The organism is Stutzerimonas stutzeri, assembly GCF_051028275.1.
GTDB classification, from domain to species: domain Bacteria; phylum Pseudomonadota; class Gammaproteobacteria; order Pseudomonadales; family Pseudomonadaceae; genus Stutzerimonas; species Stutzerimonas stutzeri_AS.
Genome location: NZ_CP069269.1, coordinates 3,185,111 through 3,240,624, shown reverse-complemented (window position 1 = coordinate 3,240,624; position 55,514 = coordinate 3,185,111). Strand labels below are relative to the sequence as shown.

Here is a 55,514-nt window from a genome sequence, read left to right as displayed (position 1 = left end):
CCAGGCGCTCGATATCATCTTCGCCCAGATAGCTGCCCGACTGGACCTCGATTATTTCCAGTGGAATCTTGCCAGGGTTCGCCAGGCGGTGGATGGAAGTCACTGGGATGTAAGTGGACTGATTTTCGGTGAGCAGGAACGTCTTGTCATTGCAGGTGACCTGGGCGGTACCGGACACAACGATCCAGTGCTCGGCGCGATGATGGTGCATTTGCAACGACAGCTGCGCGCCTGGATTTACGCAGATCCGCTTGACCTGGAAGCGACCGCCCATGTCGACCGAGTCGTACCAGCCCCAAGGGCGATAGACAGCACAGTGGTTTTGCGTTTCGGAGCGCTTCATGGCGTCGAGCTTGTTCACAAGCTTCTTGACGTCCTGCACCTTGTCCTTGTGGGCGATCATGGTCGCGTCTTTGGTCTCGACGACCACGATATTATCCAAGCCGACCACGGTTACCAGTTTGCCGTTACCGTGAACAAGACAGTTGCGGCTGTCTTCAACGATCACGTCACCTCTGGTCACGTTGCCGTCTTCATCCTTTTCCAGCACGTCCCAAAGCGAGGACCAGGAGCCAACGTCGCTCCACCCTGCGGACATCGGAACGACGCACGCCAGCTCGGTTTTTTCCATTACCGCATAGTCGATCGAGTTATCCGGGCAGCATGCAAAAGTGGCTGGGTCGATCAGAAGCTCTTCGCCGTTCTTGATACTGCGCTCCAGCGCCACCCAGCAGGTGTCGTAGATGTCCGGGTCGTGCTTCTTCAACTCGTCGAGGAACACGCTGGCACGGAACAGGAACATGCCGCTGTTCCAGTAATAGTCGCCGGAGTTGACGTACTCCTGGGCGCGTACCTCGTCGGGCTTTTCAACGAACTGAGTAACGCGGTTGACCCCTTCAGGCAGGCCGTTATGCCCCTCGTGATCACATTTGATGTAGCCGTAGCCGGTTTCCGGGCTCGTGGCTGGGATGCCGAACAAGACCATTCCGCCGTTTTCGGCTGCATTGGTTGCCAGGGCGAGGGAGCGCTGGAACGCCTTATGGTCTTCGATAACGTGGTCGGCAGGCAGAACCAGTAGCAACTCGTCACGGTCCTCGGCAAGCAGTTTCATCGCTGCAATGGCGATTGCAGGAGCAGTGTTGCGACCAAACGGCTCTAGCAGGATGCCCTGCGTCCCGAGCTTGCGCGCGGCCAGCTGCTCCTTGACGATGAACCGGTGCTCCTTGTTGCAGACCAGCAGGGGCGCTTGCATGCCCTCGAAGGCCAGGCGCTCGATGGTTTGCTGGAATAGCGTTTGGTCAGCGGTGAGGGCCAGGAACTGCTTGGGAAATGCCTTGCGCGAAAGAGGCCAGAGTCGGGAACCGCTGCCGCCTGAAAGGATGACCGGAATCATGTTGTTTCTCCTGAATCATTGAGAAGGGGGAAGTTCTTCTTGTCCATGTGGCGGTCAGAGGTCTGCGCTCGCCGTATGCTTCTTGGTCGGGCCTTCAGGTGCCTCGCGCCGTTAAGTTCGGTTTCTCTTTGAGAAAACCGCATTCGGGGCGAACAGCGTGCTCCGAGCCTGAATCTTGGGGTGTTGCTAGATAATTGATTGAAACCGCGCTGGATGCTGCGCAGCCGATAGCTGAGGTGCGGTGAATGTATTTAGGCCGCTCATCAGACGTGAGCCAGTTCGATCGACTGCCATTAAAGGGGCTTCTGTCCGTCTTCGGCTGATGCGTCTGGCTGCGTGTCGACGCTGCAGGCGCCTGGCCCGGCTGTATTAGATTCAATACGCCTGGCGATCTCGGGAGGCTGCCGTGGCTAACGCGTTGCCCAAACTGTTCTGAATTCCATAGCACGTTCATGTGCGACGTCCCTTTCCGTCTGGAAATGCCGGTACGCGCTTATGATTGCGGGGGCCTTCGGATAGTTCCCTGACCGCATGCCGCTGATCGGGTAGTTTTCGACGGTAGCGGAGGGGGCGTCGGTCTGCTGGCATTGCAGACCTTGGCCGGCACGACGGCCTGAAGTGAGGTACAGGTGGTGGCGGGAACCGTCCTCGCTCCAAGCCGGGCCAGGGGAAACAGCAGGGACAAGATGGAACTAGTCTTGGGTATCCCGCAAAAACACCAGATGGTCAGTCGATGAACTGTCCGGGCTGTAGCGATAGCCGTCGTAGTTGAACTGTTTCAGTTGTTCGGGTTTCTTGATACGTTCCTTGATTACGTAGCGGCTCATCAGCCCCCGGGCTTTCTTGGCATAGAAGCTGATGATTTTGTACTGACCATTCTTTTGATCCTTGAAATCGACATCAATGACCCGCGCGTTGAGCGCATGGCGCTTCACCGCACCGAAATACTCGTTCGAGGCCAGGTTCAGCAGTACATCATCGCCTTGTGCGGCAAGGGCCTGGTTAAGCCACTCGCTTATCCGGTCGCCCCAGAAGGCGTAGAGATCCTTGCCGCGTGGGTTGGCTAATTTCGTGCCCATCTCCAAACGATACGGCTGCATCAGATCCAGCGGGCGAAGCACGCCGTATAGCCCGGACAGCATGCGCAAGTGCTGTTGAGCGAAATCGAGGTCCGCTTCGGTAAAGTCGTTGGCATTCAGGCCGGTGTAAACGTCACCTTTGAAAGCAAGCAGTGCCTGCTTGGCATTGCTCGGCGTGAATGCCGCGTTCCAGCTGCCGTAGCGGGCTACATTGAGCGCCGCAAGCTTGTCTGACAAATGCATCAGATCACTGATCTGTTGAGGCGACATGTCGCGCAATTGACTGATCAACGCCTGGGCGTGATCCAGGTGTTCAGGTTGAGTGAAGCGTCTGGTCGTAGGCGGGGTGTCGTAGTCCAGCGTCTTGGCTGGCGAAATCACCATCAGCATGCAGCGGTCTCCTATGATGTGAGCCGATTTTAGGCCGTATGGCGAAGTCTCTCCAGCTATGAGTCCGATTAGTGTCTTAAGAGATGTGATGCGAGTTGCGCGCTTGGCCGCTGGCGTAGGCAATGCCGAGCAGAGCCCTGGATGTCATGGGTCAAGGGCCGATCAGGGCTGTCTCTAATGCTGCTGCGCTGCCTTTTTGGCAGGCTGTCCATGGTAGATGGCGGATGGGCTTCGCTGAGACGGCGTACATGACGGGAGCGTGGGGCAGCGGCGGTGATCACGCGGATCGATCTCGGAGCCTAGTCCCCGGTTTGAGTTGGGCCAAGGGCTATTCGTCGTTTCGATAAAAAAACGTCATCTCTCTGAAAAAGACTTTTTACTGTCATCTATTTTGCGGTATTACCTGATGCAAGACCGCCGAAACCTGCACTCACAGGTGGCGGCCTCTGGGTGGCCCCAAGCCCCTGCCACTCAAGTCCGCTCACCTCGACGCACGGCGGTTTCCCTACGGCGGAGAGCATTCGGCCCTCCGTCGTTCCGGCTCCGAAAAGGTGATCGCGTATGGATGACTACGGCAGACCCCGCGCAACTCGGCCCACCCTCTACGTTCTCGACACGAACGTTCTGATTCACGACCCCAATGCATTACTGAATTTCCAGGAACATCACGTCGCCATACCGATGACGGTGCTGGAGGAACTGGACCAGCTCAAAACCGGCAAGCACAGCGTTGCGGCTGAATGTCGGCAGGCGATTCGTCTGATCGACAAGGTGCTCGGTGACGCAACACCCGAAGAGGTCGAGCTCGGCGTTCCCATCCAGCGTGAGAAGAGCGGACCCTGCGGCAGCCTGTCGATACTGATGAGTAAAAGTGCCGACTCCAGCGCGCTGCCAGAAGATCTCAACGACAATAAGATCATCAATCAGGTCGTAGAGCTTCAGCGGCGCAGCGCTAGCGTGCCGGTGGTACTGGTCACCAATGACATCAATATGCGTCTCAAGGCCCGCGCCTGCGGCGTTGCCTCCGAGGACTACCATACCGACAAGCTGGTCGACGACGTTGGACAGCTTTCCCGTGGTTATCACAGCCTTAGCGGGTCGTTCTGGGACAGGGTCAGCAAGGTCGACACTCATCAGGGGCACGGGCGCACCTGGCATCGGGTCCAGTTGATCGACAACCTGCCAGCCGTGCACATCAACGAATTCATTCTTGATGAACAAGGTTTCGTCGGCTGGATCAAGGGCATCAAGGCCGACGAGTTGCTATTGCTCGACATGCACCAGGAGCCGTTGCTGCACCAGGAAGCGTGGGGCCTACGGCCGCGCGATATCCACCAGGCGCTGGCATTGTTTGCCCTGCTGGATCCCGATATCCATCTGGTTAACCTATCAGGGGCTGCGGGTTCAGGCAAGACGATCCTGGCCCTGGCTGCCGCGATCGAGCAAACGGTCGTAAGCAAGCGTTACCGCCGTATCATCGCCACGCGAAGCGTGCAGGGGCTGGACGAAGACATTGGCTTCCTCCCAGGCACCGAGGCTGAAAAGATGGAGCCCTGGCTTGGCGCGATCACCGATAACCTCGAAGCTCTGCATATGGATGACGAGAGCACGCACGGTAGCGTGGACTACATCCTGCAAAAGGTGCCGCTGCAGTTCAAATCCCTCAATTACATCCGCGGGCGCAGCTTTCAGCAGAGCCTGATTCTTATCGACGAGTGTCAGAACCTGACGCCGCACCAGATGAAAACGATCATCACGCGCGCCGGCAGCGGGTCGAAGGTGGTCTGTCTTGGCAATCTGGCGCAAATCGATACGCCCTACCTATCTGCGACCAGCTCGGGGCTGACCTATCTGACCGAGCGGTTTAAGGACTTCCCACACGGCATGCACGTTACCTTGCAAGGGGTGCCTCGCTCGGTATTGGCCGAATACGCCGAGGCTCATATGTAGGGTTCAAGGCTCCCGCGAGCGAGCGGCAGGCAGGGGTGTCGTGCGGCATATTGTGTTTACAATGCCGCATCGATATCCGGAGTCGCCTGTATATGCTCACTCACCTCGATTCACAGGGGCGGGCCAACATGGTCGACGTTACCGCCAAGGCCGTCACGGCGCGCGAGGCGGTAGCGGAAGCCAAGGTCCGCATGCTTCCTGAAACCTTGCAGATGATTCAAAAGGGTGGACACCCCAAAGGTGATGTCTTTGCTGTCGCCCGTATCGCCGGCATCCAGGCGGCGAAAAAGACTCACGAGTTGATACCCCTTTGTCATCCTCTGTTGCTGACCAGTATAAAAGTCGAGCTGCAGCCGGAAGGGGAAGATCGTGTGCGGATCGAAGCGCGCTGCAAACTGGCGGGCCAGACCGGTGTGGAAATGGAGGCGCTCACGGCAGCCAGTATCGCCGCTTTGACCCTCTATGACATGTGCAAGGCGGTGGACAAAGGCATGGTTATCGAAGGCGTTCGGCTGCTGGAGAAGCTTGGGGGAAAAAGCGGCCATTGGCAGGTACCGGCATGATCCGGGTTCAGTATTTCGCGCGATATCGCGAGGCCTTGGGCATCGACTCGGAACAGATCGAGTGGGACGCCTCCTTCCTTCGTCTAGACGATCTGCGTGCTCATTTACTGTCGCGGGGGGGCGAGTGGTGTGTCTTGGCTGAACAAAACATCATGTCCGCGCGCAACGATGAATTATGCGGCCTTGACGAGCCGCTGATCGATGGTGATGAAGTGGCGTTCTTTCCCACTGTGACTGGAGGCTGATCATGGCGGTGCGTGTACAGCAAGCGCCATTTGACCCTGGTGCTGAACTCAACGCCATGCATGCTGCCAACCTGGGCATCGGTGCGGTTGCCAGTTTCGTTGGCTACGTTCGGGACTTCAATGAGGGTCATGATGTGGCGGGCATGTTCCTGGAGCATGCGCCTGGAATGACGGAGAAAGCGCTACAGAAAATAGTCGACGAGGCTGTCGAACGCTGGCCATTGCTGAAGCTGGACATTCTGCACCGGGTCGGGTCGCTTCAGCCGGGCGAGGCTATTGTTTTTGTTGGTGCGGCCAGTGCTCATCGAGAGGCGGCGTTCGACGGGTGTCGGTTCGTCATGGACTACCTGAAGACCCGAGCTCCGTTCTGGAAAAAAGAGGAGACGCCAGAGGGGCCGCGCTGGGTAGAGGGTCGATGCAGCGATCAGGCTGCGGCCGATCGATGGAGTAAATAGCCACACCGCTCGGTACTACGGTGGGAAAACCGGTGCCGAGCTCCGAAACAGTTGGTAAGGCGTGACAATTGCTGCCTTTGACAGGTGGTCTCGGTTCGGTGCGGTAATGCTAAGGCGAAGCTATTTTCAGCTTCGCCTGGTTTTTTGAGGCACTGTTAACGCTTGGGTGGGACTGCAGCCAGCAATTCAGCAGGCGGCATTTCACAACTGATCTTTCGGCCTAGCAATGCCTCGATGGCCGGTAGGGCAAAGGCATCATCTTCGCCAGCAAAGCTGATCGATGTGCCGCTGGCCCCCGCACGCCCCGTACGGCCGATGCGGTGCACATAGTCGTCGGGTACTTCCGGCAGCGTGAAGTTGATTACGTGGCTGATGCCGTCGACATGAATGCCGCGACCAGCGACGTCAGTTGCCACCATGACGCGGATCTTGCCTTCGCGGAAGCCTTCCAAGGCTCGGATACGCTTGTGTTGCGGCACATCACCGGACATCTGTACGGCACTTATACCGTCTCGGGTGAGGCGTTCTTCGATGCGGCGCACCTCGTCCTTGCGGTTGGCAAAGACCATGACACGGGTCCAGTCGTTCTGGGTAATGAGGTTGTAGAGCAGCTTGTACTTGTCGCTACCGGCAACAGCGTAGACGTGCTGCTCCACGGTATCGCTGGCGACGTTCACCGCTTCGATCTCGACGATCGCGGGATCCGTCGTCCACTGCTTGGCAAGGTTCATTACGTCTTCGGTGAAGGTTGCCGAGAACAACAGCGTCTGTCGCTCAGTCTTCGGTGGTGTCTGGCGGATGATCTGGCGGACCTGAGGAATGAAACCCATGTCGAGCATGCGGTCCGCTTCGTCCAATACCAGCACTTCGACCATGTCCAGGTGCACTTCGCCGCGCTGGTTGAAGTCCAGCAGACGTCCCGGCGTGGCTACCAAAATGTCGCAATAGCGGGACTCAAGCGTCTTTAGCTGTTTGTCGAAGTCCATGCCCCCGACGAAACTCATGACATTCAAGCCGGTGTACTTGGTCAGGTTCAGCGCGTCGTTGGCGATCTGAACGACCAGCTCACGGGTTGGGGCAATGATCAGGGCTCGTGGTTCGCCCATGTAGCGGTCGCCCGGTGGCGGTGTCTGGAGCAACTGGGTAATCGTTGAAATGAGGAAGGCGGCTGTCTTGCCCGTACCGGTTTGCGCTCGACCGATAGCATCACGGCCCTTTAGCGTAAAGCCCAGAACCTGCGCCTGGATTGGCGTGCAGTAAGGAAAGCCGAGGTCCTGGATCGCGTGCATCAGCTCGGGTGCGAGCTTGAAGTCGTGGAAGCGGGTTTTGCCCTCCGCGGGCTCAACTACGAAGTCCTCGAGCTTCCAGGCTGGGGGTTGGGGAGCGCTAGGTTTGCGGGTGCGTTCACGACGTGGCTTTGAAGCGGTGGGGTTTTCCCGTTGCGCTTTGGCAATTTCCGTCTGCGCCGGAACACTGGTGCTGCTGCTTGGGGTGCTGCTAACAGGCTCGGCAGTGTCTGGCTGGCTTGAACCTTTACCGAAAATCTTCTTGAGTGCTTTGAGCACGGTCTTCTCATCTATGTCATGTAAGGTTTACCACCAGTGTAATGCAAGAAGCACCTCCGGCGAAGATGTGCTCAGAAGTGGGCGGCGGTTGCGGTTGATCACCCGCACACGCGGTTTCGCCCGAGCTCCTTCGCCTGATAGAGGGCTTGGTCCGCAACATTGACGAGGCTGTCCAGATCGTCCTCCGGCCTCATGGCTGCGACACCGATTGAGATAGTCACGCCAGGCAATAAACCAATAGGGGACCGGAAGGAGGCGATATCTTCGAGGCTCTGACGCAAACGGTCGGCAACACTCCAGGCGTCCTCAAGTGCCATCTCAGGCAGTAACACGACGAATTCCTCCCCCCCGTAGCGCACAAGGCTGTCGCTGGGGCGCAGCAGCTTTCCGAGCGTGTTGACCACCAGGCATAGTGCGTGATCACCCGCGAGATGGCCAAGCTTGTCGTTATATTCCTTGAAACGGTCGACATCGAGCATAAGGAGTGAGAGCGGCTGGCCGTTGAGTGCGCAGCGAGCGCTTTCTCGGCTGTAGATCTGCTCCAGCCAGCGCCGATTGAACGATCCGGTCAACTTATCAATGTTAGCGTTCTGCTCGCTATTGATGATCAGGCGGTCGCTCAGTCTCACCCGTTGGCAGAGCAGCTCAGCGAGGTTCTGCATCAGTTGTGGCGAGCGCGTGAGCAACTGCATCGAACGACGGTGTACGGCTAGAAGTACGGTTGGCTCGAGCGCGACGACATAGGCCGAAGGTGGCAGGTCGTCCATAAAACTGATTTCGCCAGCGCAATCGCCGGCTCCGATCGAGCGAACCGGGCTGCTGTCGAGCGAGTCCAGGTAGACCGCCAACTCGCCTTCCATCACCAGATATAAGTTGTGGTTGTGTTCCAGCGGGGAGAGCAGGGTTTCTCCTGGCTCGATCACGTAGGGCTCGAACACTTCCTGCAGGAGTCGCAGGCAAGGCTCGTCAACGTGGTCCAGTAACCGCGCTTTTTTGAGGTGTTGCATTTCCACCTGCCAATCGGCAAGCCTCATGACTGCAACACCCGCTCGGATGACATCCTCGTCATGCTTATGCACGCATCCCATCACACTGGCTAGGTCGGCTTCTTCTGGCCGCGATGAGCGCTACAACGGCAGGCGCATCGAGTTTTGATCTACCCATGCCAAGCGTAGCTGGAATCGGCCGAAAGGGCAGGCGCGCAGCGTCACAATTTTTCGTCACGACGGGTTAAACGATGCGGTCTCAGTCCAGCCGTGCCGACAGCCACTCGCCAATGTCTCTGATCTCGTCAGGACGAACCTCGTGCGCCATTGGATAGTCCTTCCATTGCGCTTTGACTTGGTTCTGTATCAGGCATTCGTACGCTGCACGGCCCATCGATGGCACCACGACGCCATCTTGTGAGCCATGGAGAACAAGTACCGGCAGCTCGGTTTGCAACGGCGACAGCTTCAGGTCTTGGTTGAATGTGGGGGCGTAAGTGGAGAGCGCAATCACGCCGCCCAATGGACCAGCCCACCGCTGGAAAGCCGTGTGATAGACCACTGCGCCGCCTTGTGAGAAGCCGGCGAGAAAAATGCGGGTCGGGTCGATACCACTGTCGCGCTGCGCTTCGATCAGGTCGATCACGGTCTGTGCTGATTGTTCGAGTTGCGCCTGGTTGATCGCGCGAGCTGGGCTCATCGCCAGGATGTCGTACCAGCTTGGCATCGCCCAACCGCCATTGATAGTGACCGCCCGGCTGGGCGCCTGCGGTAGCACGAAACGGGTCGTCAACAAACGCTGTTGCAGCGCCTCGGCGACTGGCTGGAAGTCGTAACGATCGGCACCCAGGCCGTGCAGCCAGATGACGCACGCGTCGGCTGCGTTCGCGGGTTCGATGATCAGCGGCTCACTCATAGGTGTCTCCATTTCGGGGGGGCGCGCGTCAAGTTGGTGCGTCCGCAGAGGGAAAACGATGCAATCTGGAGCGAGGTTACCTGCACCGTGCGTAGCAATGAAGCGCATGGCTGCATCTGTACTGGCGTTCTGATTCTGGTACGTCCCTTGCTTTAACCAAGGAAGCTGATGCGCCGCATGTCTCCGGTACTCCTGCAGATAAGCGCATCAGGGGGGTTGCTGATAACCAAACGGCGGCTAGACTGGGGTCAGTTTCTTCTTCGATTCCTCGAAAGATTTCGAGCGACAGCCTGTGATCCGGGCAGAAGACACTAACCACAAGAATAAAAGCAAACTGGAGGTTTCGATGATAAGGGTTAAATCCACACTGGCCGTGCTTGGCGCTGCAACATTGTTGGGCACCAGCGGCTTGGCACAGGCGGGGGCTACTCTTGACGCAGTCAAGAGCAAGGGGTTTGTGCAGTGCGGCGTCAGCGACGGATTGCCGGGCTTCTCCTACACCGATGCCAAAGGCGAGTACAAAGGGATCGATGTGGATATCTGCCGTGCGGTTGCGGCTGCAGTGTTCGGCGATGCAAGCAAGGTGAAATACAGCCCCCTGACTGCAAAGGAGCGCTTCACTGCGCTACAGTCCGGCGAGGTGGATGTGCTTTCTCGTAACACCACCTGGACGAGTTCGCGTGACGCCGCAATGGGTCTGAACTTCACCGGCGTAACCTATTACGACGGTCAGGGATTTCTGGTCAACAAGTCGGTTGGCGTATCCAGTGCCAAGGAACTGGATGGTGCTACCGTCTGTATCCAGGCCGGTACGACCACTGAGCTGAACCTCTCCGACTACTTCCGCGCCAACAACCTCAAATACACCCCGATTACCTACGATACCTCCGACGAAAGCGCCAAGTCGCTCGAGTCCGGGCGTTGCGACGTGCTCACCTCTGACCAGTCCCAGCTCTACGCACAGCGCATCAAGCTGGCCAAGCCAGACGACTACGTTGTATTGCCGGAAGTGATTTCCAAAGAGCCGCTTGGCCCGGCTGTGCGTCAGGGCGATGAGGAATGGTTCGATATCGTTCGCTGGACCCTGTTCGGAATGATCAACGCCGAAGAGCTGGGTATCACTTCAGCGAATGTCGAGGAAATGGCCAAAAACACCAAGAACCCAGATGTGGCTCGTCTGCTGGGTACAGACGGTGAATACGGAAAGGATTTGAAGCTGCCTAAAGATTGGGCTGTGCAAGTCGTCAAGCAAGTCGGTAACTACGGCGAAGTGTTTGAGCGCAACATCGGCTCCGGTAGCGACCTGAAGATCGAGCGAGGCCTGAACGCGCTTTGGACCAATGGAGGTCTGCAGTACGCACCCCCAGTGCGTTGACCAAGCTGGGCCGGCGTCCTGCCGGCCTTGTTTCAGGGATATGCGCTGCCGGTGCCTATGCACCGGCAGCGCCGTATGAGGTTTCTTGATGCGAACCATTGCCAAAGCAGGTGCCACTCGTGGCTCGCTGCTCACGGACCCGCAGGCGCGTGCCTGGCTGTTCCAGGTCATTGCCGTCATAACAGTAGTAGGGATCGGCTGGTTTTTGTTTCACAACACCCAGACCAATCTTGCAAACCGGGGCATCACGTCAGGCTTCGGCTTTCTGAACAACGCTGCCGGCTTCGGCATCTCTCAACATTTGATCGACTACACCGAGAGCGACTCCTACGGTCGAGTCTTTTGGGTCGGTCTGCTCAATACCCTGCTGGTCAGCATCGTCGGGATCATCCTGGCGACCATCCTCGGGTTCATTCTCGGTGTCGCGCGGCTGTCACCCAATTGGCTGGTGCGCAAGATCGCGACGGTCTACATAGAGACCTTTCGTAACATTCCGCCGTTGCTGCAGATCTTCTTCGTCTACTTTGCGGTGATCGGTCCGCTGCCGGGGCCGAGGGAGAGTCTGAGCTTGTGGGACGTGGTGTTCATCAACAATCGCGGCGTTCAGATGCCCGCTCCTAGCGCAGGGGAAGGTTTCTGGCCGTTTTGGATTGCAATGTTCGTCGCGTTAGTTGCGATCGTCATGCTCAATCGCTGGGCACGCGAACGGCGTCATGCGACCGGCCAGACGTTTCCGGTCTTCTCCGCCAGCGTCGCGTTGTTTATTGCCATTCCTACGGTCTGCTCCGTGCTGATGGGAGCGCCTTTTTTGTGGGAGGTCCCCGAACTGCAGCGCTTCAACATTCGTGGCGGCTGGGTTGTGATTCCCGAGCTGGTGTCGATTGTGTTGGCTTTGGCGATCTATACCGCTGCGTTCATCGGTGAAACGGTCCGTGCGGGTATCCAGTCGGTCAGCCACGGGCAGACCGAAGCGGCCGCCTCGTTAGGTCTTCGTCCGGGGCGTGTCTTGCGTCTGGTGATCATCCCTCAGGCGATGCGGGTGATCATTCCACCGTTGACCAGCCAATACCTGAACCTGGCGAAAAACTCCTCGCTCGCAGCTGCGATTGGCTATCCGGATATGGTTTCCCTGTTCGCCGGTACGGTGCTGAACCAGACCGGCCAGGCAATCGAAACCATGGCCATCACCATGAGTGTGTACCTCGCCATCAGCATCAGCATCTCGCTGCTGATGAACTGGTACAACAAGCGCATTGCGCTGATCGAGCGGTAAGGACAAGCGCATGACAACTCATACTTTCAAACCGGACCTACCGGCACCGCCCACCAATATCGGTGTGCTGGGCTGGATGAGGGCCAACCTGTTTTCCAGCTGGATCAATACGCTACTGACCCTTTTCGGTCTCTACGTGATCTGGTTAGTCGTTCCACCGCTCATCGACTGGGCAATCATCAAGGCGGACTGGACTGGCGAAACCCGGGCCGACTGTACGCGTGAGGGCGCGTGCTGGGTGTTCGTACAGACGCGTTTCAGTCAGTTCATGTACGGCTTCTATCCGCCGGAACTGCGCTGGCGGGTAGATGCTACTGCCTGGCTCGCCATTATCGGTGCAGCGCCGCTGTTCCTTCGGCGGATGCCCGGAAAGGCACGCTACGGAATTGCCTTCCTGATTATCTATCCGCTGGTAGCGTACTGGCTGCTGCATGGTGGCTTCCTGGGGCTGGAAACAGTGCCCACGAGCCGCTGGGGCGGGCTGATGCTGACCATCGTCATCGCTGCCGTTGGTATTGCCGGTGCGTTGCCGCTCGGGATTCTCCTGGCGCTTGGTCGGCGCTCGGACATGCCGGCGATTCGGGTCCTGTGTATCACGTTCATCGAGTTCTGGCGTGGTGTTCCGCTGATTACCGTGTTGTTCATGTCGTCGGTGATGCTGCCGTTGTTTCTGCCGGAAGGCATGAACCTCGACAAGCTGATGCGCGCGATGGTGATGGTGATCTTCTTCGAGGCAGCCTACATAGCGGAAGTCGTGCGAGGCGGCTTGCAGGCAATCCCCAAAGGTCAGTACGAGGCGGCTGCGGCGATGGGCTTGGGCTACTGGCGCAGCATGGTGCTGGTGATCCTGCCGCAGGCGCTGAAGATGGTCATCCCCGGCATCGTCAATACCTTCATCGCACTGTTCAAGGACACCAGCCTGGTGATCATCATCGGCCTGTTCGACTTCCTCAATAGCATCAAACGCGCCACTTCGGACCCTGCCTGGCTGGGCATGTCGACCGAGGGCTATGTTTTTGCGGCACTTGTTTATTGGATTTTCTGTTTTGGCATGTCGCGCTATTCCATGCATCTGGAACGCAAGCTCGACACGGGTCACCGGAATTAGGAGCGACACATATGAATGAAACATCCTTGAATGGCCAGCAGGCCAAGCAGAGCGCCGAAGTCGTTATCCAGATGCAAGGTGTGCACAAGTGGTACGGTCAGTTTCACGTGCTCAAGGACATCAACCTGAACGTTACCCAGGGCGAGCGCATCGTGCTTTGCGGTCCGTCGGGGTCGGGCAAGTCCACAACCATTCGTTGCCTCAATCGCCTGGAAGAGCATCAGCAGGGTCGCATTGTCATTGATGGCGTAGAGCTGACCAACGACCTCAAGCAGATCGAGGCGATCCGCAGTGAGGTGGGCATGGTATTCCAGCACTTCAACTTGTTCCCGCACCTCACCGTGCTGCAGAACTGTACCTTGGCGCCCATGTGGGTACGCAAGATGCCCCGGCGCCAAGCCGAGGAGATCGCGATGCACTACCTCGAGCGGGTGCGTATCCCCGAGCAAGCCGATAAGTTTCCAGGGCAGCTTTCCGGGGGGCAGCAGCAGCGAGTCGCGATCGCGCGCGCGCTTTGCATGAAGCCGAAGATCATGCTGTTCGACGAGCCAACCTCGGCATTGGATCCGGAAATGGTCAAAGAGGTACTTGATACCATGGTCGGCCTCGCTGAAAGCGGTATGACCATGCTTTGCGTAACGCATGAGATGGGCTTTGCGCGCACTGTCGCTGACCGGGTGATCTTCATGGACAAGGGGGAAATCGTCGAAGAGGCTGAGCCCGAGACGTTCTTCACCAATCCGAACAACGAGCGCACCAAGCTGTTCCTGAGCCAGATCCTTCACTGATCAAACGCTACATCGAGGGAGAGCGATCGGTTTCGGCCGGTGCTCACCCTTGCACTGAGCTTAATTCGGCGGCGTCCCCTTAGCCTCGGGCGCCGTCATGGGCTAGAATACGCGGCCCGACTGCTCCCCTCTCCGAGGCTGTTCCGACGATGTTGATCCTGCGCGGCGCCCCCGCTCTTTCCGCCTTCCGTCACGGTAAGCTCCTGACTCAATTGACCGATAAGGTCCCCGCTGTAAGCGGGCTGTACGCCGAGTTTGCTCATTTCGCCGAGGTATCCGGCACGCTTGGTGCGGACGAGCAGCAAGTATTGGCCCGGCTGTTGAAGTACGGCCCCAGCGTTCCTGTTCAGGAACCTGCAGGGCGACTGTTTCTGGTGGTTCCGCGCTTCGGCACCATCTCGCCATGGTCGAGTAAGGCCAGCGACATCGTGCGTAACTGCGGCCTCGAGAAAATTCAGCGCATCGAGCGTGGCATTGCCTACTACGTAGAAGGCGAACTTTCAGATGCCGACGCTGGGCTGGTCGCAGCGGCTCTTCATGACCGAATGACTCAGCTGGTGCTCGAGCAGTTCGAGGCCGCGGCAGATCTGTTCAGCCACGCACAACCAAAGCCGCTGCGCGCTATCGATGTGCTGGGTGGCGGCCGCGCTGCGCTGGAAGAAGCCAATATGGAGTTAGGCCTGGCCTTGGCCGAAGACGAGATCGATTATCTGGTCACCAGCTTCAACGGCCTTGGGCGCAACCCGCACGACATCGAACTGATGATGTTTGCGCAGGCCAACTCCGAGCATTGTCGCCACAAGATATTCAATGCCAGCTGGGACATCGATGGCGAAAGCCAGGAGAAGTCGCTGTTCGGCATGATCAAGAACACCTTCCAGATGCATGGTGAAGGCGTGCTGTCCGCCTACAAGGACAACGCAGCCGTCATTGTCGGGAACGTGGCTGGACGTTTCTACCCGGACGCGGAAACGGGTGAGTACGCGGCGAACCAGCAGCCGGTGCACATCCTGATGAAGGTGGAGACGCACAACCACCCGACGGCGATTGCCCCGTTCCCCGGCGCCGCTACCGGCTCCGGCGGCGAAATTCGCGATGAGGGTGCGACCGGGCGCGGCGCAAAGCCGAAGGCCGGGCTGACAGGATTCACCGTATCCAACCTCAACATTCCTGGCTTCGAACAGCCTTGGGAAGTGCCGTACGGCAAGCCCGAGCGCATTGTTACGCCGCTCGATATCATGATTGAAGGCCCGTTGGGTGGCGCGGCGTTCAACAACGAATTCGGTCGCCCGGCCCTGAACGGTTATTTCCGGACCTTCGAGCAGGCGATCAGCACGCCGCGTGGAGAGGAAGTCCGCGGCTACCATAAGCCGATCATGCTGGCCGGCGGCATGGGCAACATCCGTGAAGAGCATGTGCAGAAAGCCGAAATATCGGTCGGCGGCAAGCTCATCGTACTCGGCGGCCCGGCGATGCTGATCGGTCTGGGCGGCGGCGCGGCATCCTCCATGGCGACTGGCAGCAGTTCGGCCGATCTGGATTTCGCCTCGGTGCAGCGTGACAACCCTGAAATGGAGCGTCGCTGTCAGGAGGTCATCGATCGCTGCTGGCAGCTCGGCGACAAGAACCCGATCAAGTTCATTCACGACGTCGGAGCCGGCGGTCTTTCCAATGCCTTCCCGGAACTGGTCAACGATGGGGGGCGAGGCGGTCGCTTCGAGCTGCGCAAGGTGCCCAATGATGAGCCCGGCATGGCACCGCATGAGATCTGGTGCAACGAATCCCAGGAGCGGTATGTATTGTCGGTCGATGCGGCCGATCTCGATCGTTTCGAGGAGATCTGCAAGCGTGAGCGTTGCCCCTTTGCCGTAGTCGGCGAAGCCACGGCTGAGCCGCACCTGACGGTAACGGACAGCCATTTCGGTAACAATCCGGTCGATATGCCGCTCAACGTTCTGCTCGGCAAAGCGCCGCGCATGCACCGCAGCGCCGTTCGCGAGGCCGAGCTTGGCGATGACTTTTCTGCTGACCAGGTCGACCTTGCCGAGGCGATCAGTCGCGTGCTTCATCACCCCGCGGTCGCCAGCAAGAGCTTCCTCATCACCATCGGCGATCGCAGCATTACCGGTATGGTCGCGCGCGATCAAATGGTCGGGCCCTGGCAGGTGCCAGTGGCCGACTGCGCGGTGACGGCTACCAGCTATGACGTCTATACCGGCGAAGCCATGGCCATGGGCGAGCGTACGCCGCTGGCTCTGCTGGATGCGCCCGCATCGGGCCGCATGGCAATTGGTGAAACACTGACCAACCTCGCAGCCGCGCGTATCGAAAAGATTTCAGACATCAAACTTTCCGCCAATTGGATGGCCGCGGCCGGCCATCCAGGCGAGGATGCGCGGCTATTCGATACGGTCAAAGCAGTCGGCATGGAGCTGTGTCCGGCGCTGGGCATCACCATTCCGGTCGGCAAAGATTCCATGTCGATGAAGACCCGTTGGAGTGACGAGGGCGCGGATAAGAGCGTGACCTCACCGCTCTCGCTGGTTGTGTCCGGTTTTGCCCCGGTCGTGGATGTCCGTCAGACCCTGACGCCGCAGCTGCGTCTGGACAAGGGCGAAACTGACCTGATCCTCATCGATCTGGGCCGCGGCCAGAACCGTATGGGGGCGTCCATTCTGGCGCAGGTCTATGGCCAGATGGCACGTCAGGCACCGGATGTGGATGATGCTGAGGATCTGCAAGCCTTCTTTGCCGTCATTCAGGGGCTCAACGCTGACGGGCTCTTGTTGGCATACCACGACCGCTCCGACGGTGGTTTGCTGACGACCGCCCTTGAAATGGCCTTCGCCGGACATTGCGGGCTCAACCTGAATCTGGAAGCGCTGGTCGAAACGGTCCAGCAGGTTCCGGCAGCGTTGTTCAACGAAGAGTTGGGTGCGCTGATCCAGGTTCGCCAGGGCGACACGCAGGTTGTTCTTGCTCAATTCAGCGCCGCGGGGCTTGCTGACTGCGTTTCGGTTATCGGCCAGCCAGTCAATAACGGCCATGTGGCAATCAAGTTTGACGGCGCAGACGTCTTCGCCGGTGATCGTCGTCTGCTACAGCGCCAGTGGGCCGAGACGAGTTATCAGATCCAGCGCCTCCGGGACAATGTCGACTGCGCCGACCAGGAGTTCGACGCGCTGCTTGAAGAAGATAACCCCGGGCTGAGCGTTACTCTCGGTTTCGACGTGAACGAAAACATCGCTGCGCCTTATATCAAGCGCGGCGTGCGACCTGAAGTGGCGATCCTGCGCGAGCAGGGCGTCAACGGTCAGACTGAAATGGCCGCTGCGTTCGATCGTGCAGGTTTCGCCGCAGTCGATGTGCACATGAGCGACATCCTGTCGGGGCGTATCAGCCTTGAGCGGTTCAAGGGGCTGGTCGCCTGTGGTGGTTTCTCGTATGGCGATGTGCTGGGGGCTGGCGAAGGCTGGGCCAAATCGATCCTGTTCAATGGTCGCGCACGGGAAGATTTCAGTGCCTTCTTTGAACGTAAGGACAGCTTCGCCCTTGGCGTCTGCAATGGATGTCAGATGTTGTCCAACCTTCACGAGCTGGTGCCTGGCAGCGAATCCTGGCCACACTTTGTACGTAACCGTTCCGAGCAGTTCGAAGCGCGTGTGGCGATGGTACAAATCCAGGATTCGCCGTCGATTTTCCTTCAAGGTATGGCCGGATCGCGTTTGCCGATCGCCATTGCGCACGGCGAAGGCCACGCCGAATTCGAGAGCGAAGAAGCCCTGCTTGAAGCCGACTTGTCCGGTACGGTAGCGCTGCGCTACATCGATAATCACGGCAAGGTCACCGAGCGTTATCCGGCCAACCCTGGCGGCTCGCCTCGAGGCATTACCGGTCTCACGACTCGGGACGGGCGTGTCACGATCATGATGCCGCACCCTGAACGCGTATTCCGTGCCGTGACCAACTCCTGGCGTCCGGACGAGTGGCAGGAGGACGGCGGCTGGATGCGCATGTTCCGCAATGCACGAGTCTGGGTAGATTGAGGCTGGACTGGGGCAGAAAGCCCGAAGCGCGCAAGCGCCTCGGGCTTTTTCTTGCCTATCAGAGAGGCGCCCCGCCATTCGTGAACCAAGCACTGACGCCAACGTCTGATCTTGACCTGGGGCACGCAAGGACGCTCAGGACCTGAACATTATTCACTCGGCGGAGCGCCGTCTCCGCTACCCGTTTTCTGTGCGGAGATGTTGATGTACAAGCTGTGTTTCTATGTCCCAGAGAGCCATCTGGATGCGGTCAAGAAAGCGGTTTTCGAGGCGGGAGCTGGCCGTATCGGTGCGTACGATAGTTGCTGCTGGCAGGTGCTTGGACATGGGCAATATCGCCCGCTGGAGGGCAGCGCGCCGTATCTGGGACAGCATGGCCAGGTCCAATTGGTATCCGAGTGGAAGGTCGAAATGGTAGTGGCTGATGAGTTGATTCACGACAGTGTCAAAGCGCTTAAGCGCACTCATCCCTACGAGACGCCTGCTTTTGAAGTGTGGCGGCTATCCGATCTGCAGTTCTGACTGAAGATGTGTCTAGTCCTGAAATAGGTTTACACCTGTTTCGCCTAGATTTGCGTTATCTAGAACGCTCGATGCACTGCATCGGGCGTTTTGTATTTCAGGGCCATATGCGGTCGCTCTGTGTTGTAGATCCTGATGGCCTCGCTGACCATCGATCTGGCCTGTATCAGGTCATCGGGACTCGCTAACAGTAATTCGTTCTTCAGAACTCCATTCACCCGCTCCGCAAGCGCGTTCTGATAGCAGTCGTATCCATCTGTCATCGAACACTGGACGCCATGGCGCTTGTGCAGCGCCTGGTAGAGAGCCGAGCAATACTGTATTCCTCGGTCGGAGTGATGGACGAGTGCATGATTACCCTGCCGCTCTTTCAATGCCTGCCGGAACGCGACCGCCACTGATTCTGCTTGCAAGCCCTCATGGACGTGATAGCCGACGATTTTTCGTGAGTAGGCATCAGTGACCAAGCTCAGATACAGAGGGCCGTTTCGACCTGGCAGGTATGTGATATCCGCTACCCACACGTGGTTGGGCGCTTTCGCCTTGACCTGATCAGGCCCTGATTTGAGCAGGTTTGGGTGCCGATAAAAGCGATGAAAACTCTGGGTGGTCTTGTGATAGGCACGCTTGGGCTGGATCAATAACCGGCGCTCTGCCAGGATCCTGAACAGCCGATCACGCCCCACTTTCAAGCGGTCATTGGCCTGGCTGCGCAGAAGATAATGCAGCTTGCGCGTACCGATCCGCGCTTGGCGCAGCCTTATGCGCTGAACATATTGCGCGACCTGTTCATCCTGTCTATGACGCTCATCAGCAACACGGTTGCGCTTGTAGTAAGCCTGACGACTGATGGATAGAAACTGGCAAGCCCTGACGATGGTCAGCCCTTGGATTTGTTCTTGCGAGAGGACTTGCCGGGTCGCTTTTTTACGATCGAGACGCCGTAATCCTTCTCCAGCACATCGACCACGGCTTCGAAAAACTGGGCCTTCTGACTCGTGAACTGAAGTTGTTGCTCCAGCTCCTTGATACGTTGCTCAGGCGTAAGGTCTTTGGGATCGGTCACGGCTTGGCTCCTGTCGGCTCGAATGGATGCCCCCTGGCTCCAATCCTGCCGACCATGCTTACGCAACCATACCAAAACGGTGGATCGGCCCTGAATGCCGTAGCGCTGCTGAGCCTGTTTGTAGGTCAGCTCGCCTTTTTCGACCTGATCAACCACCGCCAATTTAAAGGTCAGCGAATAATCACGCTGTGTACGCTTAACACCTTGCTCCATCGAACTCTCCAAATTCGCAGGCAGAAGGTGTAAACCTTATTTAGGACGGGACAATGCTCGAAGAAAAGCCGAGTCGCCACTAGGGACTCGGCTTTTTTAGCCTCATCCGAGACGATCAGACGCTGACGCTGAAGCGAACCTCGATATTTCCGCGTGTAGCGTTGGAGTACGGGCAGACCTTATGAGCGGCTTCGGTCAGCTGTTCGGCTGTGGACCGTTCCAAGCCAGGCAGGCTGACGTTCAGCTCCACTTCAAGACCGAAACCTCCGGGAATCTGGCCTATGCCAACCTGACCCGAGACCGAGGTATCGGCAGGAAGCGGTAGCTTCAGCTGGCTCGCAGCGAACTTGAGTGCGCCAATGAAGCAAGCCGAATATCCCGCGGCGAACAGTTGCTCAGGGTTGGTGCCATCACCGCCTTGTCCGCCGAGCTCGCGGGGAGTGGACAGTTTTACGTCAAGCAGACCGTCGGACGATGCGGCTCGGCCGTCGCGGCCTCCGATTGCGGTCGCAGTGGCTGTATAGAGCGGCTTGATGCTTTGCATGATTCGCTTCCTTCGCTTGCTGCAAGCTCGGCGACGGTTCAGGGGCGAATCTCAATCAGGGTGCCGTCTTTGACCAGATTCCAGATCTCACGCATGTCATCGTTTTTAAGCGCGATGCAGCCTTCGGTCCAGTCGAGCGTGTGGAAGTACCATTCGGGATACTCCTCGTCCACCGGTGTGCCGTGCAGCATGATCATGCTGCCCGGTTTCACACCTTCGCTACTCGCGCGGGCCAGGTCGTTCGCATTCGGGTAGGAGATGTGCATCGCCAGGTTGTACTTGTCAGAGACTTTGCGCCAGTCGATCCAGTAGAAACCCTCGGGGGTGCGCTGGTCGCCTTCGCGTTGTTTGGGGCCGGCTTGCTTGCCGAGGGACACGCGGTAACTTTTCATGCTAACGCCGCGGCTGATCAAGTGAAGCTTACGCTCGGACTTCACCACCAGGACCTTATCAATAAAAGCATCGCCGAGGGCTGGGGTCGCGTTGGCGTGGGAGAGGGCGGCAAAACTAAAGCAGACTATCGCTAACAGCCAGCGCATTGGTGCAAATCCTGAATCCAAACTGCATCAGACCTGTTCGCGCGCCACCCGCATTGCTTCGATGGCCTCGTTACGCACCGGGAAGGCCTGCTGCACCCGGTCGGCAAAGAAGTATTCTAGGGTACGGCCCACGGTCGGGAAAGCGAGCTCTGACCAAGGGATGTCTGCCTGATCGAATAGCCTGACCTCCAGGCTTTCCTCGCCGACGCCGAAATCATGGTCGACCAACGAGGCACGGTAAAACATATAGACCTGATTGATATGTGGCAGGTCGAACAGGGTGTAGAGCTGGAGATCGGTCACCCGAGCGCGGGCTTCCTCGAGTGTTTCGCGTTCAGCGGCCTGTTGGACGGTTTCACCGTTCTCCATAAACCCTGCCGGCAGGGTCCAGTAGCCGCGCCTGGGTTCGATGGCCCTTTTGCACAACAACACCTGGCCATCAAGCACGGGCAGACAGCCCGCTACGATTCGCGGGTTCTGATAGTGAATCGTATCGCAGTCACCACAGACGAAACGGGCTCGGTTATCGCCTTCGGGAATCCGTGTCGTTATCGACCCACCACACTGGCTACAGAAATTCATCGCGATTCCTATGTTTCGGTTGGTTGTGTTAACCGAGCTGTGCATGCCCAGGGGCCGGCTCTTGCTGAGAGCTGCTCGAACCTGAAAAGTTTTTCCGGCGCTTCAATGAGCTCAGTGCCCGTTGAGCCAGATCGGCTCCTGCAGTTTAGGCTTCGTCTGTCTTGGGCGACTTGGTGATTCATGCCATGATGCCAGGCAAAGACGGAAAGAGAAGTTTCATGCTGGACAAGATTCTCCAACGGGTGCGTGACTATTCTCCGCATCTTCTGGAGCCCGAAGCCCGAATGCCTGAGGCGGCGGTGCTGATGCCAATCACCCGGGGCAATTCGCCGGAGCTGGTGCTTACCCTTCGTGCCAGCGGCCTCTCTACACACGGTGGAGAGGTGGCTTTCCCTGGAGGTCGACGAGACCCAGAAGATCGTGACCTTGTACATACCGCTCTGCGTGAGGCCGAGGAGGAGGTCGGGCTCCCGCCAGGTATCGTCGAGGTGGTGGGGCCTCTGAGCAGTCTCGTGTCGATTCACGGAATTCACGTCACCCCTTTCGTTGGCATCGTGCCTGACTACGTCGAGTACCGTCCGAATGATGCAGAGATAGCCTCGGTGTTTTCTGTACCCTTGGAGTTCTTCTGCAACGATCCACGCGAAATCACGCACCGGATCGATTACCAGGGCGGCGCCTGGTACATACCGTCCTATCAGTATGGGGACTACAAAATCTGGGGGCTCACCGCGATCATGATCGTCGAATTGGTGAACCTGATATACGACGCCGGTATCGAGATGCGCCGCGCGCCGGCTTCCTACGTCGATCTGAGCAAAAAGAGGCCATGACCGTGAAATATCGCCTGGGTGACTCCCTCGTCGAAACCCATCCCGACAGCTGGGTCGCACCAAACGCCACATTGGTCGGCAAGATCCGCCTCGATGCGTGCGCCAATGTCTGGTTTGGTGCCGTGCTACGTGGAGACAACGAGCTGATCCATATCGGCGAGAACAGCAATGTCCAGGATGGTAGCGTTATGCATACCGATATGGGCTACCCCTTGACGCTCGGCACTGGCGTCACGGTTGGGCACAACGCGATGCTTCATGGTTGCAGCGTCGGCGATTACAGCTTGGTCGGCATCAATGCCGTCATCCTCAACGGCGCGAAAATAGGCAAGTACTGCATCATTGGGGCTAACACACTGATTGCCGAGGGTAAGGAAATCCCTGATGGGTCACTGGTGGTGGGCTCTCCCGGAAAGGTGGTGCGAGAGCTGACCGAACAGCAGAAGAAAATGCTTGAGGCGAGCGCTGCCCATTACGTACACAACGCTCAGCGCTACGCTCGCGATCTGGTGGAGCAAGAGGATTGAGCCAGCAGGAAAAGCCAGTTGCGTCGCCTTGCGTCAGTATATGTGCCCTCGATGACGATGATATCTGTACCGGATGCCAGCGCAGCATTGACGAGATTCGCCGTTGGGGCCGTATGGACAATGTCGAGCGGCGCGAGGTGTTGCTGCTTGCCCATGAGCGGGCCAGGGCGGCCGGGCTTCTGCTCTGACCGGCGTAACGCGCGATGAACGCTTCCTTACCTGTCGAATAACGAGGTACACAATGCCCAGAATCGGTACACCGCTGTCGACCAGCGCCACCCGCGTACTCCTTTGCGGCTCCGGGGAGCTCGGTAAAGAGCTGGTCATTGAGTTGCAGCGTCTGGGTGTAGAAGTCATTGCTGTCGACCGTTATGCCAACGCGCCGGCCATGCAGGTTGCGCACCGTCACCATGTGATCGACATGCTCGATGGTGCTGCGCTGCGGGCGGTCATCGAGCAGGAAAAGCCGCACTTCATCGTTCCAGAAATCGAGGCCATCGCTACGGCGACACTGCTGGACCTTGAGGGCGAAGGCTATACGGTCATACCGACCGCAAGGGCTGCTCAGCTAACCATGAACCGCGAAGGTATTCGCCGTCTTGCCGCGGAAGAGCTAGGGCTGCCTACATCTCCGTATCGTTTCGCCGACTCCCTGGATGAATGCCGGGCTGCGACCCACGCAATCGGTTTTCCCTGTCTGATCAAGCCCGTTATGAGTTCTTCCGGAAAGGGCCAGTCGGTCCTGCGCAGCGAGGCCGATGTCGTCAGCGCCTGGGATTACGCACAGGCTGGCGGTCGCGCAGGAAAGGGGCGGGTGATCGTTGAAGGATTCATCGATTTCGACTACGAAATCACGTTGCTGACCGTCCGCCACGCGGGCGGAACGGCCTTCTGCCAACCAGTCGGCCATCGCCAGGAAAAAGGTGACTATCAAGAGTCATGGCAGCCACAGCCGATGACAGGCGCAGCCATGGCCGAGGCCGAGCGAATCGCCTTGGCCGTCACCGATGCCCTGGGTGGACGCGGTATCTTTGGCGTTGAGCTGTTTATCAAGGGCGACAAGGTCTGGTTCTGCGAAGTGTCACCGCGACCGCATGATACGGGGCTTGTAACGCTGATCTCCCAAGACCTCTCCGAGTTTGCACTGCATGCGCGTGCAATTCTCGGTCTGCCAATCCCTGCGATTCGGCAGTTCGGTCCATCTGCATCGGCCGTGGTGCTGGTGGAAGGCGAATCCGATCGGGTGAGCTTCGGCAATCTGGCCGCTGCGATGTCGGAGCCGGATACCGCGCTGCGGCTGTTTGGCAAGCCTGGCGTGAGTGGTCAACGTCGAATGGGGGTTGCGCTGGCGCGTGACGCATCGATTGAGGCTGCCCGTGCAAAAGCCTTTCGGGCGGCCTCGTCGATAGACACTGAGCTTTAGCAGGAAGCCTGGCTCAGCTACATCGGGCTCATTCGTCGGTCGTCGTCGTGTCCTGGGTGGTGTCGTCTGCTACCCAGGCACGAACGCTCTTCACGCGGTTATCCGCTGCTTGCAAGATCTCGAGACGGTACTGGTCTATTTGCAGGCAGATACCGCTGTCAGGGATGTGCTCAAGCGCTTCGGTAATCAGGCCGTTGAGGGTCTTCGGGCCTTCGCAGGGCAATTGCCAGCCCAGGGCGCGGTTGACTTCTCGCAAATAGGCGGCGCCGTCTATCACCAGGGTACCGTCATCCTGAGGGTGTATGTCCGGGCTGCGAAGCGCGTCCTGATTGCTGAACTCGCCGACGATCTCTTCGAGGATATCTTCCAGGGTAACGATGCCCAGCACATCACCGTACTCATCAACGACAATACCAATTCGGCGTTTCTGCTTCTGGAAATTGACCAGTTGGGTCGACAGTGGCGTGCTTTCGGGAATGAAGTAGGGCTCGTTGCAGGCTTCCAGCAAGCTCTCCCGCGTCAGTTGGTCATGACTGAGCAGGCGTGCGATCTGCCGCATATGCACGATGCCTTCGATCTGGTTGATGTCCTTGCGAAACACCGGAAGGCGGGTGTGTGGCGTGGTCCGCAGCTGCGTCACGATTGTTTCGAGGTCATCCTCCAGGTCTATCCCGGCGACCTCGTTACGCGGAATCATGATGTCGTCGACCGTTACCTTTTCCAGGTCGAGGATGCCTAACAGCATGCTTTGCCGTTTCATGGGCATGTCGCTGCCTGACTCATGCACAACGCTGCGCAGCTCTTCCGTGGACAAGCTGTCGCTACCCTTGTTGGATAGGTCCACCCCGAGCAGTCGGAGCAATCCATTACTGACCCAGTTGAGCAGAGCGACCAGCGGGTACAGCACTTTTTGCAGGGCAATAAGCGGGAGGCTGACCGGGTAGGCGACCGCTTCCGGTCGGAGGGCGGCGAGGGTCTTGGGCGTTATTTCGCCGAAGATCAGCAAAACGATTGTCAGGCCGAAGGTTGCAATGGCGATTCCGGCTTCGCCCCATAGCTTCATCGCCAGGACGGTGGCAATCGCAGACGCCAGGATGTTAACGAAGTTATTGCCGACCAGAATGGTCCCGAGCAGCCGGTCAGGACGCTCAAGCAGAGCGCTGGCGCGCTTCGCGCCACGGTGTCCTTCCTTGGCCTGGTGGCGCAGCCGATAGCGGTTCAGGCTGAGCATCCCTGTCTCGGAACTGGAGAAGAATGCTGAGCACAGGAGCAGACAGACCAGCATGCCGACGAGATAGCCGGGGTGTAGATTCTCCACGTGGCGGGGTCCTAGATGTGCAGGATGAATTCGCGAACCAGCTTGCTGCCAAAATAGGCCAGCATCAGCAGGCAGAAGCCGGCCAGCGTCCAGCGAATGGCTTTATAACCACGCCAGCCCAGCTGATGACGGCCCCATAGCAGCAGGCCAAAGACCACCCACGCGACGACCGAGAGCAGTGTCTTGTGTACCAGATGCTGCGCAAAGAGATTCTCCAGAAAGATCCAGCCGGAAATCAACGATGCCGACAGCAGCAGCCAGCCCGCCAGCAGAAAGCTGAACAGCAGACTTTCCATGGTCTGCAAGGGTGGAAAATTCTTAATCAGGCCGGATGGGTGCTTGTGTTTGAGGTGGTGATCCTGCAGCAGCAGCAGTAATGACTGGAACACTGCAATGGTGAGCATCCCGTAAGCAAGGATGGAAAACAGGATGTGCGCCAAGATACCCGGTTCTTCTTCGATAGCAGGTGCAGTGCCGGACGGTGCGAACTGGGCGAATAAAACGGTCAGGCAGCCGAGCGGAAAGAGCAGCAGCAGCAGGTTTTCAACTGGCATTCGGTAGAGTGCAAGCAGGATCAGCAGAATTACGGCTGCGGCAATCAGACTTGATGCTGTGAAAAAGTCCAGGTGCAGGCCGCTGGGTGACAACAGCTGGAAGAACAGGCTGACCGCGTGGGCCACAAGCGCTACAGCGCCCAAGGCCAGAAGCAGACGTTTGTCCGGCACGGTGCGTTGCGCGAGGCGCAGGCCCTGGTATCCGGTGACACCAGCATAGAGGCAGGCGGCAGCTAGACTCGGGAGCAAAGGGTGCATAGGTCTGTTAGCAGGCTCGAAAGGCGATGAGTGTGGCACAAACATAGAACGCACAAAAGTGCGCGGTTGACGACGTGCTTGGGGTTGTTGGGAGGTGTCGAAGCGACGCCCGATCGCAACGAGATTGTCATGAGGTTGGCTTGCTTGACGAAAAGCATGGGTGGCGGGGTACCGGCGGGGGGCTCGCAGCTTCTATAATCGCTGCATTAACCACACCCAGCGTGGAAACGGCACATGTTTGAAAACCTAACCGACCGCCTCTCTCAGACGCTGCGCCATGTTACCGGCAAGGCAAAGCTGACTGAGGACAACATCAAGGACACCCTGCGCGAAGTGCGAATGGCGCTGCTCGAAGCCGACGTTGCGCTGCCCGTGGTCAAGGAGTTCGTGGCCAGGGTCAAAGACAGGGCTGTGGGTACGGAGGTCTCCAAAAGCCTGACACCAGGTCAGGCCTTTGTGAAGATCGTTCGCGCCGAGCTGGAAGAGCTGATGGGGGCGGCCAACGAAGATCTCGCACTCAGTGTTGTGCCGCCCGCCGTTGTGCTGATGGCTGGTCTTCAGGGAGCGGGCAAGACGACAACGGTTGGCAAGCTGGCGCGCTTCCTCAAAGAGCGTAAGAAGAAGTCGGTGCTGGTAGTGTCTGCCGACGTTTATCGTCCTGCAGCCATCAAGCAGTTGGAGACACTTGCGGCCGAAGTCGGCGTAACCTTCTTTCCTTCTGACACCAGTCAGAAGCCAGTCGAGATTGCCCAAGCGGCTATTCGTGAGGCGAAGCTCAAATATATAGATGTCGTTCTGGTCGATACGGCGGGGCGTCTGGCCATTGATGCCGAGATGATGGCCGAAATCCAGGCTGTTCATGCAGCGATCAAGCCGGCCGAGACCCTGTTCGTGGTTGACGCCATGACGGGCCAGGATGCGGCGAATACGGCCAGGGCGTTCGGTGAGGCGCTTCCGCTGACAGGTGTGGTGCTGACCAAGGTCGACGGCGACGCGCGAGGCGGTGCAGCGCTTTCGGTGCGCCACATTACCGGCAAGCCGATCAAGTTCCTGGGTATGGGCGAGAAGAGTGACGCCCTGGAGCCGTTCCATCCGGATCGAATTGCGTCTCGGATCCTCGGCATGGGCGATGTGCTCAGTCTGATCGAGCAGGCCGAGCAGACGCTTGACCGGGAAAAGGCCGAGAAGCTCACCAAGAAGTTGAAGAAGGGCAAGGGCTTCGATCTGGAAGATTTTCGAGATCAGCTTCAGCAAATGAAAAACATGGGCGGGCTTGGCGGTCTGATGGACAAGCTCCCGTCAATAGGGGGCATGAATCTGTCGCAGATGGGAAATGCTCAGGGTGCGGCTGAAAAGCAGTTCAGGCAGATGGAGGCCATCATCAACTCGATGACCCCTGTGGAACGGCGCAACCCGGACATTATCAGTGGCTCTCGCAAGCGGCGTATTGCGATGGGTTCCGGCACGCAGGTTCAGGACATTGGTCGCCTGATCAAGCAGCACAAGCAGATGCAGAAGATGATGAAGAAGGTCTCCGGCAAAGGCGGCATGGCCAAGATGATGCGCGGCATGGGCGGGATGTTCCCAGGTGGCGGAGGCGGAATGCCCAAGTTCTAGATTCCGAGCCTTTCAGCGGGCCTGTGCGAGCCTCCGCCGAGGCTGAACAGGCCCGCTGCCAAGGCCTGCGGTTGTTTTTGAAAAAGCCATTTGCAAAAGTCCGGATAATCCTTAGAATATGCGGCCTTTCGGGCCCTGGGCCCTGCATTCAGATTTGCTGTACCGACTACAGGAACGATGTTCACATGGTAACTATTCGTCTCGCCCGTGGCGGCTCCAAGAAGCGCCCTTTCTACCACCTGACCGTGACCAACAGCCGCAACCCGCGCGATGGTCGTTTCGTTGAGCGCATCGGTTTCTTCAACCCGATCGCTTCGGGTGCGGAAGTGAAGCTCTCTGTAAACCAGGAGCGTGCTACTTACTGGCTGAGCCAGGGCGCACAGCCGTCTGAGCGCGTTGCTCAGCTGCTGAAGGAAGCTGCCAAGGCCGCTGCCTAAGTACATGAACGCAGCGTCTGCTCCGGCCGAAGACCTGATCGTTATCGGCAAAATCGTTTCGGTGCATGGCGTGCGTGGTGACGTAAAGGTCTACTCCTTTACCGATCCTATCGACAATCTGCTGGACTATCGTCGCTGGACGCTGAGGCGAGGTGCGGAGGTCAAGCAGGTTGAGCTGGTCAAGGGTCGCCTGCAAGGCAAGATTCTGGTGGCTACGCTGAAGGGACTGACGGATCGGGAGGAGGCGCGTAGCTACGCCGACTTCGAGATCTGCATTCTGCGCAGTGAATTGCCCCCGCTGACTGGCGAGGATGATTACTACTGGTACCAGCTCCAGGGCCTAACGGTCATCAACCAGCTCGGGCAAGTGCTCGGCCGAGTCGATCATCTGCTCGAGACCGGCGCCAACGATGTGCTGGTGGTCAAGCCGTTCGACGGTAGCCTGGATGACCGCGAACGTTTGCTGCCCTACACCGACCCTTGTGTATTGAAGGTCGACCTGGAAGCGGGCGAGATGCGCGTCGAATGGGATGCGGACTTCTGAGCGACATGTCCGGTTTACGTGTCGATGTGATCAGTCTGTTTCCCGATATGTTTGCGGCTATCGGTGAATATGGCATCACCAGCCGTGCAGTTAAGCAAGGGCTGCTCCAGTTACAGTGCTGGAACCCTCGGACTTATACCGAGGATCGTCACCAAACAGTCGATGACCGTCCTTTCGGCGGCGGCCCTGGCATGGTGATGAAGATCAAGCCGCTGGAATTGGCGCTTGCAGATGCACGGCAAGCGGCAGGTGACAAGGCGAAGGTGATCTACCTGTCGCCCCAGGGACGTCAGCTCAAGCAAGCTGATGTCCAGGATCTGGCGAAAGAGGAGCGACTGATCCTCATCGCAGGTCGTTACGAAGGTATCGACGAGCGTTTCATCGAAACGCACGTGGATGAAGAATGGTCGATTGGCGACTATGTTCTGTCCGGCGGTGAATTGCCGGCCATGGTGCTGATCGATGCAGTGACCCGCCTGCTCCCTGGGGCGTTGGGTCATGCTGATTCTGCCGAGGAGGATTCGTTTACCGACGGCCTGCTCGACTGCCCGCACTACACGCGCCCTGAGGTGTATGCGGATAAACGTGTTCCTGAGGTACTGCTTAGCGGTAACCATGAGCACATCCGGCGCTGGCGTTTACAGCAGTCCCTTGGAAGGACCTGGGAACGTCGCGCTGATCTTCTGGATAGCCGCTCGCTTTCTGGGGAAGAACAAAAGCTGCTGACGGAATATATCCGGCAGCGGGACGATAGTTAAACGTATCGATGGCACGCCAGAGGGCCTGCCTTAGGAGCAAACAGCATGACCAATAAGATTATCCAGGCGCTCGAAGCTGAGCAGATGACCAAAGAACTGCCTCCGTTCGCCCCGGGTGACACCGTAGTCGTCCAGGTCAAGGTGAAAGAAGGCGAGCGTGAGCGTCTGCAGGCCTTTGAAGGTGTTGTGATCGGCAAGCGTAACCGCGGCCTGAACAGTGCGTTCACTGTTCGCAAGATCTCCAACGGCGTGGGCGTTGAGCGTACTTTCCAGTACTACAGTCCAATGGTCGACAGCCTCAGCGTCAAGCGCCGTGGTGATGTGCGCAAGGCCAAGCTGTACTACCTCCGCGCGCTGTCCGGCAAAGCAGCCCGCATCAAGGAAAAGCTTTCCTGAGCAAAGCTTCTTCAAAAAAAGCAGCCTTCGGGCTGCTTTTTTTATGGGCGCTCGTTGGTGGGGCTGTGGCACGCATTTCGAGAAGCGTGATCGTGTAGTTCGAGCGGACGCAGCGCCGATCATCCTGGCGCAGCATGCGCGGTTGGGTAGCGGCCCAGTCAGGGTAGAGCAGGGTGCCGCGGCTCGGTTTTGCTTGCGGTCTGGTCTTGTTCGGCGTCGATCAGAGCAATCAACGTCCACCCGGCTTCCGGTTTGAGCCGTGCATCAGGGTGGAACACATGGGTGTGACCATGTTTGTCTAGCGCGAAATACAAGATGGCACCAGGGCCGTGCAGCGCCTGATACTCCCGCCAGCCGAAGGTCTCCGTCAGCTTGTTGCTCTTGAGCACGTCACCTCGGGCCAAACGTGCCGCTAGTTCGGAGTAGGTCAATGTCGGCGCTCCTAACGGCCGGCCGCGATGCTCATCGCTGGGTCGATGCTTGTCGCTGCGTCGATTTTCCTGGGTGCTTGCCAGGTTGAAGAGTCGATCTACTCCGAATTCGTGACGGAAGCGCATAGCGGCGAGGGTATTCATTTCACCAACAGGCGACAACGCCAGCAGGTGTCCAAGCCCAACGAGGTCGAGGTGATTCTCAGCATGTTGCGAGGCGGGGTTGCCGTAATAGGTCGGCAAGTTCTCCATTCGTGCTGCGCGGATATTGTCCCAACTGGAGTCTGTGAGCATGACTCTCACGCCTTGCTCGTTCAGCGCGCAACCGATGGCCCTTGCCACGGGATTGGCGCCTACGATCAGGAAACCGCTTGGCGGAGGCTCAGCGACCTTGAGCAGTCTCGCCAAGGGGCGTGCGGTTGCGCTCTGTAGAACAACGGTGCCGATGATGATTGCGAAAGTCAGTGGGACCAGGAGCAGGGCGTTATCGTGGCCTGCTTCATCCAGGCGAACCGCAAAGATTGCCGATACGGCAGCCGCTACGATCCCGCGCGGAGAAATCCAGGCGAGTAGGAGTCGCTCCTGCCAGCTCAGCTTAGAACCCCAGGTACACAGGGCGATGCTCAAGGGGCGGGCGACGAACTGAACAATAATCAAAAGGACCAGTACCGTAGGGCCTAGCGCGGTGAGTGCAGCCAGATCCAGCCTGGCTGCAAGCAGAATGAAGAGCCCTGAGATGAGCAGAATGCTGAGGTTTTCCTTGAAGTGCAGGATGTCACGCACGTCAACGTTACGCATGTTTGCCAGGCAGATCCCCATCAGCGTCACAGCCAGTAAACCGGATTCATGCACCAGCGTATTGGCGACTACAAATACGCCGAGCACCGATGCAAGTGTCGCCAGGTTTTGCAGATATTCGGGTAGCCAATGCCGCTTCACCAGCTGGCCGAATGCCCAGCCGCCGGTCACGCCGAGTAGCGTTCCGCACAGTATCACCGCACCAAAGGTCTGCAGGCTTTGTGTCCAGGCGGCTTCCATTCCCCGCGTAATGATGAAGCTGTAAACGACCACCGCAAGCAAGGCGCCAATGGGATCGATGATGATGCCTTCCCATCGCAAGATGTTGGCGACCGCTGCATTGGGCCGAACCACGCGCAGCATGGGGACGATCACGGTCGGCCCGGTGACAAGCGTTAAGCTGCCCAGCAGAAGCGCAAGATCCCAATCGAAGCCGAGCAGCCAGTGGGCGGCTAGGGTAATCACGCCCCAGGTCGTCAGTGCGCCGATACTGATCAGTCGGCGCACCACTGTCCCGATTCCCGGCAGCTCTGAAAGACGCAGCGTCAAACTGCCTTCGAAAAGAATCAACGCAACGGCGAGCGATACTAAGGGGAATAGCAGGGGACCGAACAGCTGGGTCGGGTCCAGCCATCCAAGTACGGGACCCGCGAGAATCCCGCTCAGCAACAGAAAAAGGATTGCAGGTAGCCGTAGTCGCCATGCAAGCCATTGGCTGGCGAGTGAGGCAATGCCAAGGGCAGCGAGGGAGAAGAGAATGTCCTGTTCGGTCATGGTTACCAGGCGGTCAGAGGTTGCGGAGCGGCGGCCCGGGAGGCCAGCTGGCTGGCCCGATACTCGAGCCGCTAGCTAGTCTGACAGTGCGAAAGCCGTTCAGGTCTGCCAATCGGGCGGCTAGCTGGTATGTGCGGTCTATGGAACACTTGCTGTTCGTGTTTCCTTGTGTGAGCGCTATGCCAGCTCTGGACGACCCAATCATTGATCGATTCCTTGATGCCCTCTGGCTTGAGAAAGGCCTTTCGGATAACACCCGGAATGCCTATCGCAGTGACTTGATGCTTTTCAATGGCTGGCTCGATGAGCGTGGCGGGCGATTGGTCGATGCGGGGCGGGAGGCAATTCTTGATCATCTTGCCTGGCGTTTGGCCCACAACTACAAAGCCCGTTCCACCGCGCGGCTGTTGTCCGGTCTGCGTGGTTTCTATCGATTCCTGCTAAGAGACGGACTGATCTCGATTGATCCCACCCTGCGAGTCGATCTGCCTCAGCTTGGGCGTCCGCTGCCCAAGGCATTGTCCGAGGCAGACGTCGAGGCGCTGCTGGCCGCGCCGGACCTGGGCGATCCGCTGGGGCTACGCGACCGGGCGATGCTGGAGGTGCTCTACGCCACTGGCCTAAGGGTGACCGAACTGGTCAGTCTCAGCCTGGAGCAAATCAATCTCCGTCAGGGCGTGTTGAGGACGTTCGGCAAGGGCAACAAGGAGCGTCTGGTTCCGTTGGGCGAAGAGGCCATGCACTGGCTGGCACGCTATCTACGCGACGGCCGCGATGTGCTGCTCGCTGGCAGGGCCAGTGATGTGGTTTTTCCGAGTCGGCGCGGGGATCAGATGACCAGGCAGACGTTCTGGCATCGAATCAAGCTGCACGCCCAGCAGGCCGGCATCGCTGCGTCGATTTCACCCCATACACTGCGACACGCGTTTGCCACGCACCTGCTCAATCATGGTGCAGACCTTCGAACCGTGCAGATGCTGCTCGGCCACAGTGACTTGTCCACGACACAGATTTACACGCACATCGCGCGTACCCGACTGCAGGATCTCCATGCGCAGCATCATCCGCGCGGATGATCAGCAACGGATGCGGGGAGCAATCCACAGAACTCGATGAGTGAAGCCCGGCGTAACGCGCTGTGGGATAGGGCTATGTTAATCTGCCGGCCCTTACTCGATCGAAGTCGCCAGGAGATCCCATGCGCGTGAATCGTATATTTGCTGCTGTAGCCCTCGGTCTCGTCAGCTCCATCGCCCTGGCTGATGCCGACAAGGCAATCCGTGAGTCGCTGAATGCGATCCAGCCGGGCATGCCCATCGAGGCTATTGCCGAAAGCCCGATGGAAGGGGTCTATCAAGTTCAGCTCAAAGGCGGTCGACAGCTTTATGCAAGCGCAGACGGGCAGTTCCTGATACAGGGCTACATGTTCCAGTTCAAGGATGGGCAGGCGACCAACCTGACCGAGCAGGCCCAGAGCCGGTCGGTTGCAAAGGCGATTGACGCTGTTCCAACCAGCCAGATGGTCGTATTTTCGCCGGACAAGCCGAAAACTCATATCACGGTGTTCACTGACACCGACTGCGGCTACTGCCAGAAGCTGCACAGCGAAGTGCCAGAGCTGAACCGTCTAGGTGTTGAGGTTCGCTATATGGCCTTTCCGCGGCAGGGAATGGGTAGCCACGGGGCCAACACGCTGACCAGCGTATGGTGTGCAAAGGATCGCCAGGCTGCGATGAACAAGGCTAAGGCACGCGAGGATGTGCCAGCCGCGAGCTGCGACAACCCGGTTGCCGAGCAGTATGAATTAGGTCAGCTCATCGGTGTTCAGGGCACTCCAGCCATCATTCTCGCCGACGGCCAGGTCATTCCTGGCTACCAGCCTGCGCCGCAGCTGGCCGAGCTAGCCCTGAAAGCTGAGTAACGAACGGGGCAGTCTCTCTGGTCTCAAGGATGCTGTCCCAGGTTTCACCCGTCCGCTGAACTGTTCCGCCCCTCGTGTTCAAACTCAGAAAGCAACGCGAGGAGGTGAGAAAATGAAGCTCGAGGGTTCCTGTCATTGCAAGGCCGTTCGTTTTTCTTTGGAATCGGCCGAGCCCTACCCATTCATGCACTGTTACTGCTCGATCTGTCGCAAGACCGCTGGCGGGGGCGGACATGCGATAAACCTGGGTGGGGATAACCGAACGCTGGTTGTTGACGGCCGCGAGAACCTGAGCATCTATCAGGCACGTATGGTCGACGCTGCAACGGGTGCCACACGTAAAAGCGATGGCCAGCGTCACTTCTGCAAGCTGTGCGGTAGCGCGCTCTGGCTTTGGGACCCCAACTGGCCGGATCTCGTGCATCCGCATGCGTCTGCTATTGATACGGACCTGCCGATCCCACCGGAATCGACACATATCATGCTGGCCTCGAAAGCGTCATGGGTAACGCCGCAGGTAGGGGCTGACGATCGCTGCTTCGATGAGTACCCGGATGAGTCACTTGCCCAATGGCACCAGCGGTTGGGGTTGCAGGACACGCCTGGCTAGCGATGGGCAACTCGGTACCGCTGCCGATTTGACTAAATCTCGTGCGCTTCGTAATGTGCGACTCTTTTGTTCGGCCGCTGTGCAGGGCCGTTCGCTGGCTATGGGGAGTGCAGCTTGAAACCGGTGAAAGTGGGCATCTGTGGGCTGGGAACCGTTGGTGGCGGTACCTTCAATGTGCTCGAGCGCAACGCGGCGGAAATCGCACGCCGTGCAGGTCGTGGTATCGAAGTCGCGCAGATTGCGGCCCGTCATACCAACCCCAAGTGCAACACCGGTGACACTCCAATTACCGCCGACATCTTCGACGTTGCGAACAACCCCGAGATCGACATTGTCGTTGAGCTGATCGGCGGCTATACGCTGGCACGCGAGTTTGTGCTCAAGGCTATCGAAAACGGCAAACACGTGGTCACTGCAAACAAGGCACTGATTGCAGTTCACGGCAACGAGATCTTCGCCAAAGCGAGTGAAAAGGGCGTCATCGTTGCATTCGAGGCCTCGGTGGCCGGCGGGATTCCTGTCATCAAGGCGATTCGTGAAGGCCTGGCGGGTAACCAGATCAACTGGCTCGCCGGCATCATAAATGGCACCGGTAATTTCATTCTTACCGAAATGCGAGAGAAAGGCCGAACCTTCGAGGACGTGCTTCAGGAAGCCCAGGCGCTAGGCTACGCGGAGGCCGACCCGACATTCGACGTGGAAGGCATCGACGCGGCGCACAAGCTGACCATCCTGGCATCCATCGCCTTTGGCGTGCCGTTGCAGTTCGACAAGGCCTACACTGAAGGTATTTCGCGTCTGACGACCGCCGACGTCAACTACGCCGAAGCGTTGGGCTACCGCATCAAGCACCTGGGTGTGGCTCGCTGCACCGACTCGGGAATCGAGCTGCGCGTGCATCCCACGCTTATCCCGGCTGACCGGCTGATCGCCAACGTGAACGGCGTCATGAATGCCGTCATGGTCAACGGCGACGCCGTTGGCTCGACGCTTTATTACGGTGCCGGTGCCGGCATGGAGCCGACGGCTTCGGCAGTCGTGGCGGATCTCGTGGATGTGGCTCGGGCCCTGACGACGGACCCGAACAATCGGGTTCCGCACCTGGCGTTTCAGCCAGACTCGCTCTCGGCTCATCCCATTCTGCCCATTGGTGCCTGCGAAAGTGCCTATTATCTGCGCATCCAGGCAAAGGACCGTCCAGGCGTGCTGGCGCAGGTCGCGACCATCCTGTCCGAGCGCGGAATCAATATCGAGTCGATCATGCAGAAAGAGGCTGAGGAGCAAGACGGGCTGGTGCCAGTCATCCTGGTCACGCATCGTGTGGTCGAACAACGAATCGACGATGCCATCGCTGCACTTGAAGCGCTCGCCGACGTGGTGGGCAACGTGGTGCGAATCCGTGTCGAGCAACTGAACTAATCAGCAACGTCGGGCTGCTCAGGCGGCCTGCAGTCAGCGTCCAACGTAGGTTTGAACAATGCGCTACATCAGTACCCGTGGCCAGGCACCCGCCCTGAATTTCGAAGACGTGCTGCTTGCCGGGCTGGCCAGCGATGGCGGTCTCTATGTGCCAGAAAACCTGCCACGCTTCACCGTCGAGGAAATCGCCTCATGGAGCGGCCTGCCGTACCACGAGCTGGCGTTCAAGGTGATGCGACCGTTCGTGACTGGCAGCATTCCGGACGCTGACTTCAAGCAGATTCTGCAAGAGACTTACGGTGTATTTGCCCATAGCGCAGTGGCCCCGCTGCGTCAGCTTGAAGGCAATGAATGGGTGCTGGAGCTGTTCCACGGCCCGACGCTAGCGTTCAAGGACTTCGCCCTGCAGCTACTTGGGCGCCTGCTCGATTACGTGTTGGCCAAGCGTGGCGAACGCGTGGTGATCATTGGCGCGACGTCCGGCGATACCGGCTCGGCCGCGATCGAAGGCTGCCGCCGCTGCGACAACGTGGACATCTTTATCCTGCACCCGCACAACCGAGTGTCAGAAGTGCAGCGCCGGCAGATGACCACCATCTTTGGCGACAACATCCACAACCTGGCCATCGAAGGCAATTTCGATGACTGCCAGGAAATGGTGAAGGATAGCTTCGCTGACCAGGGCTTCCTCAAAGGCACGCGTTTGGTGGCGGTCAATTCGATCAACTGGGCTCGGATCATGGCCCAGGTCGTCTATTACTTCCATGCGGCGCTGCAGCTTGGCGGGCCGTCTCGTTCGGTGGCGTTCTCAGTCCCGACAGGCAATTTTGGCGACATCTTCGCCGGCTACCTGGCGCGCAACATGGGCCTGCCGATCAGCCAGCTGGTGGTCGCGACCAATCGCAACGACATCCTGCACCGCTTCATGAGCGGCAATCGCTACGACAAGGATACGCTGCACCCGTCGCTATCGCCGTCCATGGACATCATGGTGTCGTCCAACTTCGAGCGGCTGCTATTTGACCTGCATGGGCGAAACGGCGCTGCTGTTGCGGAGTTGATGAGTGCATTCAAGGCCAGCGGCAAACTGTCGGTCGAAGACGAGCGTTGGACTGAGGCCCGTAAATTGTTCGACTCGCTGGCGGTGGACGACGAGCAGACCTGCCGGACCATTGCAGAGGTATTCAAGGCAACTGGCGAGCTGCTGGACCCGCATACGGCCATTGGCGTTTACGCTGCCCGCGAATGCCGTCGCAGCCTGTCCACTCCGATGGTGACCTTAGCAACCGCTCATCCGGTGAAATTTCCCGAAGCGGTTGAGAAGGCGGGCGTTGGCAAGGCGCTGGAGCTGCCAGCCCATCTGGCCGATCTGTTCGACCGTCCGGAGCGCTGCACCGTGCTGAAGAACGATTTGAAAGCCATGCAGGCTTTCGTCAGCGAGCACGGTAATCGTGGCAAGCCGCTGTAACTGAGCGGCGGTGACGAAAAAGGCCAGTCGCGAGACTGGCCTTTTTCGTGTGTGGGCGATCCGGAGGTTACTCGTCGAACTCTTCCCAGCCGCCCATTTCCTTCCACCGATTGACGATGCCGCAGAACAGCTCGGCAGTCTTTTCGGTGTCGTAGCGTGCAGAGTGTGCTTCGCGTCCGTCAAAGTCGATACCGGCCGCCTGGCAGGCTTTCGCCAGTACGGTTTGGCCGTAGGCGAGGCCGGCCAGGGTCGCAGTATCGAAGCTGGAAAATGGGTGAAACGGATTACGCTTGATGTCGCAGCGGGCAATTGCCGCGTTCAGAAAGCCAAGATCGAAGCTGCTGTTGTGGCCAACCAGAATGGCGCGTTTGCAGCCGGCAGACTTCACAGCTTTGCGTACGCTGCGGATGATCTCGTTCAACGCCTGAGATTCGGGCACGGCCATGCGCAGCGGGTGGTCGAGCTTGATGCCAGTGAACTCCAGCGCGGCTGCTTCTATGTTGGCACCGGCAAAGGGTTCGACGCGGAAGAACAGCGTGTCCTGCGGGTACAGCAGGCCTTGTTCATCCATGCCTATGGTCACAGCGGCAATTTCCAGCAGCGCATCTGTGGCGCAATTGAAGCCGCCACATTCCACATCAACAACCACTGGCAGAAAGCCTCGGAAGCGTCGGGCAATCGGCGAGCGCGGCTTACCAGGTTGGTTGTCTAGCTCGTCATCAAACTGATCGTCGCTCATACGCCCGCCTCCAACCGCCACTGCAGGGTTTCGCCTGCACGCAGGGGCACGACGTTATGCTCCCCGAACGGCAAGCTGGCCGGCACGCTCCAGGACTCGCGTACCAGGGTGATGTAATCGGTGTTGCGCGGCAGGCCGTAGAAGTCGGCGCCGAAGTGGCTGGCGAAGGCTTCGAGGCGGTCCAGTGCGTCGCGCTGTTCGAACGCCTCTGCATAGAGCTCGATCGCAGCGAACGCCGTGTAACAACCGGCACAACCGCAAGCGTTTTCCTTGGCGTGCTGGGCATGGGGTGCCGAGTCTGTGCCGAGGAAGAATTTCGGATTGCCGCTGGTAGCTGCATCGAGCAACGCTTCCTGATGAACGTTGCGTTTGAGGATTGGCAAGCAGAAAAAGTGCGGTCGAATCCCGCCCACCAGCATGTGGTTGCGGTTGTAGAGCAAATGATGGGCAGTGATGGTGGCGCCGACGTTGTTGCTGGCCGCCTCGACGAACTGCACTGCATCACGCGTGGTGATGTGTTCGAACACGACCTTGAGGCTCGGGAATCGCTCGGTCACACGGCTGAGCTGTTCATCAATGAAATACTTTTCACGATCGAAGATGTCGATTTCCGAACGCGTCACTTCGCCATGAACCAGCAATGGCAAGCCAACCTCGGCCATGGTCTCGAGCACTGAAAAGATGTTTTCGATGCGAGTGACGCCGGATGCTGAATTGGTAGTAGCGCCGGCTGGATAGAGCTTGGCGGCAAATACATAGCCACTGGCCTTGGCGGCGCGCACGTCTTCGGGCTGCGTGCCGTCAGTCAGATAGAGCACCATCAATGGCTCGAACGGGCTGCCTGCCGGGCGGGCTGAAAGAATGCGCTGGCGATAGCTGTGCGCCTCTGCCGCATTGCGAACCGGTGGTACAAGGTTCGGCATGATGATCGCTCGCGCGAACTGGCGTGCGGCGTCCGCCACGGTGTGCGGCAGTGCTGCGCCATCGCGCAGATGAATGTGCCAATCGTCGGGGCGCAGTAGTGTCAGTCGGTCGGACATGCGGATTTCCAGGCGGTAAAACGTGCGGGAATGCTACCGGAAACCCGTGAAAAAATCGCCGCGGGCGGGACTTACCGCTGAAACGGGTGGCTACAACACCGGGGCAGTAGATTGTCCAGGGTTCAAGTTTTCAGGGCGTGCACCGATACCTCCAGTGAATGTCGTTCATCGTGGAGCCACTTGTGCGCTTGCGTCTTCTAGCCATTGCCTGCTTGTTGGCTTCCCCAGCCAATGCCCTCACGTTCCAGACTCGTCTCGAACGAGCGCAGTGGCAGGTGGAAGGCGACCAGTTCGAGTGTCGGTTGACCCAGCCGGTCGCAGGCTTTGGTGCGGGACAGTTTGTGCGGCGAGCGGGCGAGGAACCGACCTTCCGCTTGCAATCACCAGATCGCTGGCTGGGTAATGGTTCGGCGACGCTGCTTGCGGCAGCCGCACCGTGGCAGTCTAGCCGTGGCGACATTGACTTGGGTGTGGTGTCGGTGGTCGGCGGTGATATCCCGTTCAACAGTAGCTATCTGCAGGCCGGTCGTCTGCTTAGCGGGCTTCTGGAGGGTCGTAGTCCGGTTGTACGTCACCGTACGCGGCAAGGTGGTGAGGCGCTGGAGGTCCGGCTGTTGCCTGTGCGATTCGGCAAGGCCTATGAGGACTTCCGCAACTGTTCAGCAAAGCTATTGCCTGTCAATTTCGATCAGATTCGCTCCTCGCAGGTGGGGTTTCCCGCTGGTGACGTGGTGCTCGATGCGCTGGGTCAGGCCAAGCTCGACATCATCCTGCAGTTTCTCACGGCCGACCCCAGCGTTAACCGCATTCAACTCGATGGGCACTCCGACAACAGCGGCAACCGGCTCACCAACCGTGACCTGTCGCGTCGTCGCGCACTTGCTGTCGAAGCGTATCTGATCTCCAAAGGTGTGCCGAAGGAACAGATTACAGTGCGCTTTCACGGCGAGCGTTATCCGGTCGTGCCTAACAACAGCGAAGCCAATCGGGCAAAAAACCGGCGGGTAACCGTGCGCCTGGAGCGCGGCGCGGCGACTACAACTGCCTCTGTGGAGGGCGGCACACCGTCGACCTAACGCCCAGCAGCGCTTGCGCCCCTGTAAAACAAGCGTCGCGACCAGTAGAATCCTCGCTTTCCTTACAATCCCGGGAGTGGATGGCAATGGCCGACGTAAAGAAGGTAGTCCTGGCGTATTCCGGTGGCCTGGACACCTCGGTGATCCTCAAGTGGCTACAAGACACTTATAACTGCGAAGTGGTGACCTTTACCGCAGACCTCGGTCAGGGTGAAGAAGTCGAGCCAGCCCGTGCCAAGGCCAAGGCCATGGGTGTCAAGGAAATCTACATCGACGACCTGCGTGAAGAGTTCGTACGCGATTTCGTATTCCCGATGTTCCGTGCCAACACCATTTACGAAGGCGAATACCTGCTGGGTACGTCCATCGCCCGCCCGCTGATCGCCAAACGCCTGATCGAGATCGCCAATGAGACCGGCGCCGACGCCATCTCTCATGGCGCGACCGGCAAGGGCAACGATCAGGTTCGTTTCGAATTGGGCGCTTATGCGTTGAAACCAGGTGTCAAGGTCATCGCGCCCTGGCGTGAGTGGGATCTGCTCTCGCGTGAGAAGCTCATGGATTACGCTGCCACACACGAAATTCCGATCGAGCGTCATGGCAAGAAGAAGTCGCCGTACTCCATGGACGCGAACCTGCTGCACATCTCCTACGAAGGCGGCGTTCTGGAAGACACCTGGACCGAGCACGAAGAAGACATGTGGCGCTGGACCCGTTCGCCAGAAACCGCGCCGGACACTCCAACCTATATCGAGCTGACCTACCGCAAGGGTGACATCGTCGCCATCGACGGCAAGGAGATGACGCCAGCCGAAGTGTTGACCTATCTGAACAGGGTCGGCGGCGAGAACGGTATCGGTCGTCTGGATATCGTCGAAAACCGCTACGTCGGTATGAAGTCGCGCGGCTGCTACGAGACGCCAGGCGGCACCATCATGCTCAAGGGCCATCGCGCTATCGAGTCGATCACTCTCGACCGTGAAGTGGCTCACCTGAAAGATGAGCTGATGCCCAAGTATGCGAGCCTCATCTACAACGGCTACTGGTGGAGCCCTGAGCGCAGCATGCTGCAGCAGATGATCGACGCATCGCAGGTGAATGTGAACGGTGTGGTCCGTCTGAAACTTTACAAGGGCAACGTCATCGTCACGGGCCGTAAGTCGGATGACTCGTTGTTCGATGCCAATATCGCAACCTTCGAGGACGATGCTGGCGCTTATGATCAGGCTGATGCGGGTGGCTTCATCAAGCTCAACGCGCTGCGCATGCGCATCGCTGCGAACAAGGGCCGGACGCAGTTCTAACAAAGGCTGCTGCTGAGCCCTACCATGACCCCGGCCACGAGCCGGGGTTATGCTTTATGTACCGTTGATTAGGAGAGACATCATGAGACTGCTGCATACGATGCTGCGAGTCGGCGATATGGAGCGATCCATCGCCTTCTATACCGAAGTCCTGGGCATGACGCTGCTGCGTCGTAAGGATTACCCAGAGGGGAAGTTCACCCTGGCATTCGTAGGGTATGGCGACGAGGCCCACAACAGCGTACTGGAGCTGACTCACAACTGGGGCGTAGAGGAATATGACCTGGGTGATGGTTACGGTCATATCGCTTTGGAGGTCGAAGACGTGTACAAGGCTTGCGAAGATATTCGCAGTCGAGGCGGCAAGATCACCCGTGAGCCGGGCCCGATGAAGCACGGCACCAGCATTCTGGCCTTTGTCGAAGACCCGGATGGCTACAAGGTCGAGTTGCTGTCTCCCTCGCGAGCGGACTGATCTGCGCGTAAAAAAGCCCCAGCGATGGGGCTTTTTTGTTTAGAGATCAAAGTCAAACTCGTTGAGTTGTTTTTGCAAACGGCGCTCTTCGAGCAGGTTGTCGATGATCCGGCGCTTGGTCAGATTGGTCTTGGCAACCTCAGCCGGAGCCTCGGCGGTATCGTCGTCATCCTCGGCGACGAAGTCGTCTTCAATCTGGATATCTTCTTTCTCGGACACTTGTCTCACTCCACGGCTAAGGCGCGCTATTGGCGCACCTTATAGCGACAAAACCGATGGCCGTAAAAAAGATTTTTTCAATCGAGCGATAGGCTTTGCGCGTGGCTGCTCAATCGTCAGATGTCTTGTGCTTGTATTCACAGAGATCCTCGATACGGCAGCTGCCGCACTGCGGCTTGCGCGCTTTACAGACGTAGCGCCCGTGCAGAATCAACCAGTGATGGGCATCGAGCAGGTAATCCTTCGGCACGAACTTGACCAGCTTGCGCTCCACCTCCAACACGTTCTTACCTGGCGCGATATTGGTGCGATTGGCAACGCGAAAGATGTGAGTGTCGACTGCCATGGTGAACTGGCGGAACGCCGTGTTGAGCACCACGTTCGCCGTCTTGCGGCCAACGCCTGGTAACGCCTCGAGAGCCTCGCGATTATCAGGCACCTGGCTGCCATGTTGTTCGATCAAAATGCGGCAGGTTTCAAGGACGTTTTTGGCTTTGCTCGGGTAGAGCCCGATGGTCTTGATATAGCTGCACAGGCCGTCATAGCCAAGGGCATAGATGGCTTCGGGCGTGTTTGCGACGGGGTAGAGTTTGGCCGTTGCCTTGTTGACGCCGACGTCGGTGGCCTGCGCCGAAAGTATTACGGCTATCAACAGCTCGAACGGTGTGCTGTAGGCCAGCTCGGTCTTTGGCTCCGGATTGTCTTCATGAAACCGGCGAAAGATTTCGAGGCGTTTGGCAGCATTCATTACAGCGCTCCATCCTGCATCATTCGATCACCCCCGTGACCCGAACACGGCGGCTCTGCACTGGTGCGTCCAGCTGCGTCGCCTTGGCGCGTTCCGCGAAATGTTCATCGATACGGTTTTTCAGGGCGATCAGCAGTCCGAGCACGATAAAGGCGCCGGGTGGCAGGATGGCCAGTAGGAAGCCCCTGTAATCGCTGAAAAGCGTCAGTTGCCAGTCTGCAGCCATCGGGCCGAACAGCAGGTGCATGTTGGCAAAGATCGCCCCGGTACCAACCAGCTCACGTACGCCGCCCAGTACCACAAGCACCAGCGCGAATCCGAGCCCCATGAGCAAGCCGTCAAAGCCTGCGATCAAAGGGTTGTGCTTGGCAGCGAAGCCGTCGGCACGGCCAAGAATGACGCAGTTGGTGGTGATCAGCGGGATAAAAATGCCAAGTATCTGGTACAGCTCATAGGTATAGGCCTGCATGAGCAGTTCGATGCAAGTGGTCAGCGCCGCGATGATCATCACGAAGGCCGGCAGCCGAACCGCGGTGTTGACGACGCCTCGCACCAGCGACACGCCGATGTTCGAACAGATCAGCACCAATGCAGTGGCGAGCCCGAGCCCTAGCGCGTTGACTGCCGAATTGCTCACACCGAGTAGTGGACACAGCCCGAGCAACTGAACCAATGCCGGATTGTTCTTCCATAGGCCGTTAACGCTCAGTTCGCGATAGCTTGGATTGCTCATTGATCTTGGCCTTTCTGCTCGGTCTGCGGATCGTTGATCTGCAATGTGTCACGGGTGGCAGCGGCGCCGGCCCGGGAGTGGGTGGTCACCTCGTCCGGCTCGACCCCATCTTCAAGGGCTGCTTCGGCTGCTATTGGCGACGTATCGGCGGCGAGCAGTTCCTGCTTGTGAGCTGCGAAATATTGCAGGGCCCGATGGACCGCACCGACTACGGCGCGAGGCGTGATCGTGGCTCCGGTAAACTGGTCGAACTCGCCACGATCCTTCTTGACTGCCCAGCCGGATGCTTCCGGATTGCTCAGCGAGCGATTTTCAAAGCTACGTATCCATTGGCTCTTGGCCAGTTCGATTTTGTCTCCCAGGCCGGGCGTCTCCCGATGCGCGACTACCCGCACGCCCGCAACCCGTCCATCTGCCTGCACCCCTACCAACAGGTGAATCGCACCGCTGTAACCGTCGGGCGCGAAGGCTTGAAGGATCACGGCGCTTGGCTGCCCATCTTTCATCGCGACATAGGCCGGCATCGGCTGCGTGGTGCCGAGTAGCGGATCCTGCACCTCGATGCTGCTGTCGAGCAACTGGTTGTCATAGCTGTCGCGCGGAAGGATTTGGTTCAGCGCGCGCAGTTGCGCGGCGCGCTCGGAGGCCTGGATGCGCTCGGCGGTGAACTGCTGCAACAGGGTTACCGCGCCAACGGTAACCACGGCGAACAGGCCCAGCAACACACTGTTCTTGAGCATTGAGCGACTGAGTTCAGGAAGGATCATGTCATTCGCCCAGCTTGAAGCCGCGCTCGGCCTTGCGATGGCCGTAGGTGCGCGGGCGGGTGTAGTAATCGATGGTAGGGGCCGAGAGGTTCATCAGCAGCACGGCGAACGCCACGGCATCCGGGTAGCCACCCCAGGCGCGAATGACATAAACGATAATGCCGACGCCGGCACCGAAGATCAGTCGACCAAGGTTGCTGGTGGCGCTGCTCACCGGATCGGTCACGATGAAAAACGCGCCGAGCATCGTCGCACCGCTGAGCAGATGGAACAGAGGGGAGCCGTGGCTATCGGAGCCTGATCCGTTCCAGAAAACCAAGCTCATGATGGCTAACGCCGCGAGCATGCCAACCGGCGCATGCCAGCTGAACAAGCGCTTGTGTAGCAGGAACAGCCCGCCTGCCAGGAACGCCAGGTTGACCACCTCCGAACCGATTCCACCGAAGTGGCCGAAAGCTGGATTGGCCCAAAGCTCATCTATGGTCAGGCTCTTGTTGACCTTGAGTACATCGAGCGCGGTGGCTTGCGTCCAGCCATCGGGTAGCGAGGCGATGCCAAGGATGTGCTGCAGGCCGGCGTTCAGGCTGACGGCGTGGGGCACAGGCCAGGTAGTCATGTCCACAGGAAAAGAAACCAGCACCACTACGTAGCCGATCATGGCAGGGTTGAAGGGGTTCTGGCCCAGGCCACCATAGAGCTGCTTGCCGAGCACGATGGCGCTGCTGGCGGCGATCAAGGTCAGCCACCAGGGTGAGTAGGGTGGCAATGCCAGGGCTAGCAGAACCGCTGTGACCAACGCACTGCCATCGCGCAGGAAAAATTGCACAGGGCGCTGCCTCAGCTTCAGGATCAGCGCCTCGCAGCCAAGCGCCACGGCGCTGGCCCAGATCAGATTGATCAAGGTGCCGGCGCCATACAGCCAGGTCAGGGCCATTACGCCGGGTAACGTTGCACCGAGCACCAGCAACATGACTCGCTGGGTCCGGTTGTTTCCCTTCGTATGCGGTGAGGTGATACGGGGCAGGGCCATTGGCTCTCCGGTTGATACTCGAAAGGGATCGTTGTCAGGTGCTGTTCTGTGCGATCCCGGGAACAGCGATATTGGCGCTGCGCCTTACGATTGGGTGTGTTCCAGCAGTTTGCGCTCGGCTTCGCTCAAACGCGCTCGGGCGTGTTCGATGGCATCGGCGTCGCGCTGGTCGTCGCGCTCGAGTTTGCGTACGTCCGCCCGCGCGAACGCGACTTCTGTCTTGAGCGCCCGGGTCTGCTCATCGATGGGCTGCTTGTCGGTGCGTACCAGATTCGGCGCTGGCTTGCCGGACTGTGCTTCTGCGTCATGAAGCGCTTGTTCGGCGCTAGCCAGCCCATCGCGCAGCTTGCTCAGTTGCGTCTCTTCGGCACCGGCTTTTTCAGCTTTCTTGAGCTCGGCACGTTTCATCGCCAGCGCTATCTTGGCTTTCTTGAGCGCCTCTTCTCCGTCCGACTTGGTCTCAGGGGCAGGCGGCTGGTCCGTTGCGGAATCGAGTCCGGATTCGGCCTGGGCCAGCTGGGACCGCAAACGGCTTAGCTCTGCTTCCTGCCCAGCGTCGCGGTCGTCGAGTTTCTCCAGCTTGCGGACCTGGACACGCAGCATTGCGGCCTCGATCTTTGCCTTGTTCGCAGCCTTGTCGTTGATCGGCGATGCTGTGGTGGTACCGTCAGCAGCACGAGCGACTTCATCCAGCGCCTGCTGCGCGCTGGTAGCCGCGGTGCGTAGTTCGGCAACCTGAGCTTCCAGCTCGGGCGTCGCGTGGATGGCGAGCTGCTTTTCAGCTTTCTTAAGCGCGACCTGCGCCATGCTGGCTTCGATCTTGAGTTTCTTGTGCTGCTCGGACAGGCCCGTCTTTTGCGCCTGAACGCGCGCAACCGGGTCGTCCTGATTGGGTACTGAACGGGTCTCGGCTTGTGCCGCCTTCGCCTTTGCAGCGCGCTCGGCACGGGCCTTACGGTCGGCCTCCTTCTGTTCTTCGGCACGACGCAAGCGCTCCTGGCGCTGCTCGAACCGCTGCCTGGATTGCTCGGCTTTCTGCTGCTTATGCGCCAGTTCTCGAATCTCGCCCTTGGCGGCGCGGTAGTACTGCACCAGCGGGATGCTCGACGGGCAGACGTAGGCACAGGCGCCGCATTCGATGCAGTCGAACAGGTTGTACGCCTTGAGCTGGTCATGTTCCTGACCCAGCGCGAAGAAGTGCAGCTGTTGCGGTAACAGGCTTGCCGGACAGACTTCAGCGCATTCTCCGCAACGAATGCACGGGAGCGCTGGCGGTGGCGGAGGCAATTCTGCCAGCGTGCTGGCGAGCAGGCAGTTAGTCGTTTTGATCAGCGGCACCTCCATTGATGGCAGGCTGAAGCCCATCATTGGGCCGCCCATGATCAATTGGTTGAGTCGGTCTTGGTCCAGGCCGGCGAAAGCCAGAAGATCCGCCACAGGTGTACCGATCAGCGCTTCGACATTCATGGGTCGCGCCAGCGCTTCGCCGGTGAGTGTCGTGATACGAGAGATAAGCGGTTTGCCCAGTAGTACGGCGTCATGAATGGCGACGCAGGTACCAACGTTCTGGCAGAGCATTCCGATATCGGCCGGCAGTCCGCCGCTGGGGACCTCTTCGCCGGTCAGAAGTTGTATCAGCTGCTTTTCGCCACCCGAGGGGTATTTGGTGGGAAATACCCGGACTTGAACGTCACGATCACCGACGGCTGCGCGAACGGCAGCAATCGCTTCGGGCTTGTTGTCTTCGATGCCGATCAGTACCTGCTCCGGCTGGACCAGGTGAACCAGTATCTCGATCCCTGCGACGAGCTCATGGGCCTTCACGCGCATCAACATGTCGTCGGCGGTGATGTAGGGCTCGCATTCGGAGCCATTGATGATCAGTGCGCGAATCTTTCGGGAGGGCTGACCCTTCAGCTTGACGGCCGTAGGGAAGCCAGCTCCCCCGAGACCACTGATGCCTGCCTGGCGTATCTGCTCGAGCAGCTGTTCCGGCTCGATTGCCCGATAGTCCGGTTGCGGCTGCAACTCGGTCCACTCGTCCTGGCCATCGCTGTCTATCACGATAGCTGCGCTTAACATACCCGACACGTGCGGGTAGGGCTGGGGCCCGATGAAGCTGACTGTTCCGGACGTTGGTGCATGCACCGGCGCACTCACGAAACCAGCGGCTTCGGCGATTTTCTGCCCTTTCAGTACGCGTTGACCCAGCACAACGCAGGGCTCAGCGGGTGCGCCAATGTGCTGGGCGAGCGGTACGATAAGGCGAGCAGGGAGCGGTGGCAGCTGAATTGGCGTGCGGTTGGAAAGATCCTTGCACTCAGGCGGGTGTATACCGCCGTGAAAATCCCAGACATTCAGCGAGGTCATGCGGCCTGCTCCCGGTCGCTGGCGATTAATTTGCCTGGCATCAGGGGTTGGTCCCACTTCCAGCTCTGCAGATTGCTGCCCAGCTCAATCATGTCGATGCAGTCAACTGGGCAGGGCTCCACGCAGAGATCGCAGCCAGTGCACTCTGAGACGATGACCGTGTGCATCTGCTTGGCTGCGCCAACGATGGCATCAACCGGGCAGGCCTGGATGCACTTGGTGCAGCCGATGCATTCGGCTTCGCGGATATAGGCGACGCGTGGCGGCACCTCGCCTTCAACGGCATCCAGCGGTTCGGGCTCGACATCAAGCAGATCGGCCAGCGCCTGAATGGTCGATTCGCCACCCGGTGGGCACTTATTGATCTTGTCGCCGCCTGCAATTGCCTCGGCGTAAGGCTTGCAGCCTGGATAGCCGCACTGGCCGCACTGTGTCTGTGGAAGCAGTGCGTTGATTTGTTCAGCGATCGGGTCACCTTCGACGCGAAAACGCACCGCCGCGAAACCAAGAATCGCTCCGCACAACAGACACAGTGCCAGAAGCGCGAGCACGGCAATCACAACCAGACTCATAGCTTGATTAACCCACTGAAGCCCATGAACGCCAGCGACATTAGCCCCGCCGTCACCATGCCGATTGCCGCGCCCTGAAACGACCTGGGCACGTCGGCAATGGCGATGCGCTCTCGCATTGCGGCAAATAGCACTAATACAAGCGAGAAACCCAGGCCGGCGGCGAAGCCGTTCGCCGTTGCGGTCAGGAAGGTGAACTCGGTCTTGTTGGCGTTCAGTAGCGCGACGCCGAGCACGATGCAGTTGGTGGTGATCAGAGGCAGAAATATCCCCAGCACGCGATACAGCAACGGGCTTGTCTTGTTAACCACCATCTCGGTGAACTGCACGACTACGGCGATAACAAGGATAAAGCTGATGGTGCGAAGAAATTCCAGATCCAGCGGCTTCAATATGTACTGCTGAACGATGTAGCTGCACATTGCCGCCAGGGTCAGAACGAAGGTCGTAGCCAGAGAAAGGCCAATGGCGGTTTCGATTTTCTTCGAAACGCCCATGAACGGACACAAGCCAAGGAACTGAACCAGCACGAAATTATTGACCAGAATGGCGCTAACCATGATCAGGGCGAGTTCGGTCATCGCGGGTTCCTGTGGCGCTCTGCATGAGCCGAGGCTAAAAGGCCGCTATTATCGGGAAGCGGCGGCGGCCGTACAAGGCCGCACCGTCTCGTGGCGCAGGCTCTGGCTGCAGTTCAACGACACATATGGAAATGCACCACTTGTCCGTTTGGATGTCGGGCTGTCATTTGCTGTGGTCTGATAAGTGAGGCCGAAGCTATCTGGCGGAGCGGTTGGTGGAGGTGCCAAATGAAAACTCGAATCGCGGTTTTGCTTCTCGGACTCGGGCTTGGAGCCCAGTCAGCTGCGGACTCCCGCGCTGGCGTGTGGGTTTACCAGCCGGATGGTGGTAGCTATCGTGTCGAAACCCGCCCGTACCAATACGACCCACGCAGCCCCTATTCGCAGCACAGGCAGTATCCGCAAAATCTGCCTCCGCGATACCATGGGCAGCTCCCTCCGCAGTATTACGATCGGCACCGTGGATCGGATCGGCACCGCTGGAAGCATGATCGTCGAGGCGATTTTATTCAGCGACCTAGATGGAGAGATGAACGCAGGTCGGGCTTCGATCATCCTTCGCGCTGGGATCGCCACCCATCCAGGCACTTTGGCCGACCACCCCTGGTTCGAGACGGGCGCGATTTCAGAATGCATCAGCGGCGCGACTTTCATGGACGGTACGAGCGTCACTGAGCGGTACGTAGCGCGGCCGGCCAAAACATAGACCTCTTCGCTGTGAACACGGTGTCAGGCGCTGGCCTGGACACCGCGTGAAACTGCTTATGATGTCCGTCGCCCAAGCCTTACCGGTTTCTCCAGCGCGGGTCGCGCTTTTCAAGGAAGGCATTGATACCTTCTCTGGTGTCGTCGGCTTCGAACAGATCGACGAAGGCCTCGCGTTCTGCCGCGGCAATGCTTCCTGGGCCGAGGTTACGCATCGAGTCGATCAGCGGCTTGAGCGTGCGCACGGCGACCGGGCTTTGACGGGCGACGCGAGACGCAAGAAGCAGTGCGTGTCCCCGTGCCTCGCCCGGTTCCACCACTTGTTCAACCAAGCCGATACGCAGAGCAGTGTCTGCTGTGACCCGCTCACCGCATAGAATCATCCGCTTTGCCCATCCTTCGCCAACAAGCCAGGCAAGTGCCTGCGTGCCGCCTGCACAGGGCAACAGGCCGACCGAAGCCTCGGGTAAGCCCAGCTGGGCCTGTTGCTCGACGATACGTATGTCACACGCCAGTGCGCATTCCAGGCCCCCGCCGAGCGCGTAGCCGTTGATAGCAGCTATGGATACTCCACGAAACGCTCTCAGAGCCTGGAAGGCTTCCCCGAAGCGCTTTGCCATTTCGCGTGCGCGGGTGCGATCGCCATCGGCAAAGAGTTTGAGATCGGCGCCGGCGCTGAAGAATTTCTCACCCTGACCGGTGATGACCAGTGCATAGACCTCGTCGTCATGGTTGAGATGCTCGACGACCTGCTTGAGACCGATGAGAGATTCCCGGTCCCAGGTGTTGGCTGGTGGGTGATTGATCGTAATCAGCGCAGTATGACCATTCTTCTCGACGGTCAGCTTATGGGTCAGGTCAAAGAAGCCGGACTGATAGGATTCGAGTGCTGTGGTGCTCATGGCGATGGTCATCCTCGTTGGATCGAATGCACTTGGCTAGTCTGCATCAGATGCCCGAACGGCCGGAATTTTCCAAGGGGGCAATCGTTGAAACCAGCTTGCCTATAAGGCAAGTCTAATAGCGATCATTTCGATCTGACGAGGTGTCGTTCAGCGCCAACTTGAAAACCTTCGGAAAGAGATGGCGTGGCCCAAGGTGTGCTTGGGCGATCTAAAGCGGCCCAGCTGAGCCGGACCGCTTAGGTTGCGGTTATTGAAGCGCCAACGCTTGTCCAGCTGCGCGGCGCTCGGCCTGCCACTCAACGAGAGACGGCGCGGCTTGCTCGCCTGTAAGGCGATGGACGATCTCGAAATAGTCCTGCTTGAAGCGGTCTTTGAGCACGTCCTCGCGTGGCTTGACCCTAACCGCATAAACGGTCTGCACGTTTTGATGATCGAAGCGGCGCCATTCCTGTTCGTCTTTGAGCAGCCTGTAGCGGTGCCCTTCAAGCGCGGCGATTATTCGCTCGCTGTCCAGGCTGCGTGCTCGGGTCGCCGCGTCTGCCCATTGATAGACGATGCTATAGGCCGAGGCAGCCGAGCTGGGCGGGTGGGTCTGGTAGCGCTCGTCGTAATTCTGAACGAACTGCTTCCCGGCGACGGAGCCTTCGAGTTCCGGTACGCGCCAGGTCCAGGGTTCGGTGCCTAGAACGCCACGCATGATGTCCGGCCCCGCTGTTTCAACCATGCTCAACGTCAGGTTGGGTACTGCGACCTGCATTTTTTTGTTTAGCCCGAGTTCGTCTGCGATCCGCATCGCTCGTACCAAATCTTCGCCGAACAGCACCAACACCAGGACCTCCGTGTCGCTGTTGGCGACCTGTTCCAGCGCCTCGCGGTAGTCGGAGAGGCGCGCGCCCGGGAAAGCCGTCTTGATCCCCGGGTGTTGGTTAGCGTCCTGGGTGCCAGTGGCCTGGCGTAGTGAGCTTTCGCTGGTGTGGCCCCAGGTGTAATCGGACGTGATATAGAAGTAGCGTTTGTTGGGGAGTTGCTTGTTCAGGTATTGCCCCAGTACCTGGGCGCTCATCCATGCGTTATTGCACTCGCGAAACATGTAGCGATGGGCATCTTTTCCGGTGGTGTCGTTGGAGTAAGTAAGCGTGCCGAAGTAGAGTAGGCCACGTTCCTTGGCGCGTTTCCCCGCTGCGATAGCAACCGCACTCGAAGCGCCGCCAAACAGCATGACTGCACCTTCGGCGGCCAGCTTGTCAACGTTAGCGATGGCCTTTTCCGGCCTCGATGCAGAGTTGCGGGTCGATAGCCGAAGCGGTCGACCGAGCACACCTCCCTTTGAATTGATTTCGTCGATGGCCAGCAGAGCACCTCGCATCTGCGAAAGGCCTTCTTCTTTGTAGCTGCCGGTGCGGGGATAGTTCAGGCCGAGGGTTATGGGCTCGGCAGCTTCAACTGCCAGACAGAACCCCAGCCCTAGCGCGAGGAGCATGGTCCGTTTCATTGGATTCCTTGTTGTAATTATTTGTTGGTCGAAGTTTTTTACTGCCCGCTGCGGCTATTCGTCACGCACTCTTTGGTCGGAGGCGTCAACTCTTTCGCTCAGATGTGAAGTGGCTGACATTTTTCGGCGCTAGCGGGCATCAATGAACGGATGCGGGCGCTCGCCTTGACTGTCGTGGAGCCTTTCCTTAGGGTGCGGCGCCTCGGCAGATCAGGGCGACACCATGAATCAGAATGATCGCGTCAAGCTCGAAGACAGTTGGAAAGCGGCACTGCAGGCTGAATTCGAACAACCATACATGAAGGATCTGAGTGCTTTTCTGCGTCGAGAGAAGGCCGAAGGCAAGGTCATCTTTCCGCCGGGGCCGTTGATCTTCCACGCCTTGAATTCAACCCCGCTTGACAGCGTTCGGGTCGTGATTTTGGGTCAGGACCCCTACCACGGAGCAGGGCAGGCGCACGGATTGTGCTTTTCTGTCCAGCCTGGCGTGGCGCCTCCACCTTCACTGCAGAATATCTTTAAAGAACTCAAGCGCGACTTGAATCTGGATATTCCGAGCCATGGCTATCTTCAGCATTGGGCGGATCAAGGGGTGCTATTGCTCAACACTTCGCTGACGGTGGAGCAAGGAATGGCGGGGTCACATGCGAAGATGGGCTGGCAGCGCCTGACAGACCGGATCATCCAAGTGATAAGTGATAGCCGTTCGGATGTGGTGTTCATGCTATGGGGCGCGCATGCTCAGAGCAAAGCAGCGCTGATTGATCCGACTCGGCACCTGTTGCTGAAATCAGTCCATCCTTCGCCACTTTCCGCACATCGCGGTTTTATTGGCAACGGCCATTTCAGCCGAGCAAACCAGTTTCTGAAGCAGCAGGGATTAGAGCCAATAGACTGGCGGCTGCCGGAATCAGTCTGAGACGGCGCCAGGAAGCGCCGCTCAAACTTGGTGGGTTACTGCTGTTCGCCGTGCTTCGAAGCCAGCTCCTGAGCCTTGTTCAGGTGCTGCTCCAGAGTGTCCAGCGTCGACTGGGCGTACTGCTTGAGCTCAGCATTTTCACCGTTCTTGGCGTATTCGCGATAAAGCTCAATGGTCTGCTCATGGGCTACGACCTGGTTGTTCGCATAAGCCTCGTCGAAGTTTTCGCCCTCGCGCAGCTCAAGAATCATAGCCTTTGCCTGATCCATCAATGTCGCATCGTCAGACATTTCCAGATCTTCATGCTGGCGAGCCAAGTCGGCGAGCTTCTGGTTCGACTTGGTGTGATCGTCGATCATTTTCTGGGCAAACATCCTGATGTCTTCAGACTTGCTTTCGTTCAGGGCCAGCTTGGCTGCTTCAATTTCAGCGATGCCTTTTGCCGATGCTTCGTCTACGAAGTTTTCACCCTCTGCGGCGAGTGCGAAGTTAGCAGCAACACTGAAAAGCAGCGCCGCGGTTCCGGAAAAGAAAGTCTTGGTTGTGCGGTTCATCGTTAATCTCCTTCAACCTGGCAAGCTTATAGCGCGCAGGACAGTGCCAAGAGCGCAAGCAAGATGCGGCGAGAGTGCCGTCTATTTAATGACTAGGATCCGGCGGTAGCGGTTCCTTGCATCAGGTGAGCGGTCGTTCGATGAGGCAGCGCTGGGCAGTGAGGAGAAGGAGCGGGTGCCGGGCGACACCCGCAGGGAGGGGGATTTATTGAAGCATGCTCATCGCTGCGTTCATGGCAGCCGAGAGGTCTTCGTCCTCTTGCAGCAGGGTGCTGGGATCGAGCCCGAGCTTGTCGAATGCCGGGATCTGGTTCCAGTCGAGCTGCGTAAAGGGGTGTGAGGTGCCGATATAGCTTTGCAGTGTCGCTACCTGAACGATATCGACGTAATCCACCTTGGCTGAGACGCGGGAGAAATCCAGATGCTGGCTGGGGACTGTGGCGATCGGATCGGGAAATTCCCAGGTGCGCAGAATCTTCTCGCCGATAATTGGATGAATCCGATCGATGACATGATTAAGGCTGATCGAATCGCTGAGCAGCGCGCTGTGTTCTTCGGCGTAGGTCAGTATCGGCAGGACGCCAATCTGGTGGACAAGCCCAGCCAGCGTCGCCTGGTCGGCTGGAAGTCGGGTGAAGTTACGGCAGAGCACGTGGCTGATGGCCGCGATCTCAGTGCTCTTGTTCCAGACCTCACGCATCTTGCGGTCCACAACGTCAGTGGTGGCCTGGAACATTTGCTCCATGGCCAGGCCGGTCGCCAGGTTCGATGTGTAATTTATGCCGAGACGACTGATCGCCATCTGCAAATCATTTATTTCCCGGTTGGTGCGCAGCAAGGGGCTGTTAACCACTTTGATGATGCGCGCGGTGAGGGCGGTATCGTTACCGATTACCTTGGCCAGCGTCGGGATGCTTACGTCCGGATCTTCTGCGGCTTCGCGCACGCGTAGCGCAACTTCCGGGAGCGTTGGCAGGACCAGTTCGTCGTTTTCGATCGCCTGCGTCAGTTCCTGCTGGACCTTGTCTGCAAGAGTGCTCATGTCTTTCCTTACTGATAAAACGATGTGGGTGGCTGGCGAGGGCTAACGCTGGATCTCTCGATCCGCATCAAGCGTATAGGGCAACGCAAGCAAGGTCAGCGGTATGCCATCGGGGGAACCGAGAAACAGGCGTCCGTCCGCCGCTGCATCTTCCTGTAGTACGGCGAGCAGCTCAATCGTGTCCTCTGCGCCTGCTGCCAGAACTACCTCGCCGACGCTGGATCCATGCACCGGCGAGTAGAGCTCCAACCCAGCAGCCGGAAGCTCGGCGGTGCTGCTCTGCGCAGCCAGGCGATGCAGGCGGCGCTTCAGTTTGCCCAGGTATTGCATGCGCGCGACTATTTCCTGGCCGGTGTAGCACCCCTTCTTGAAGCTGACACCGCCCAATGCCTGGAGGTTGATCATTTGCGGGATGAACAGCTCACGGGTGGTGCCTACGACCTGGCCGATGCCTGCCCGAATCTGCGCTAGAAGCCAGCGATTTATCGGTGCTTCGGAGAGCTGGGCGGCCAGACGCGTTTGTATTGTTTCTGCGTCTTGTGCGTGGGCCCAGAGTTCG

56 protein-coding genes (2 of these 56 running past the window's edge) are annotated in these 55,514 nt (G+C 58.6%); 29 read left to right on the top strand and 27 right to left on the bottom strand.

What is annotated here, in order from left to right; translation table 11 throughout:
* Positions 1-1,393 carry the 5' portion of a mannose-1-phosphate guanylyltransferase/mannose-6-phosphate isomerase gene (locus JQR87_RS15020; RefSeq protein WP_407295683.1) on the bottom strand. It extends 53 nt beyond the left edge of the window, so 1,393 of the gene's 1,446 nt are visible here — the first part of the coding sequence; its start codon is at positions 1,391-1,393; its stop codon lies off the left edge, out of view.
* A gap of 692 nt (positions 1,394-2,085) precedes the next feature.
* Complete coding sequence (gene yaaA / locus JQR87_RS15015; RefSeq protein ID WP_407295686.1) at positions 2,086-2,862, bottom strand: peroxide stress protein YaaA; 777 nt, start codon at positions 2,860-2,862, stop codon at positions 2,086-2,088.
* A gap of 561 nt (positions 2,863-3,423) precedes the next feature.
* On the opposite strand from yaaA, the gene JQR87_RS15010 reads away from it, so the two are divergent.
* The 4 genes from JQR87_RS15010 to moaE all read left to right on the top strand — a co-directional run bounded on the left by JQR87_RS15010 (position 3,424) and on the right by moaE (position 6,075).
* The gene (locus tag JQR87_RS15010; RefSeq protein ID WP_407295688.1) at positions 3,424-4,812 is read left to right on the top strand and encodes a PhoH family protein; all 1,389 of its coding nucleotides are present in this window, start codon (positions 3,424-3,426) and stop codon (positions 4,810-4,812) included.
* Positions 4,813-4,904: 92 nt separating this feature from the next.
* Entirely contained in the window at positions 4,905-5,375 is a 471-nt protein-coding gene (gene moaC, locus JQR87_RS15005) for a cyclic pyranopterin monophosphate synthase MoaC (RefSeq protein WP_407295690.1), read from the top strand.
* Complete coding sequence (locus JQR87_RS15000; RefSeq protein ID WP_407295693.1) at positions 5,372-5,620, top strand: MoaD/ThiS family protein; 249 nt, start codon at positions 5,372-5,374, stop codon at positions 5,618-5,620. The genes moaC and JQR87_RS15000 overlap by 4 nt, the downstream gene beginning before the upstream one ends.
* 2 nt (positions 5,621-5,622) lie before the next feature.
* Positions 5,623-6,075: a molybdopterin synthase catalytic subunit MoaE gene (moaE, locus tag JQR87_RS14995; protein ID WP_407295696.1), complete on the top strand. Its 453-nt coding sequence runs from the start codon at positions 5,623-5,625 to the stop codon at positions 6,073-6,075.
* Between the two features lie 155 nt (positions 6,076-6,230).
* On the opposite strand, the gene rhlB is transcribed toward moaE, so the two are convergent.
* The 3 genes from rhlB to JQR87_RS14980 form a co-directional block, all read right to left on the bottom strand.
* Complete coding sequence (gene rhlB / locus JQR87_RS14990) at positions 6,231-7,640, bottom strand: ATP-dependent RNA helicase RhlB (protein ID WP_407295698.1); 1,410 nt, start codon at positions 7,638-7,640, stop codon at positions 6,231-6,233.
* 98 nt (positions 7,641-7,738) lie between these two features.
* Entirely contained in the window at positions 7,739-8,674 is a 936-nt protein-coding gene (locus tag JQR87_RS14985) for a GGDEF domain-containing protein (protein WP_407295700.1), read from the bottom strand.
* Between the two features lie 211 nt (positions 8,675-8,885).
* A complete protein-coding gene (locus JQR87_RS14980; protein ID WP_407295703.1) occupies positions 8,886-9,542 on the bottom strand; it encodes an alpha/beta hydrolase in 657 nt (218 codons plus the stop codon).
* Between the two features lie 346 nt (positions 9,543-9,888).
* On the opposite strand from JQR87_RS14980, the gene JQR87_RS14975 reads away from it, so the two are divergent.
* From JQR87_RS14975 to JQR87_RS14950, 6 genes are all read left to right on the top strand, one after another.
* Positions 9,889-10,917 (top strand): amino acid ABC transporter substrate-binding protein, encoded by a 1,029-nt coding sequence (locus tag JQR87_RS14975; RefSeq protein WP_407295706.1) that lies wholly within the window; start codon positions 9,889-9,891, stop codon positions 10,915-10,917.
* Between the two features lie 88 nt (positions 10,918-11,005).
* Complete coding sequence (locus JQR87_RS14970) at positions 11,006-12,190, top strand: amino acid ABC transporter permease (RefSeq protein ID WP_407295708.1); 1,185 nt, start codon at positions 11,006-11,008, stop codon at positions 12,188-12,190.
* A gap of 10 nt (positions 12,191-12,200) precedes the next feature.
* Positions 12,201-13,298 (top strand): amino acid ABC transporter permease, encoded by a 1,098-nt coding sequence (locus tag JQR87_RS14965; protein WP_407295710.1) that lies wholly within the window; start codon positions 12,201-12,203, stop codon positions 13,296-13,298.
* Between the two features lie 11 nt (positions 13,299-13,309).
* Positions 13,310-14,086, top strand: a complete 777-nt coding sequence (locus JQR87_RS14960; protein ID WP_407295713.1) for an amino acid ABC transporter ATP-binding protein — start codon at positions 13,310-13,312, stop codon at positions 14,084-14,086.
* A 149-nt stretch (positions 14,087-14,235) separates the two neighbouring features.
* Entirely contained in the window at positions 14,236-18,132 is a 3,897-nt protein-coding gene (gene purL / locus JQR87_RS14955) for a phosphoribosylformylglycinamidine synthase (RefSeq protein ID WP_407295715.1), read from the top strand.
* Between the two features lie 204 nt (positions 18,133-18,336).
* A complete protein-coding gene (locus tag JQR87_RS14950) occupies positions 18,337-18,654 on the top strand; it encodes an NGG1p interacting factor NIF3 (protein ID WP_407295718.1) in 318 nt (105 codons plus the stop codon).
* Between the two features lie 59 nt (positions 18,655-18,713).
* Here the strand turns inward: JQR87_RS14950 and JQR87_RS14945 are convergent.
* The 4 genes from JQR87_RS14945 to JQR87_RS14930 form a co-directional block, all read right to left on the bottom strand.
* A protein-coding gene (locus JQR87_RS14945) for an IS3 family transposase (RefSeq protein ID WP_407295720.1) occupies positions 18,714-19,933 on the bottom strand; the annotation gives its coding sequence in 2 pieces (ribosomal slippage) (positions 18,714-19,585 and positions 19,585-19,933; 1,221 coding nt in all).
* 115 nt (positions 19,934-20,048) lie between these two features.
* Positions 20,049-20,477 (bottom strand): organic hydroperoxide resistance protein, encoded by a 429-nt coding sequence (locus tag JQR87_RS14940; RefSeq protein WP_407295722.1) that lies wholly within the window; start codon positions 20,475-20,477, stop codon positions 20,049-20,051.
* Between the two features lie 38 nt (positions 20,478-20,515).
* Entirely contained in the window at positions 20,516-21,016 is a 501-nt protein-coding gene (locus JQR87_RS14935; RefSeq protein ID WP_407295724.1) for a L,D-transpeptidase family protein, read from the bottom strand.
* Between the two features lie 27 nt (positions 21,017-21,043).
* On the bottom strand, positions 21,044-21,598 hold the full coding sequence (locus tag JQR87_RS14930; protein WP_407295727.1) for an NUDIX hydrolase: 555 nt from the start codon (positions 21,596-21,598) through the stop codon (positions 21,044-21,046).
* Between the two features lie 218 nt (positions 21,599-21,816).
* Between JQR87_RS14930 and JQR87_RS14925 the strand changes: the two genes are divergently transcribed.
* The 4 genes from JQR87_RS14925 to purT are packed head-to-tail and all read left to right on the top strand — an operon-like array spanning position 21,817 to position 24,381.
* Positions 21,817-22,431, top strand: a complete 615-nt coding sequence (locus tag JQR87_RS14925) for a CoA pyrophosphatase (protein ID WP_407295728.1) — start codon at positions 21,817-21,819, stop codon at positions 22,429-22,431.
* Between the two features lie 2 nt (positions 22,432-22,433).
* Positions 22,434-22,958: a gamma carbonic anhydrase family protein gene (locus JQR87_RS14920; RefSeq protein WP_407297683.1), complete on the top strand. Its 525-nt coding sequence runs from the start codon at positions 22,434-22,436 to the stop codon at positions 22,956-22,958.
* Positions 22,955-23,146 carry a DUF1289 domain-containing protein gene (locus JQR87_RS14915; protein WP_407295731.1) on the top strand — a complete coding sequence of 64 codons (192 nt, stop codon included), beginning with the start codon at positions 22,955-22,957 and terminating at the stop codon, positions 23,144-23,146. The genes JQR87_RS14920 and JQR87_RS14915 overlap by 4 nt, the downstream gene beginning before the upstream one ends.
* 53 nt (positions 23,147-23,199) lie before the next feature.
* A complete protein-coding gene (gene purT, locus JQR87_RS14910) occupies positions 23,200-24,381 on the top strand; it encodes a formate-dependent phosphoribosylglycinamide formyltransferase (RefSeq protein ID WP_407295733.1) in 1,182 nt (393 codons plus the stop codon).
* Positions 24,382-24,409: 28 nt separating this feature from the next.
* On the opposite strand, the gene JQR87_RS14905 is transcribed toward purT, so the two are convergent.
* Complete coding sequence (locus JQR87_RS14905; RefSeq protein ID WP_407295736.1) at positions 24,410-25,699, bottom strand: HlyC/CorC family transporter; 1,290 nt, start codon at positions 25,697-25,699, stop codon at positions 24,410-24,412.
* Positions 25,700-25,710: 11 nt separating this feature from the next.
* A complete protein-coding gene (locus JQR87_RS14900; RefSeq protein WP_407295738.1) occupies positions 25,711-26,511 on the bottom strand; it encodes a cytochrome C assembly family protein in 801 nt (266 codons plus the stop codon).
* Positions 26,512-26,745: 234 nt separating this feature from the next.
* Between JQR87_RS14900 and ffh the strand changes: the two genes are divergently transcribed.
* From ffh to rplS, 5 genes are all read left to right on the top strand, one after another.
* Positions 26,746-28,128 (top strand): signal recognition particle protein, encoded by a 1,383-nt coding sequence (ffh, locus tag JQR87_RS14895; protein WP_407295741.1) that lies wholly within the window; start codon positions 26,746-26,748, stop codon positions 28,126-28,128.
* A gap of 185 nt (positions 28,129-28,313) precedes the next feature.
* The gene (gene rpsP / locus JQR87_RS14890; RefSeq protein ID WP_003282953.1) at positions 28,314-28,565 is read left to right on the top strand and encodes a 30S ribosomal protein S16; all 252 of its coding nucleotides are present in this window, start codon (positions 28,314-28,316) and stop codon (positions 28,563-28,565) included.
* A gap of 4 nt (positions 28,566-28,569) precedes the next feature.
* Positions 28,570-29,109: a ribosome maturation factor RimM gene (gene rimM, locus JQR87_RS14885; protein ID WP_407295745.1), complete on the top strand. Its 540-nt coding sequence runs from the start codon at positions 28,570-28,572 to the stop codon at positions 29,107-29,109.
* A gap of 5 nt (positions 29,110-29,114) precedes the next feature.
* Complete coding sequence (gene trmD / locus JQR87_RS14880) at positions 29,115-29,867, top strand: tRNA (guanosine(37)-N1)-methyltransferase TrmD (protein ID WP_407295748.1); 753 nt, start codon at positions 29,115-29,117, stop codon at positions 29,865-29,867.
* Positions 29,868-29,912: 45 nt separating this feature from the next.
* Positions 29,913-30,263, top strand: coding sequence for a 50S ribosomal protein L19 (gene rplS / locus JQR87_RS14875; protein WP_021208319.1), 351 nt, complete (start codon positions 29,913-29,915; stop codon positions 30,261-30,263).
* A 158-nt stretch (positions 30,264-30,421) separates the two neighbouring features.
* On the opposite strand, the gene JQR87_RS14870 is transcribed toward rplS, so the two are convergent.
* Positions 30,422-32,266, bottom strand: coding sequence for a cation:proton antiporter (locus JQR87_RS14870; RefSeq protein ID WP_407295751.1), 1,845 nt, complete (start codon positions 32,264-32,266; stop codon positions 30,422-30,424).
* Positions 32,267-32,445: 179 nt separating this feature from the next.
* Between JQR87_RS14870 and xerD the strand changes: the two genes are divergently transcribed.
* The 5 genes from xerD (at position 32,446) to thrC (ending at position 37,684) form a co-directional block, all read left to right on the top strand.
* Entirely contained in the window at positions 32,446-33,342 is an 897-nt protein-coding gene (xerD, locus tag JQR87_RS14865) for a site-specific tyrosine recombinase XerD (protein WP_407295754.1), read from the top strand.
* 122 nt (positions 33,343-33,464) lie between these two features.
* Entirely contained in the window at positions 33,465-34,187 is a 723-nt protein-coding gene (locus JQR87_RS14860; RefSeq protein WP_407295756.1) for a thioredoxin fold domain-containing protein, read from the top strand.
* A 112-nt stretch (positions 34,188-34,299) separates the two neighbouring features.
* The gene (locus JQR87_RS14855; protein ID WP_407295758.1) at positions 34,300-34,797 is read left to right on the top strand and encodes a GFA family protein; all 498 of its coding nucleotides are present in this window, start codon (positions 34,300-34,302) and stop codon (positions 34,795-34,797) included.
* Positions 34,798-34,911: 114 nt separating this feature from the next.
* The gene (locus tag JQR87_RS14850) at positions 34,912-36,216 is read left to right on the top strand and encodes a homoserine dehydrogenase (RefSeq protein WP_407295761.1); all 1,305 of its coding nucleotides are present in this window, start codon (positions 34,912-34,914) and stop codon (positions 36,214-36,216) included.
* A gap of 58 nt (positions 36,217-36,274) precedes the next feature.
* The gene (gene thrC / locus JQR87_RS14845; RefSeq protein WP_407295763.1) at positions 36,275-37,684 is read left to right on the top strand and encodes a threonine synthase; all 1,410 of its coding nucleotides are present in this window, start codon (positions 36,275-36,277) and stop codon (positions 37,682-37,684) included.
* A 67-nt stretch (positions 37,685-37,751) separates the two neighbouring features.
* On the opposite strand, the gene rnt is transcribed toward thrC, so the two are convergent.
* Together rnt and pyrC are read right to left on the bottom strand one after the other, a co-directional pair.
* Positions 37,752-38,423 (bottom strand): ribonuclease T, encoded by a 672-nt coding sequence (gene rnt, locus JQR87_RS14840; protein ID WP_407295767.1) that lies wholly within the window; start codon positions 38,421-38,423, stop codon positions 37,752-37,754.
* Positions 38,420-39,463, bottom strand: coding sequence for a dihydroorotase (gene pyrC / locus JQR87_RS14835; protein ID WP_407295768.1), 1,044 nt, complete (start codon positions 39,461-39,463; stop codon positions 38,420-38,422). Before pyrC ends, rnt begins: the two co-directional genes overlap by 4 nt.
* Before the next feature lie 182 nt (positions 39,464-39,645).
* Between pyrC and JQR87_RS14830 the strand changes: the two genes are divergently transcribed.
* The 3 genes from JQR87_RS14830 to gloA all read left to right on the top strand — a co-directional run bounded on the left by JQR87_RS14830 (position 39,646) and on the right by gloA (position 42,318).
* Positions 39,646-40,539: a flagellar protein MotY gene (locus JQR87_RS14830; RefSeq protein ID WP_407297685.1), complete on the top strand. Its 894-nt coding sequence runs from the start codon at positions 39,646-39,648 to the stop codon at positions 40,537-40,539.
* Between the two features lie 86 nt (positions 40,540-40,625).
* Positions 40,626-41,843, top strand: coding sequence for an argininosuccinate synthase (locus tag JQR87_RS14825; protein WP_407295770.1), 1,218 nt, complete (start codon positions 40,626-40,628; stop codon positions 41,841-41,843).
* 82 nt (positions 41,844-41,925) lie between these two features.
* Positions 41,926-42,318, top strand: coding sequence for a lactoylglutathione lyase (gloA, locus tag JQR87_RS14820; RefSeq protein ID WP_407295772.1), 393 nt, complete (start codon positions 41,926-41,928; stop codon positions 42,316-42,318).
* A gap of 39 nt (positions 42,319-42,357) precedes the next feature.
* On the opposite strand, the gene JQR87_RS14815 is transcribed toward gloA, so the two are convergent.
* The 8 genes from JQR87_RS14815 to rsxA form a co-directional block, all read right to left on the bottom strand.
* Complete coding sequence (locus tag JQR87_RS14815; protein WP_342405352.1) at positions 42,358-42,537, bottom strand: PA3496 family putative envelope integrity protein; 180 nt, start codon at positions 42,535-42,537, stop codon at positions 42,358-42,360.
* A 109-nt stretch (positions 42,538-42,646) separates the two neighbouring features.
* Complete coding sequence (nth, locus tag JQR87_RS14810; protein WP_407295776.1) at positions 42,647-43,285, bottom strand: endonuclease III; 639 nt, start codon at positions 43,283-43,285, stop codon at positions 42,647-42,649.
* A gap of 19 nt (positions 43,286-43,304) precedes the next feature.
* On the bottom strand, positions 43,305-44,018 hold the full coding sequence (locus JQR87_RS14805; RefSeq protein WP_407295779.1) for an electron transport complex subunit E: 714 nt from the start codon (positions 44,016-44,018) through the stop codon (positions 43,305-43,307).
* Positions 44,015-44,785: an electron transport complex subunit RsxG gene (rsxG, locus tag JQR87_RS14800; RefSeq protein ID WP_407295782.1), complete on the bottom strand. Its 771-nt coding sequence runs from the start codon at positions 44,783-44,785 to the stop codon at positions 44,015-44,017. The genes JQR87_RS14805 and rsxG overlap by 4 nt, the downstream gene beginning before the upstream one ends.
* Before the next feature lies 1 nt (position 44,786).
* Positions 44,787-45,815 carry an RnfABCDGE type electron transport complex subunit D gene (locus JQR87_RS14795; RefSeq protein ID WP_407295785.1) on the bottom strand — a complete coding sequence of 343 codons (1,029 nt, stop codon included), beginning with the start codon at positions 45,813-45,815 and terminating at the stop codon, positions 44,787-44,789.
* Between the two features lie 84 nt (positions 45,816-45,899).
* Positions 45,900-48,185 (bottom strand): electron transport complex subunit RsxC, encoded by a 2,286-nt coding sequence (rsxC, locus tag JQR87_RS14790; RefSeq protein ID WP_407295786.1) that lies wholly within the window; start codon positions 48,183-48,185, stop codon positions 45,900-45,902.
* Positions 48,182-48,757, bottom strand: a complete 576-nt coding sequence (rsxB, locus tag JQR87_RS14785) for an electron transport complex subunit RsxB (RefSeq protein ID WP_407295787.1) — start codon at positions 48,755-48,757, stop codon at positions 48,182-48,184. The genes rsxC and rsxB overlap by 4 nt, the downstream gene beginning before the upstream one ends.
* On the bottom strand, positions 48,754-49,338 hold the full coding sequence (gene rsxA, locus JQR87_RS14780) for an electron transport complex subunit RsxA (protein WP_407295789.1): 585 nt from the start codon (positions 49,336-49,338) through the stop codon (positions 48,754-48,756). The genes rsxB and rsxA overlap by 4 nt, the downstream gene beginning before the upstream one ends.
* 424 nt (positions 49,339-49,762) lie before the next feature.
* On the opposite strand from rsxA, the gene JQR87_RS14775 reads away from it, so the two are divergent.
* Positions 49,763-50,044 (top strand): hypothetical protein, encoded by a 282-nt coding sequence (locus JQR87_RS14775; RefSeq protein WP_407295791.1) that lies wholly within the window; start codon positions 49,763-49,765, stop codon positions 50,042-50,044.
* 79 nt (positions 50,045-50,123) lie between these two features.
* Here JQR87_RS14775 and JQR87_RS14770 read toward each other — a convergent pair whose 3' ends face one another.
* A complete protein-coding gene (locus tag JQR87_RS14770; protein ID WP_407295793.1) occupies positions 50,124-50,945 on the bottom strand; it encodes an enoyl-CoA hydratase in 822 nt (273 codons plus the stop codon).
* A 250-nt stretch (positions 50,946-51,195) separates the two neighbouring features.
* On the bottom strand, positions 51,196-52,440 hold the full coding sequence (locus JQR87_RS14765) for a substrate-binding protein (protein WP_407295796.1): 1,245 nt from the start codon (positions 52,438-52,440) through the stop codon (positions 51,196-51,198).
* Between the two features lie 223 nt (positions 52,441-52,663).
* On the opposite strand from JQR87_RS14765, the gene ung reads away from it, so the two are divergent.
* Positions 52,664-53,359 carry a uracil-DNA glycosylase gene (gene ung / locus JQR87_RS14760; protein ID WP_407295799.1) on the top strand — a complete coding sequence of 232 codons (696 nt, stop codon included), beginning with the start codon at positions 52,664-52,666 and terminating at the stop codon, positions 53,357-53,359.
* A 35-nt stretch (positions 53,360-53,394) separates the two neighbouring features.
* Here the strand turns inward: ung and JQR87_RS14755 are convergent, their stop codons facing one another.
* The 3 genes from JQR87_RS14755 to JQR87_RS14745 all read right to left on the bottom strand — a co-directional run.
* The gene (locus JQR87_RS14755) at positions 53,395-53,913 is read right to left on the bottom strand and encodes a DUF4142 domain-containing protein (RefSeq protein ID WP_407295802.1); all 519 of its coding nucleotides are present in this window, start codon (positions 53,911-53,913) and stop codon (positions 53,395-53,397) included.
* A gap of 205 nt (positions 53,914-54,118) precedes the next feature.
* A complete protein-coding gene (locus tag JQR87_RS14750; RefSeq protein WP_407295805.1) occupies positions 54,119-54,955 on the bottom strand; it encodes an HDOD domain-containing protein in 837 nt (278 codons plus the stop codon).
* A gap of 42 nt (positions 54,956-54,997) precedes the next feature.
* On the bottom strand, positions 54,998-55,514 hold the 3' portion of the coding sequence (locus tag JQR87_RS14745; protein ID WP_407295807.1) for a YgfZ/GcvT domain-containing protein. 431 nt of this gene lie beyond the right edge of the window; 517 of the gene's 948 nt are visible here — the last part of the coding sequence; the start codon falls outside the window, past its right edge — the gene reads right to left on this strand; its stop codon occupies positions 54,998-55,000.

What these genes read in the sequence shown, in the direction of transcription:
- moaC (WP_407295690.1), top strand. Translation starts at nt 4,905, where the DNA reads ATGCTCACTCACCTCGATTCACAGGGGCGGGCCAACATGGTCGACGTT.
- JQR87_RS14770 (WP_407295793.1), bottom strand. Translation starts at nt 50,945, where the DNA reads ATGAGCACCACAGCACTCGAATCCTATCAGTCCGGCTTCTTTGACCTG.
- JQR87_RS14960 (WP_407295713.1), top strand. Translation starts at nt 13,310, where the DNA reads ATGAATGAAACATCCTTGAATGGCCAGCAGGCCAAGCAGAGCGCCGAA.
- moaE (WP_407295696.1), top strand. Translation starts at nt 5,623, where the DNA reads ATGGCGGTGCGTGTACAGCAAGCGCCATTTGACCCTGGTGCTGAACTC.
- purL (WP_407295715.1), top strand. Translation starts at nt 14,236, where the DNA reads ATGTTGATCCTGCGCGGCGCCCCCGCTCTTTCCGCCTTCCGTCACGGT.
- JQR87_RS14965 (WP_407295710.1), top strand. Translation starts at nt 12,201, where the DNA reads ATGACAACTCATACTTTCAAACCGGACCTACCGGCACCGCCCACCAAT.
- ung (WP_407295799.1), top strand. Translation starts at nt 52,664, where the DNA reads ATGAATCAGAATGATCGCGTCAAGCTCGAAGACAGTTGGAAAGCGGCA.
- JQR87_RS14755 (WP_407295802.1), bottom strand. Translation starts at nt 53,913, where the DNA reads ATGAACCGCACAACCAAGACTTTCTTTTCCGGAACCGCGGCGCTGCTT.
- JQR87_RS15000 (WP_407295693.1), top strand. Translation starts at nt 5,372, where the DNA reads ATGATCCGGGTTCAGTATTTCGCGCGATATCGCGAGGCCTTGGGCATC.
- JQR87_RS14855 (WP_407295758.1), top strand. Translation starts at nt 34,300, where the DNA reads ATGAAGCTCGAGGGTTCCTGTCATTGCAAGGCCGTTCGTTTTTCTTTG.
- JQR87_RS14980 (WP_407295703.1), bottom strand. Translation starts at nt 9,542, where the DNA reads ATGAGTGAGCCGCTGATCATCGAACCCGCGAACGCAGCCGACGCGTGC.
- JQR87_RS14765 (WP_407295796.1), bottom strand. Translation starts at nt 52,440, where the DNA reads ATGAAACGGACCATGCTCCTCGCGCTAGGGCTGGGGTTCTGTCTGGCA.
- gloA (WP_407295772.1), top strand. Translation starts at nt 41,926, where the DNA reads ATGAGACTGCTGCATACGATGCTGCGAGTCGGCGATATGGAGCGATCC.
- rsxB (WP_407295787.1), bottom strand. Translation starts at nt 48,757, where the DNA reads ATGAGTCTGGTTGTGATTGCCGTGCTCGCGCTTCTGGCACTGTGTCTG.
- nth (WP_407295776.1), bottom strand. Translation starts at nt 43,285, where the DNA reads ATGAATGCTGCCAAACGCCTCGAAATCTTTCGCCGGTTTCATGAAGAC.
- JQR87_RS14930 (WP_407295727.1), bottom strand. Translation starts at nt 21,598, where the DNA reads ATGAATTTCTGTAGCCAGTGTGGTGGGTCGATAACGACACGGATTCCC.
- JQR87_RS14860 (WP_407295756.1), top strand. Translation starts at nt 33,465, where the DNA reads ATGCGCGTGAATCGTATATTTGCTGCTGTAGCCCTCGGTCTCGTCAGC.
- rnt (WP_407295767.1), bottom strand. Translation starts at nt 38,423, where the DNA reads ATGAGCGACGATCAGTTTGATGACGAGCTAGACAACCAACCTGGTAAG.
- JQR87_RS14750 (WP_407295805.1), bottom strand. Translation starts at nt 54,955, where the DNA reads ATGAGCACTCTTGCAGACAAGGTCCAGCAGGAACTGACGCAGGCGATC.
- JQR87_RS14940 (WP_407295722.1), bottom strand. Translation starts at nt 20,477, where the DNA reads ATGCAAAGCATCAAGCCGCTCTATACAGCCACTGCGACCGCAATCGGA.
- JQR87_RS14970 (WP_407295708.1), top strand. Translation starts at nt 11,006, where the DNA reads ATGCGAACCATTGCCAAAGCAGGTGCCACTCGTGGCTCGCTGCTCACG.
- thrC (WP_407295763.1), top strand. Translation starts at nt 36,275, where the DNA reads ATGCGCTACATCAGTACCCGTGGCCAGGCACCCGCCCTGAATTTCGAA.
- rsxA (WP_407295789.1), bottom strand. Translation starts at nt 49,338, where the DNA reads ATGACCGAACTCGCCCTGATCATGGTTAGCGCCATTCTGGTCAATAAT.
- purT (WP_407295733.1), top strand. Translation starts at nt 23,200, where the DNA reads ATGCCCAGAATCGGTACACCGCTGTCGACCAGCGCCACCCGCGTACTC.
- JQR87_RS14775 (WP_407295791.1), top strand. Translation starts at nt 49,763, where the DNA reads ATGGGCAGCTCCCTCCGCAGTATTACGATCGGCACCGTGGATCGGATC.
- JQR87_RS14825 (WP_407295770.1), top strand. Translation starts at nt 40,626, where the DNA reads ATGGCCGACGTAAAGAAGGTAGTCCTGGCGTATTCCGGTGGCCTGGAC.
- JQR87_RS14975 (WP_407295706.1), top strand. Translation starts at nt 9,889, where the DNA reads ATGATAAGGGTTAAATCCACACTGGCCGTGCTTGGCGCTGCAACATTG.
- rpsP (WP_003282953.1), top strand. Translation starts at nt 28,314, where the DNA reads ATGGTAACTATTCGTCTCGCCCGTGGCGGCTCCAAGAAGCGCCCTTTC.
- rsxC (WP_407295786.1), bottom strand. Translation starts at nt 48,185, where the DNA reads ATGACCTCGCTGAATGTCTGGGATTTTCACGGCGGTATACACCCGCCT.
- JQR87_RS14935 (WP_407295724.1), bottom strand. Translation starts at nt 21,016, where the DNA reads ATGCGCTGGCTGTTAGCGATAGTCTGCTTTAGTTTTGCCGCCCTCTCC.
- xerD (WP_407295754.1), top strand. Translation starts at nt 32,446, where the DNA reads ATGCCAGCTCTGGACGACCCAATCATTGATCGATTCCTTGATGCCCTC.
- pyrC (WP_407295768.1), bottom strand. Translation starts at nt 39,463, where the DNA reads ATGTCCGACCGACTGACACTACTGCGCCCCGACGATTGGCACATTCAT.
- JQR87_RS14925 (WP_407295728.1), top strand. Translation starts at nt 21,817, where the DNA reads ATGCTGGACAAGATTCTCCAACGGGTGCGTGACTATTCTCCGCATCTT.
- JQR87_RS14985 (WP_407295700.1), bottom strand. Translation starts at nt 8,674, where the DNA reads ATGAGGCTTGCCGATTGGCAGGTGGAAATGCAACACCTCAAAAAAGCG.
- rsxG (WP_407295782.1), bottom strand. Translation starts at nt 44,785, where the DNA reads ATGATCCTTCCTGAACTCAGTCGCTCAATGCTCAAGAACAGTGTGTTG.
- trmD (WP_407295748.1), top strand. Translation starts at nt 29,115, where the DNA reads ATGTCCGGTTTACGTGTCGATGTGATCAGTCTGTTTCCCGATATGTTT.
- rplS (WP_021208319.1), top strand. Translation starts at nt 29,913, where the DNA reads ATGACCAATAAGATTATCCAGGCGCTCGAAGCTGAGCAGATGACCAAA.
- JQR87_RS14805 (WP_407295779.1), bottom strand. Translation starts at nt 44,018, where the DNA reads ATGAGCAATCCAAGCTATCGCGAACTGAGCGTTAACGGCCTATGGAAG.
- JQR87_RS15010 (WP_407295688.1), top strand. Translation starts at nt 3,424, where the DNA reads ATGGATGACTACGGCAGACCCCGCGCAACTCGGCCCACCCTCTACGTT.
- rimM (WP_407295745.1), top strand. Translation starts at nt 28,570, where the DNA reads ATGAACGCAGCGTCTGCTCCGGCCGAAGACCTGATCGTTATCGGCAAA.
- yaaA (WP_407295686.1), bottom strand. Translation starts at nt 2,862, where the DNA reads ATGCTGATGGTGATTTCGCCAGCCAAGACGCTGGACTACGACACCCCG.
- JQR87_RS14795 (WP_407295785.1), bottom strand. Translation starts at nt 45,815, where the DNA reads ATGGCCCTGCCCCGTATCACCTCACCGCATACGAAGGGAAACAACCGG.
- JQR87_RS14900 (WP_407295738.1), bottom strand. Translation starts at nt 26,511, where the DNA reads ATGCACCCTTTGCTCCCGAGTCTAGCTGCCGCCTGCCTCTATGCTGGT.
- JQR87_RS14950 (WP_407295718.1), top strand. Translation starts at nt 18,337, where the DNA reads ATGTACAAGCTGTGTTTCTATGTCCCAGAGAGCCATCTGGATGCGGTC.
- ffh (WP_407295741.1), top strand. Translation starts at nt 26,746, where the DNA reads ATGTTTGAAAACCTAACCGACCGCCTCTCTCAGACGCTGCGCCATGTT.
- JQR87_RS14870 (WP_407295751.1), bottom strand. Translation starts at nt 32,266, where the DNA reads ATGACCGAACAGGACATTCTCTTCTCCCTCGCTGCCCTTGGCATTGCC.